This is a genomic window from Paraburkholderia sp. RL17-381-BIF-C (genome assembly GCF_046026435.1).
Taxonomy (GTDB): Bacteria; Pseudomonadota; Gammaproteobacteria; order Burkholderiales; family Burkholderiaceae; genus Paraburkholderia.
In genome coordinates, this window is the sequence record NZ_JARESX010000024.1 from 1 (window position 1) to 57671 (window position 57671).

At 63.7% G+C, this 57671-nt stretch carries 47 protein-coding genes and 1 other RNA gene (1 of these 48 running past the window's edge); 22 read left to right on the forward strand and 26 right to left on the reverse strand.

What is annotated here, in order from left to right:
- Positions 1-55: 55 nt before the first annotated feature.
- The 16 genes from P0D70_RS16610 to gyrA all read right to left on the reverse strand — a co-directional run bounded on the left by P0D70_RS16610 (position 56) and on the right by gyrA (position 18501).
- Complete coding sequence (locus P0D70_RS16610) at positions 56-421, reverse strand: ComEA family DNA-binding protein (RefSeq protein WP_408185315.1); 366 nt, start codon at positions 419-421, stop codon at positions 56-58.
- 77 nt (positions 422-498) lie between these two features.
- Entirely contained in the window at positions 499-1491 is a 993-nt protein-coding gene (gene rfaD / locus P0D70_RS16615; protein WP_408185316.1) for an ADP-glyceromanno-heptose 6-epimerase, read from the reverse strand.
- Positions 1492-1636: 145 nt separating this feature from the next.
- Complete coding sequence (rfaE1, locus tag P0D70_RS16620) at positions 1637-2644, reverse strand: D-glycero-beta-D-manno-heptose-7-phosphate kinase (RefSeq protein ID WP_408185317.1); 1008 nt, start codon at positions 2642-2644, stop codon at positions 1637-1639.
- The gene (locus P0D70_RS16625; protein ID WP_408185318.1) at positions 2610-4013 is read right to left on the reverse strand and encodes a UDP-glucose dehydrogenase family protein; all 1404 of its coding nucleotides are present in this window, start codon (positions 4011-4013) and stop codon (positions 2610-2612) included. The genes rfaE1 and P0D70_RS16625 overlap by 35 nt, the downstream gene beginning before the upstream one ends.
- Positions 4014-4160: 147 nt before the next feature.
- Positions 4161-5336, reverse strand: coding sequence for a lipopolysaccharide assembly protein LapB (gene lapB / locus P0D70_RS16630; protein WP_091800097.1), 1176 nt, complete (start codon positions 5334-5336; stop codon positions 4161-4163).
- A 67-nt stretch (positions 5337-5403) separates the two neighbouring features.
- Positions 5404-5697, reverse strand: coding sequence for a LapA family protein (locus P0D70_RS16635; protein WP_091800094.1), 294 nt, complete (start codon positions 5695-5697; stop codon positions 5404-5406).
- A 398-nt stretch (positions 5698-6095) separates the two neighbouring features.
- Positions 6096-6419, reverse strand: coding sequence for an integration host factor subunit beta (locus tag P0D70_RS16640; protein WP_007180889.1), 324 nt, complete (start codon positions 6417-6419; stop codon positions 6096-6098).
- Positions 6420-6440: 21 nt separating this feature from the next.
- Entirely contained in the window at positions 6441-8174 is a 1734-nt protein-coding gene (gene rpsA / locus P0D70_RS16645; protein WP_091800091.1) for a 30S ribosomal protein S1, read from the reverse strand.
- 162 nt (positions 8175-8336) lie between these two features.
- Positions 8337-9023, reverse strand: a complete 687-nt coding sequence (cmk, locus tag P0D70_RS16650; RefSeq protein WP_408185319.1) for a (d)CMP kinase — start codon at positions 9021-9023, stop codon at positions 8337-8339.
- A 35-nt stretch (positions 9024-9058) separates the two neighbouring features.
- Positions 9059-10363: a 3-phosphoshikimate 1-carboxyvinyltransferase gene (gene aroA, locus P0D70_RS16655; RefSeq protein WP_408185320.1), complete on the reverse strand. Its 1305-nt coding sequence runs from the start codon at positions 10361-10363 to the stop codon at positions 9059-9061.
- Between the two features lie 19 nt (positions 10364-10382).
- On the reverse strand, positions 10383-11324 hold the full coding sequence (locus P0D70_RS16660) for a prephenate dehydrogenase (protein ID WP_408185321.1): 942 nt from the start codon (positions 11322-11324) through the stop codon (positions 10383-10385).
- Positions 11325-11376: 52 nt separating this feature from the next.
- Entirely contained in the window at positions 11377-12489 is a 1113-nt protein-coding gene (hisC, locus tag P0D70_RS16665) for a histidinol-phosphate transaminase (protein WP_408185322.1), read from the reverse strand.
- A 78-nt stretch (positions 12490-12567) separates the two neighbouring features.
- Complete coding sequence (gene pheA / locus P0D70_RS16670; RefSeq protein WP_408185323.1) at positions 12568-13650, reverse strand: prephenate dehydratase; 1083 nt, start codon at positions 13648-13650, stop codon at positions 12568-12570.
- A 70-nt stretch (positions 13651-13720) separates the two neighbouring features.
- Positions 13721-14803, reverse strand: a complete 1083-nt coding sequence (serC, locus tag P0D70_RS16675; protein ID WP_408185324.1) for a 3-phosphoserine/phosphohydroxythreonine transaminase — start codon at positions 14801-14803, stop codon at positions 13721-13723.
- 323 nt (positions 14804-15126) lie between these two features.
- Positions 15127-15729: a DUF2059 domain-containing protein gene (locus P0D70_RS16680; RefSeq protein ID WP_007180881.1), complete on the reverse strand. Its 603-nt coding sequence runs from the start codon at positions 15727-15729 to the stop codon at positions 15127-15129.
- 123 nt (positions 15730-15852) lie between these two features.
- A complete protein-coding gene (gene gyrA, locus P0D70_RS16685) occupies positions 15853-18501 on the reverse strand; it encodes a DNA gyrase subunit A (RefSeq protein ID WP_408185325.1) in 2649 nt (882 codons plus the stop codon).
- A 486-nt stretch (positions 18502-18987) separates the two neighbouring features.
- Here gyrA and ompA point away from each other — a divergent pair, with 486 nt between their 5' ends.
- From ompA to P0D70_RS16710, 5 genes are all read left to right on the forward strand, one after another.
- Complete coding sequence (gene ompA, locus P0D70_RS16690; protein WP_028200089.1) at positions 18988-19635, forward strand: outer membrane protein OmpA; 648 nt, start codon at positions 18988-18990, stop codon at positions 19633-19635.
- 194 nt (positions 19636-19829) lie between these two features.
- Complete coding sequence (gene ubiG, locus P0D70_RS16695) at positions 19830-20528, forward strand: bifunctional 2-polyprenyl-6-hydroxyphenol methylase/3-demethylubiquinol 3-O-methyltransferase UbiG (RefSeq protein ID WP_408185326.1); 699 nt, start codon at positions 19830-19832, stop codon at positions 20526-20528.
- Positions 20529-20558: 30 nt separating this feature from the next.
- On the forward strand, positions 20559-21272 hold the full coding sequence (gene gph / locus P0D70_RS16700) for a phosphoglycolate phosphatase (RefSeq protein ID WP_091800066.1): 714 nt from the start codon (positions 20559-20561) through the stop codon (positions 21270-21272).
- 124 nt (positions 21273-21396) lie between these two features.
- Positions 21397-21766: a transfer-messenger RNA gene (gene ssrA / locus P0D70_RS16705) on the forward strand.
- A 238-nt stretch (positions 21767-22004) separates the two neighbouring features.
- Positions 22005-22364, forward strand: coding sequence for a COG4315 family predicted lipoprotein (locus P0D70_RS16710; RefSeq protein ID WP_408185327.1), 360 nt, complete (start codon positions 22005-22007; stop codon positions 22362-22364).
- 128 nt (positions 22365-22492) lie between these two features.
- Here P0D70_RS16710 and P0D70_RS16715 read toward each other — a convergent pair whose 3' ends face one another.
- Both P0D70_RS16715 and P0D70_RS16720 read right to left on the reverse strand, forming a co-directional pair.
- The gene (locus P0D70_RS16715) at positions 22493-22759 is read right to left on the reverse strand and encodes a hypothetical protein (RefSeq protein WP_091800024.1); all 267 of its coding nucleotides are present in this window, start codon (positions 22757-22759) and stop codon (positions 22493-22495) included.
- Between the two features lie 108 nt (positions 22760-22867).
- Positions 22868-23947 (reverse strand): substrate-binding domain-containing protein, encoded by a 1080-nt coding sequence (locus P0D70_RS16720; RefSeq protein ID WP_408185328.1) that lies wholly within the window; start codon positions 23945-23947, stop codon positions 22868-22870.
- A gap of 134 nt (positions 23948-24081) precedes the next feature.
- Here P0D70_RS16720 and P0D70_RS16725 point away from each other — a divergent pair, with 134 nt between their 5' ends.
- From P0D70_RS16725 to P0D70_RS16740, 4 genes are read left to right on the forward strand one after another with little or no spacing between them, the layout of a single operon-like run.
- Complete coding sequence (locus P0D70_RS16725) at positions 24082-24567, forward strand: NAD(P)H-dependent oxidoreductase subunit E (protein ID WP_408185329.1); 486 nt, start codon at positions 24082-24084, stop codon at positions 24565-24567.
- Positions 24564-26129, forward strand: a complete 1566-nt coding sequence (locus P0D70_RS16730) for a formate dehydrogenase beta subunit (RefSeq protein WP_408185330.1) — start codon at positions 24564-24566, stop codon at positions 26127-26129. Before P0D70_RS16725 ends, P0D70_RS16730 begins: the two co-directional genes overlap by 4 nt.
- A gap of 15 nt (positions 26130-26144) precedes the next feature.
- Positions 26145-29093 (forward strand): formate dehydrogenase subunit alpha, encoded by a 2949-nt coding sequence (fdhF, locus tag P0D70_RS16735; protein WP_408185331.1) that lies wholly within the window; start codon positions 26145-26147, stop codon positions 29091-29093.
- 8 nt (positions 29094-29101) lie between these two features.
- A complete protein-coding gene (locus P0D70_RS16740; protein ID WP_091800010.1) occupies positions 29102-29353 on the forward strand; it encodes a formate dehydrogenase subunit delta in 252 nt (83 codons plus the stop codon).
- A 60-nt stretch (positions 29354-29413) separates the two neighbouring features.
- Here P0D70_RS16740 and P0D70_RS16745 read toward each other — a convergent pair whose 3' ends face one another.
- From P0D70_RS16745 to P0D70_RS16755, 3 genes are all read right to left on the reverse strand, one after another.
- Entirely contained in the window at positions 29414-31138 is a 1725-nt protein-coding gene (locus P0D70_RS16745) for an FAD-dependent monooxygenase (RefSeq protein ID WP_408185332.1), read from the reverse strand.
- A 187-nt stretch (positions 31139-31325) separates the two neighbouring features.
- On the reverse strand, positions 31326-32567 hold the full coding sequence (locus tag P0D70_RS16750; RefSeq protein WP_408185333.1) for a cation diffusion facilitator family transporter: 1242 nt from the start codon (positions 32565-32567) through the stop codon (positions 31326-31328).
- Positions 32564-32923, reverse strand: coding sequence for an ArsR/SmtB family transcription factor (locus tag P0D70_RS16755; protein WP_408185334.1), 360 nt, complete (start codon positions 32921-32923; stop codon positions 32564-32566). Before P0D70_RS16755 ends, P0D70_RS16750 begins: the two co-directional genes overlap by 4 nt.
- Positions 32924-33060: 137 nt before the next feature.
- On the opposite strand from P0D70_RS16755, the gene P0D70_RS16760 reads away from it, so the two are divergent.
- On the forward strand, positions 33061-34908 hold the full coding sequence (locus tag P0D70_RS16760) for a tetratricopeptide repeat protein (protein ID WP_408185335.1): 1848 nt from the start codon (positions 33061-33063) through the stop codon (positions 34906-34908).
- Positions 34909-35016: 108 nt separating this feature from the next.
- On the opposite strand, the gene P0D70_RS16765 is transcribed toward P0D70_RS16760, so the two are convergent.
- On the reverse strand, positions 35017-36318 hold the full coding sequence (locus P0D70_RS16765; protein ID WP_091799995.1) for an MFS transporter: 1302 nt from the start codon (positions 36316-36318) through the stop codon (positions 35017-35019).
- A 304-nt stretch (positions 36319-36622) separates the two neighbouring features.
- Between P0D70_RS16765 and P0D70_RS16770 the strand changes: the two genes are divergently transcribed.
- Entirely contained in the window at positions 36623-37159 is a 537-nt protein-coding gene (locus P0D70_RS16770) for a GNAT family N-acetyltransferase (RefSeq protein ID WP_408185336.1), read from the forward strand.
- A gap of 201 nt (positions 37160-37360) precedes the next feature.
- Positions 37361-38608 (forward strand): hypothetical protein, encoded by a 1248-nt coding sequence (locus P0D70_RS16775; RefSeq protein ID WP_408185337.1) that lies wholly within the window; start codon positions 37361-37363, stop codon positions 38606-38608.
- A gap of 80 nt (positions 38609-38688) precedes the next feature.
- Here the strand turns inward: P0D70_RS16775 and P0D70_RS16780 are convergent, their stop codons facing one another.
- From P0D70_RS16780 to P0D70_RS16790, 3 genes are all read right to left on the reverse strand, one after another.
- Positions 38689-39405, reverse strand: coding sequence for a DUF2968 domain-containing protein (locus P0D70_RS16780; RefSeq protein ID WP_408185338.1), 717 nt, complete (start codon positions 39403-39405; stop codon positions 38689-38691).
- A gap of 547 nt (positions 39406-39952) precedes the next feature.
- The gene (locus P0D70_RS16785; protein ID WP_408185339.1) at positions 39953-41443 is read right to left on the reverse strand and encodes a gamma-glutamyl-gamma-aminobutyrate hydrolase family protein; all 1491 of its coding nucleotides are present in this window, start codon (positions 41441-41443) and stop codon (positions 39953-39955) included.
- Positions 41444-41599: 156 nt separating this feature from the next.
- The gene (locus tag P0D70_RS16790; protein WP_091799978.1) at positions 41600-43357 is read right to left on the reverse strand and encodes a cation:proton antiporter; all 1758 of its coding nucleotides are present in this window, start codon (positions 43355-43357) and stop codon (positions 41600-41602) included.
- 229 nt (positions 43358-43586) lie between these two features.
- Between P0D70_RS16790 and P0D70_RS16795 the strand changes: the two genes are divergently transcribed.
- From P0D70_RS16795 to guaD, 10 genes are all read left to right on the forward strand, one after another.
- Positions 43587-44273, forward strand: coding sequence for a DUF2848 domain-containing protein (locus P0D70_RS16795; protein ID WP_408185340.1), 687 nt, complete (start codon positions 43587-43589; stop codon positions 44271-44273).
- Positions 44274-44280: 7 nt separating this feature from the next.
- Positions 44281-45630: an MFS transporter gene (locus P0D70_RS16800; RefSeq protein ID WP_091799971.1), complete on the forward strand. Its 1350-nt coding sequence runs from the start codon at positions 44281-44283 to the stop codon at positions 45628-45630.
- 242 nt (positions 45631-45872) lie between these two features.
- A complete protein-coding gene (locus tag P0D70_RS16805; protein WP_091799965.1) occupies positions 45873-46553 on the forward strand; it encodes a GntR family transcriptional regulator in 681 nt (226 codons plus the stop codon).
- Between the two features lie 61 nt (positions 46554-46614).
- Positions 46615-47994 (forward strand): amidase, encoded by a 1380-nt coding sequence (locus P0D70_RS16810; RefSeq protein WP_408185374.1) that lies wholly within the window; start codon positions 46615-46617, stop codon positions 47992-47994.
- A 102-nt stretch (positions 47995-48096) separates the two neighbouring features.
- Entirely contained in the window at positions 48097-48606 is a 510-nt protein-coding gene (locus P0D70_RS16815) for a disulfide bond formation protein B (protein WP_091799961.1), read from the forward strand.
- 400 nt (positions 48607-49006) lie between these two features.
- Entirely contained in the window at positions 49007-50554 is a 1548-nt protein-coding gene (gene xdhA, locus P0D70_RS16820; protein WP_408185341.1) for a xanthine dehydrogenase small subunit, read from the forward strand.
- Positions 50554-52965, forward strand: coding sequence for a xanthine dehydrogenase molybdopterin binding subunit (gene xdhB / locus P0D70_RS16825; protein WP_408185342.1), 2412 nt, complete (start codon positions 50554-50556; stop codon positions 52963-52965). Before xdhA ends, xdhB begins: the two co-directional genes overlap by 1 nt.
- 96 nt (positions 52966-53061) lie before the next feature.
- Positions 53062-54078: a xanthine dehydrogenase accessory protein XdhC gene (gene xdhC / locus P0D70_RS16830; RefSeq protein WP_091799954.1), complete on the forward strand. Its 1017-nt coding sequence runs from the start codon at positions 53062-53064 to the stop codon at positions 54076-54078.
- Between the two features lie 84 nt (positions 54079-54162).
- Positions 54163-55215, forward strand: a complete 1053-nt coding sequence (locus P0D70_RS16835) for an adenosine deaminase (protein ID WP_408185343.1) — start codon at positions 54163-54165, stop codon at positions 55213-55215.
- 105 nt (positions 55216-55320) lie between these two features.
- Complete coding sequence (gene guaD / locus P0D70_RS16840; RefSeq protein WP_408185345.1) at positions 55321-56676, forward strand: guanine deaminase; 1356 nt, start codon at positions 55321-55323, stop codon at positions 56674-56676.
- Between the two features lie 103 nt (positions 56677-56779).
- Here guaD and P0D70_RS16845 read toward each other — a convergent pair whose 3' ends face one another.
- Positions 56780-57671: the 3' portion of an NAD(P)/FAD-dependent oxidoreductase gene (locus P0D70_RS16845; RefSeq protein ID WP_408185346.1), read on the reverse strand. 353 nt of this gene lie beyond the right edge of the window; 892 of the gene's 1245 nt are visible here — the last part of the coding sequence; its start codon lies off the right edge, out of view; its stop codon occupies positions 56780-56782.

Here is a 57671-nt window from a genome sequence, read left to right on the forward strand (position 1 = left end):
CCCCCCCCCCGCCCCCGCCCGCCCCCCCCCCCCCGCGCGCCAGCTGCGCGTGAGGCTATTTCTTCACCGCCACCGTGGCGTTGTTCTTCGGCGTGTTGGCCGCAGCGGCCGCGCCTTTGGTCTGTGCAGACGCCGCAGCCTGCGGGTTAGCAGCCGCGCCAGCCGGACAGATAGCGAGACCCTCCGCCTGCAGGCGCTCGACGGTATGCCCGCCCATGCCTTTGACGCGCTTGCCGAGATCGGCCGGGTCCTTGAACGGACCATGCGCTGCACGCTCGTCGAGAATGGCTTTCGCTTTGGCAGGACCGATGCCCTTGATGCCGCGCAGCGCATCCTCATTAGCCGTGTTGACGTCGACCGCCGCATAAGCGTGGCCAAAAGCGGCGAGCATGGCCGCGGTAACCAGAATTTTTCGAAACATATGGAATCTCCCTCGTACAACCGGTTGGCGACCATCACCAACCGGGAGATTCCAGTTTAAAGAGGGATCCGAATTATTTACACCTGGCCGAACAGCCAACGTACATAACGGTCGACACCTTCCTGCACGCTCAGGAACGGCGCGTCGTAGCCGGCCGCGCGCAGCTTCGACTGGTCCGCTTGCGTGAAGCACTGGTACTTGCCGCGCAAGGCGTCGGGGAACGGAATGTATTCGATCAGCCCGCGCTGCACCTGATCCGCGAGCGACAGCGCTGGTTCGTTGTTGAGCGAGCGCAGCGTGTTGACCACCGTGCTGGCAATGTCGTTGAACGGTTGCGCACGGCCGCTGCCGAGGTTGAAGATGCCCGACTTGTCCGGATTGTCGAAGAAGAACAGGTTGACCTTCACCACGTCTTCAACCGAAACGAAGTCGCGCGTCTGTTCGCCCGCGGCATAGCCGTTGTATTCGCCGAACAGCTTGACCTTGCCCTCGGCGCGGAACTGGTTGAAGTTGTGGAACGCCACCGACGCCATGCGCGCCTTATGCGTTTCGCGCGGCCCGTAGACGTTGAAATAACGGAAGCCGGCAATCTGGCTCCTCGCGGTGGGCAGCACGCGGCGGATCACCTGATCGAACAGGAACTTCGAGTAGCCGTACACGTTCAGCGGCTGCTCGACTTCGCGCTCTTCGACGAACCGGCTCGAGCCGCCATACGTTGCCGCCGACGACGCATACAGGAACTGGATGTTCTGCGCGAGGCAGACGTCCAGCACTTCGCGGCTGTAGCGGAAGTTGTTGTCCATCATGTAGCGGCCGTCGGTTTCCATCGTGTCCGAACAGGCGCCTTCGTGGAAAATCGCGCGCACCTTGCCGAAGTCGCCACGCTTGAAGCGTTCGACGAACTCGGTCTTGTCGAGGTAGTCGTCGATCTCGCAGTCGACGAGGTTCTTGAATTTGTCCGCGCGCGTCAGATTGTCGACCGCGATGATGCGTTGTTCACCGCGCTCGTTGAGCGCCTTCACGAGATTGCTGCCGATAAAACCGGCCGCGCCGGTGACGATGAGGGTCATGATTGATGATCCTGCGATAGTGAGCTTGGCATGGGATCGGAGTCAGCGCCTGGCGCTCGCTCCGATCGACAGGTTCAGTCGACGCCGCGCGGGTCCCCGTTACACGCTGTTCACAGAAGCACGGCGAGGGATCCGGCGGGCCGCATCAATGAAAAAGTTCGTCGTAGTCGACGGTGGCGGTGCCGAGTTTGCCGACCACGATGCCGGCCGCGCGATTCGCGAGCCCGACCGCCTCGACCAGCGTGAGGCCCGCGCCGAGCATCGCGGCAAGCGTGGCGATCACGGTGTCGCCCGCGCCCGAGACATCATACACTTCGCGTGCGACCGCCGATGCGTGCAGGACGCCGTCGTCCGAGAAGAGCGTCATGCCCTCTTCCGAGCGCGTCAGCAGCAACGCCTTGAACTGAAGATCGGTGCGCAGTTTCGTCACGCGCGCGAGCAGATCCTCTTCAGATTTCCACTGCCCAACCACCTCGCGCAACTCGGCGCGGTTCGGCGTGATCAGCGTCGCGCCGCGATAGCGTTCCCAGTCGTCGCCCTTCGGATCGACCAGCACCGGCTTGCCGGCCGCATGCGCCTTCGCGATCATCTGCGTGACGTGGGTCAGGCCGCCCTTCGCGTAGTCGGACATCAGGATCACGTCGTGCGACGGCAGCAGTTCGTCGAATCGTGCGAGACCGGCGAGCAGCACTTCGTGCGCCGGCGAGTTTTCGAAGTCGACGCGCAGCAGCTGTTGCTGGCGCGACAGCACACGCAGCTTGATCGTGGTGAGAAGCGCCGGGTCACGCTCGAGATAGGGCTTCACGCCGCTTTCGTTCAGCAACTGCACGATGCGCTCGCCAGGTTCGTCATGGCCGACCACGCATAGCAAGCCTGCTTGCGCGCCGAGCGCGACCGCGTTGCGCGCGACGTTCGCCGCGCCGCCCAAGCGGTCTTCCTGACGCTGCACGTGCACGACCGGCACCGGCGCTTCCGGCGAAATGCGGTTCACGTCGCCGAACCAGTAGCGATCGAGCATGACGTCGCCCACCACCAGCACGCGCGCCGCTGCGAGCTGTTCGCGCGGCACGACGGTGAGCTGCGGCGCGGGGGTGGACGGGATGGCGCCGGGCACGGTCTCAGGCATCGGCCGGAAGTTCAGAGGGTTGGGCATAAGGGCGTCCAATCGAGTGATAGTCGATGCCGAGTTCGGTCATCGCGTCCGGTTCATACAGGTTGCGTCCGTCGAAAATCAGCGGCGACTTCAGCACCGATTTCAGATGCACGAAATCCGGGCTCTTGAATTCTTTCCATTCGGTCACGATCACGAGCGCGTCGGCGTCCGTCAACGTTTCGTCCTGCGTGCCCGCGAAGGTGAGACGCGCGAACTGGTCCGGCACGTCATGCAGATCCATGGCGAACACGCGGCGCGCTTCGGTCACCGCAACCGGATCGTACGCGCGCACGTGGGCGCCGCGCGCGAGCAGTTCCGCGATCAGGCGACGGCTCGGCGCCTCGCGCATGTCGTCGGTATTAGGCTTGAACGCGAGCCCCCACACGGCGAACGTACGGCCGCTCAGATCGTCGCCGAGCTTGCCCGTGATCTTGTGCACCAGCACGTCTTTCTGTTTGTCGTTCACTTCCTCGACCGCTTCGAGGATGCGCAAATTGTGGCCACTCTCGCTAGCCGTGCGGATCAGCGCCTGGACGTCCTTCGGGAAACACGAGCCGCCGTAGCCGCAACCGGCATACAGGAAGTGATAGCCGATGCGCGGATCGGAGCCGATGCCGCGGCGCACCGCCTCGATATCCGCGCCGACGCGGTCCGCCAGATTCGACATCTCGTTCATGAACGAGATGCGCGTGGCGAGCATCGCATTGGCGGCGTATTTGGTGAATTCGGCCGAGCGCACGTCCATGTAGAGCGTGCGTTCGTGATTGCGGTTGAACGGCGCGTACAGACGCTTCATCAGTTCGCGCGCGCGCAGGCCGGCTTCGTCTTCATCCAGGCCGATCACGATGCGGTCGGGGCGCATGAAGTCGTCGACCGCCGCGCCTTCCTTCAGGAATTCGGGATTGGACACCACCGAGAAGCGATGTTGCGCGCTGCCCGCGAGTCCGCGTTTGGCCAGTTCTTCTTCGACCACCGCGCGTACACGCTGCGCGGTGCCGACCGGTACCGTCGATTTGTCGACGATCACCTTGAAGCCGTTCATCGTGCGGCCGATGTTGCGGGCCGCTTCGAGCACGTATTGCAGATCGGCCGAACCGTCTTCGTCCGGGGGCGTGCCGACGGCGATGAACTGCACGTCGCCGTGCGCGACGCTGGCTTCGACATCCGTGGAAAACGTGATGCGGCGCGCCGCGCGCGTGCGGGCGATCATCTCCTGCAAGCCGGGCTCGTGAATCGGCACGCCGCCGTTGTTGAGGATTTCGATCTTGCGCGGATCGACGTCCAGACAGAAAACGTCGTGGCCGATCTCGGCGAGGCACGCGCCGGTGACGAGACCCACATAGCCCGTGCCGATAATGGTGATTTTCATACGCTTTCCGGTAGAAGGTTCCGGTGATGATTCCCGACGATAAAGCCGGTCATGAACAGGTTGCGAGATCCGCCCGCGCGGGGATGCTTGCCACGCGCGGATTCGCGGCGCGAGCGCGTGGCTGGACCCGGCGTGACCACCCGCGTGTTAGTTCGACGCGGTGATCGGCTCGACCCGGCGCGGCGCATAGGTTTCCCAACCGCTGCAACCCGGGCACTGCCAGTAAAAAAGCCGCGCCCTGAAACCGCAATTCTGGCACGTATACCGTGGCAGATTTTTGGTGCGCTGGCGAATCAGCGTGCGCATCAGTTCGAGTTCGCTGCGGCGCGGCTCTTCCGCGACGGCTTCCTGTGCCTCGAGCAGCCGCGTCATGCCCGCCAGATTTGGCGACTTCTGCATTTGTGAGCGCGCCAGCGCATGCGCGGCCTCGGGTCCGCGCAGCGATGCGACGTGCTGGTAAGCCACGTCGAGCAGATCGTTGGTCGGATAGCGGTCCACCCACGTGGTGAGCAGATCGGCGCCATCTTGCGGACGGCCGAGCGCCTCGTAAGCCTTCATCAGCTTTTCCGCGACCAGCGGCAGATAAGCCGGATTCTGCTCCTCCACCCGCCGCCATTGGGCGATCGCCGCTTCCGGCGCACCGCCCGCCGCGTCGACGTCGCCGAACAGGATCGTGGCGCGCACATTGGTCGGGTTCGCCTTCAATGCGAAACCGAGCTGACGGCGGGCCTCGTCGGGCTTCTTCTGTTGCAGCGCTTCCTGCGCGAGTTCGCAGTGGAACTGCGCGATTTCCTTGTCGAGCGACTCCGCACCCATCGTTTCCAGATGACGGGCCGTGTCGATCGACTTGACCCAGTCCTTCTCGATTTCGTAGATGGTGAGAAGCGCGCGCTGCGCGCCGAGCGCATAGTCGCCGGTTTCGAGCGAGCGGAAGGTTTCTTCGGCGCGATCGAGCAAGCCCGCTTTCAGGAAATCCTGCCCCAACTCATAGAGCGCATGATCGCGCTCGCTGACCGGCAGGTCGGCACGGCTCAACAGATTCTGATGCACGCGAATCGCGCGATCCGTTTCACCGCGGCGACGGAACAGGTTGCCCAGCGCGAAGTGCAGTTCGACCGTTTCCGGATCGAGCTTGACCACTTCGATGAACGCGTCGATCGCCTGGTCCGGCTGCTCGTTGAGCAGGAAATTCAGGCCGCGAAAATACGAGCGCGGCAGGTTGGCGCTTTCAGACAGCAGCGTCTTGAGGTCGTAGCGCGCAGCCATCCAGCCAAACGCGAAAGCGACGGGTATGACAAGCAGCCACCAGAAGTCTAGATCCATGCGATAAATGCAAATGTGCGGGAAAGCGAAGACGGAAAGCCGCGCTCATGCGCGCGGCGAAGGGAATTCAGATCAGCGGCGGCATGGGCGGCTGTTCGACCACGACCGGGGTTTCGCGCGCCACGCGCAACTCGCGTTTGAGCCGGCCGTTTTCCATGCGCAAGCGCACCATGGCCGGCATCGACGACACCAGCCCAGCCAGCAGCCCTACCACGAAGAACGCGAGGCCGATCAGGATCAACGGCGCCGACCATGCGTAGCCGGCGAGGAAATTCAGCGTAGCAGGTTGTGTGTTGGAGAGCGCCAGCACCAGCAGCAGCACGAACACCAGCACACGGATCAGCCAGACGATAAATTTCATGTATAGGTCTCTTGACGGCAGTTGCGGGGTGACGCCGGCTTGATGACGCGTCGCGCCACGGTGTTGCCCGCGCCGAAGTGACCCGTATTGTAATTGAAGCCCTCGCGGCTGGGCAGGAACTGGCGGATTACGGGCTTACGGGGCTTTATCGTGCTACATCTTGCCGCAAACGGCTACGCGCGCTGGAGAGTCGGAGATTGGGTGATTGGGTAGTCACGCGGTTAGACGGCTCGGCGGGAGGCGCTACCAGCCAATCGCACGTCGATCCAAGTGAATCCGCACGTGCAAAACGTACAGACAAAAAAAAAGCACCCGAAGGCGCTTTTTCTGGTCTTTTGCCGACTGGCTTTGGCCGCTGACGCTACCCATGCCACGCTGCAAATAACACAGCGAAGCATTTACAGGTCGTCATCCGGCTCTTCGGCCTTCAGCGGCTCGCCCGCGCGACGATCTACCCGCTCGCGCAATTCCTTGCCCGGCTTGAAGTGCGGTACGTACTTCTCAGGTACCAACACCTTCTCGCCCGACTTCGGATTACGCCCGACGCGGGAGGGACGGCGGTTAAGGCCGAAGCTGCCGAAGCCACGAATTTCGATGCGATGACCGTTGGCAAGCGCCTCCGACATCGCATCAAGCATCGTCTTCACCGCGAAATCCGCATCTTTAAGAACAAGTTGCGGAAATCGCGTAGCCAGCTGGGCGACCAATTCCGATTTGGTCATACTGCAGCAGACCTCTCAGGCTTACTGGTTCTGGCCGTCGAGCTTGGCCTTCAGCAGCGCGCCGAGGTTCGTCGTGCCGGTAGCAGCCGAGCTCGAGTCCGACGAAGCCAGGCCGCGGATCGCTTCCTGTTGCTCAGCCGAATCCTTGGCCTTGATCGACAGGTTGATGCCACGCGACTTGCGATCGATGTTGATGATCATCGCGTTGACCTTGTCGCCGTCCTTCAGCACGTTGCGAGCATCTTCCACGCGATCTTGTGCGATTTCCGAAGCGCGCAGGTAGCCTTCGACTTCAGCCGACAGCTGAACCACGGCACCCTTCGCGTCCACCGACTTGACCACGCCGTCGACGATCGAACCCTTGTCGTTCATGGCAACGAAGTTGCTGAACGGGTCGCCTTCGAGCTGCTTGATGCCCAGCGAAATGCGTTCCTTCTCGACGTCGATGCCGAGAACGATCGCTTCCACTTCGTCGCCCTTCTTGTACTTGCGAACTGCTTCTTCGCCCGTTTCCGACCACGACAGGTCCGACAGGTGAACCAGACCGTCGATGCCGCCCGGCAGACCGATGAAGACGCCGAAGTCGGTGATCGACTTGATCGCGCCTTGCAGCTTGTCGCCCTTCTTGAAGTTGCGGCTGAAGTCGTCCCACGGGTTCGGCTTGCATTGCTTCATGCCGAGGCTGATACGGCGGCGGTCTTCGTCGATTTCGAGAACCATGACTTCGACTTCGTCGCCCAGTTGCACAACCTTCGACGGTGCAACGTTCTTGTTCGTCCAGTCCATTTCCGACACGTGAACCAGGCCTTCGATGCCCGATTCGACTTCGACGAATGCGCCGTAGTCGGTGATATTGGTGACCTTACCGAACAGGCGCGTGCCCGACGGGTAACGGCGCGAAATGCCTTCCCACGGATCGTCGCCCAGTTGCTTGATGCCCAGCGAAACTCGGTTCTTCTCTTGGTCGAACTTGAGGATCTTCGCGGTGACTTCCTGGCCAACCGACAGCACTTCGCTCGGGTGACGCACGCGACGCCATGCGATGTCGGTGATGTGCAGCAGGCCGTCGATACCGCCGAGGTCCACGAACGCGCCGTAATCGGTGATGTTCTTCACCACGCCTTCCACGATCGCGCCTTCCTTCAGCGTTTCGAGCAGCTTTGCGCGCTCTTCGCCTTGGGTCGCTTCGATCACAGCGCGGCGCGAGAGCACGACGTTGTTACGCTTGCGGTCGAGCTTGATGACGCGGAATTCCAGCGTCTTGCCTTCGTACGGGGTCGTGTCCTTGACCGGACGAGTATCAACCAGCGAACCCGGCAGGAACGCGCGGATGCCGTTGACCATGACGGTCATGCCGCCCTTGACCTTGCCCGTGATCGTGCCGGTCACGAGTTCGTTGTTGTCGAGAGCCTTTTCCAGCGACAGCCACGAAGCCAGGCGCTTCGCCTTGTCGCGCGACAGGATCGTGTCGCCATAGCCGTTTTCCAGCGCGTCGATCGCGACGGAAACGAAGTCGCCCGCCTGCACTTCTACCTCGCCCGCGTCGTTCAGGAACTCTTCGAGCGGGATGTAGGCTTCGGACTTGAGACCAGCGTTGACGACCACGAAGTTGTGGTCAACACGCACGACTTCGGCGGAGATCACTTCGCCGGCGCGCATGTCTTGCTTGGTCAGCGACTCTTCGAACAGAGCCGCAAAAGATTCGGTATTCGGGGTAGAGGTTTGCAGGTCGGACATAAAAATCAAAATTTGCATGGTTCTCGCGGTGCCCGGCTGGCCGGATGGTCAGCAATAACGGCTAGTGTGCGAATGCCACGCGGGGTTAAAGGGTTAATACAAGCTTCGCGACGATCGCGAAACACCTACTGACAACGGACTTCTACTGCGCCCACACCCGAAGCACAACTCGTACTTTCATCAAGCATGCGGGACTAAAGCTTCATACCATTGCACCACCTGCTCGACCGCCTGGTCGACCGACAATGCGGAGGTATCAAGCAGCTTTGCATCCGCTGCAGGCTTGAGTGGCGCGGCTACGCGCTGACTGTCACGCTCGTCGCGCTCACGCAAATCCCGGAGCAAGTCATCTATATTAGCAGAAAATCCTTTTTGGATCAATTGCTTATGCCGGCGCGCCGCGCGGGCCTCCACGCTGGCGGTCATGAACACCTTCAGCACGGCGTCCTGGAAGATCACGGTGCCCATGTCGCGGCCGTCGGCAACCAGCCCCGGTTCCTTACGAAAAGCCCGCTGGCGCGCCACCAGCGCGGTACGCACCGGCGCGTGCACAGCGATCGCGGAGGCGCGGCTGCCGACTTCCTCGGCGCGAATCTCTGCCGATACATCGACACCGTCGAGCTGCGCCAGCCCTTCGCGAAAAGTGATATGCAGATCGTCAATCAGCTTCGTCAGCGCATCGGCATCGTGCGCCGCAATGTTGTAGCGCAGGCTGGCGAGCGCGGCGAGACGGTACAGCGCGCCGCTGTCCAGCAAGTGGAAGCCGAGGCTCGCGGCAACCAGCGCGGCCACGGTGCCTTTGCCGGAGGCACTCGGGCCGTCGATCGTAATGACGGGCGTCTGGTGAAAGGGACGGGTCGGTTTCATCGAAAAAGTCGCACGTCGGTCGATTCGGGGTCGAATCAGGGTTGAGCAAGCGCAATAAAGCGCTCGAAATAATCGGGAAAGGTCTTGCCGACGCACTTCGGGTCGTTGATCCGCACCGGCACGCCACCGAGACTCACCAGCGAAAAGCACATGGCCATGCGGTGGTCATCGTAGGTATCGATGGCGGCGTTCGGAGTCAGCTTTTCAGGCGGTTCGATGACGATGAAGTCCTCGCCTTCCTGCACCTTGGCGCCGACCTTGCGCAGTTCTGTCGCCATCGCGGCGAGCCGGTCGGTTTCCTTCACGCGCCAGCTGGCGATATTGCGCAGCGTGGTTGCGCCGTCGGCGAACAGGGCCGCGACGGCGATCGTCATGGCAGCGTCGGGAATCAGATTGCAGTCCATGTCGATCGGCTCGAGCTTGCCGTTGTCGTGACCGACGCCGCGCACTTCGATCCAGTCGTCGCCCATCTGCAGGTTCGCGCCCATCTTGATCAGCGCATCGGCAAAGCCGACGTCGCCCTGAATGCTCGCGCGGCCAACGCCCTCCACTCTCAACGGCCCGCCGCCGAGGGCGCCGGCCGCGAGAAAGTACGAAGCGGACGACGCATCGCCCTCCACCATGATCGTGCCCGGCGACTGATACCGCTGCCCCGCCGGCACGATGAACTGATGCCAGCCGTTGCGCTCGACCTTGATGCCGAAGCGCTCCATCAGCTTGATGGTGATCTCGATGTACGGCTTCGAGATCAGTTCGCCGTCCACCTGCACGGTGCTCACGCCGCTTTCGGTGCGCAGCAGCGGCAGCGTCATGAGAAGCGACGTCAGGAACTGGCTCGACACGTCGCCACGCACGGTGATCGGCGCGTCGGCGTTGATCTGCCCGGGGCGAATCCGCAGCGGCGGATAGCCTTCGTTCTCTTCGTAATCGATCTTCGCGCCGAGCTGGCGCAGGCCGTCGACCAGATCGCCGATCGGCCGTTCGTGCATGCGCGGCACGCCGTGAATTCGATAGTCGCCACCATTGACCGCCAGCGCCGCCGTCAGCGGACGCACTGCCGTGCCGGCGTTGCCGAGAAACAGGTCGGCCGTGCGCGCCGTGAATGCGCCGCGCGTGCCCGCCACGACGCAGGTGTCGCCGTCGCGCTTCAGACGCACGCCGAGTTTTTCGAGCGCGTCGAGCATCACGCGGGTGTCGTCGGAGTCGAGCAGGTTCGTGATCGTCGTTTCGCCTTCGGCGAGCGCCGCGAGCAGCAGCACCCGGTTCGAGATGCTCTTCGAACCTGGCAGACGAATCGTGCCGGACGCGCGGGAGAACGGTCCGAGATCGAGGAATTCCATGATTGAGTCCAGTTTCCGGTTATTTCGACGCGTCGCTATTGGCGACGCCGGCAGCGCGCTGTTCCTGCCATTCGGTACGCGCCACGCGCGAGCGCGCGAACACGGTTTCGAGGGCGGCGCCGTCAGCGGCTTCGATCGCCGCGCGCAGGCGCGCGAGCACGGCCGTATAGGCGTCGAGTTCGTCGAGCAGCGCAACGCGATTGGCCACGCACACGTCGCGCCACATTTCCGGGCTCGACGCGGCAATCCGCGTGAAGTCGCGGAAACCGCCCGCCGCGAACGAGAATTTCAGCGCGGCATCGGGCGAATTGAGAATCTGCTCGACCAGCGCGAACGAGAGCACGTGCGGCAAATGGCTGACCGACGCGAACACGCGGTCGTGCTGCTCAGGTGTCATATTGCGCACCAGCGCGCCGGTGGCCCGCCACATGGCCGCGACGCGCTCCACGTCTGCCGACGCGTTCTCAGGCAGCGGGCACAACACGACATTGCGGCCCACATACAAGTCAGGCAATGCGGCATCCACGCCGCTTGCCTCGCGGCCGGCAATCGGATGCCCCGGCACGAACTGGCCGATACGCGCGCCGAGCGCCGCACGGGCAGCAGCGACCACGTCCGACTTGGTGCTGCCGGCGTCGGTGATGATCGTGGCATCATCGAGAAATGGGGCGATGCGCTCGAGAAGCGGCTGCGTTTGCGCGACCGGCGCGGCCAGCAGCACGAAGTCGGCGCCGCGGAGGGCGTCACGCAGCGAGGCGTCGTCGTTTAAGGCCGCCGAGCCGTCGATCACGCCCAGTTCCAGCGCACGCTCGGTCGACGCAGACGAACGTCCGACACCAATCACCTTGCGCGCACCCTCGGTCTCGTCCCGCTCGCGCAACGCGCGCGCAAGCGATCCGCCGATCAGGCCGACACCGAAAATTACCAGCTTGTTAAAAGAAAACGCGGCCACGTCGGTCACAAATTGAGCGCGCCTGTCGTGCCGACGAGGCGCGCGGGTCAAGGGTTACCGCTTACGCGGTAGCGAGCGTTTTTTCGAGCGCCGCGATGAATGCTTCGTTCTCTTCCGGCAGGCCGATCGTGATGCGCAGCCATTGCGGCAAACCGTAGTTGCCGACCGGACGCACGATCACACCCTGCTTCAGCAACGCCAGGTTGACGCGATTGCCGGCTGCGTCGTCGTTGCCGACACGCACCAGCACGAAGTTGCCATCCGACGGCACATATTCCAGACCGAGCTTGTCGAACGCTTCGATCAGACGGCGATAGCCTTGCGCGTTCAACGCGGCGCTCTTTTCCAGAAACGCCTTGTCATTCAGTGCAGCGATCGCCGCGGCTTGCGCCAGCGTGTTCACATTGAACGGCTGACGCAGACGATTCAGCAGGTCGGTCAACTCGGGCTGTGCGATCGCGAAACCCACGCGCAAGCCCGCCAGGCCGAACGCCTTCGAAAACGTGCGCGACACCAGCAGATTCGGATAGCGGCGCACCCACGCGATCGAGTCGTAGCGCTTCTCTTCCGGCAGATACTCCGTGTACGCCTCGTCGAGCACTACGACCACGTTGCGCGGCACCTTGTCGAGAAACGCCTCGAGCTTCGCGCCTTCGATGAACGTGCCGGTCGGGTTGTTCGGGTTGGCGACGAAGATCAGGCGCGTGTCGTCGGTGATCGCGGCGAGCATCGCGTCGAGATCGTGACCGTATTTGACGGCCGGCACGACGATCGCACGAGCACCCAAGCCTTGCGTCGCCAACGCGTAAACCGCGAACGAGTACTGTGCATAGACGATCGACTGGCCCTTTTCCACAAAGGCATGCGCCGCAATTTCGAGGATGTCGTTACTGCCGTTGCCAAGCGTGATCCAGTCCGCCGGCACGCCATAGCGCTCGCTCAGCGCAGTTTTCAGCTCGAACGCATTGGCATCCGGGTAGCGGCCCAGTTCGCTGGCGGCCTGCGCCATGGCACGCTGCGCCGACTCCGGCATGCCGAGCGGATTCTCGTTCGACGCGAGTTTCACGATGGTCGCTTCGTCCAGACCGAACTCGCGGGCCACTTCCGAAATCGGTTTGCCTGCGATGTAAGGCGCAATAGCGCGAACGTAGGAAGGACCGAAAGACGCTGTCATGAGACTCTCCGAACGACTATGAGTAATTGAATGTGCGGCTGGCGCGCCCGGATGCTGCGGACCGCCGCTTGAGTAGCTTCAGTGGGCGCGCGGATACGAGCCCAGAATTTTCAGGAATGCAGCCTTCTCGCCGAGTTCGGCGAGCGCGGCGGCAACCGCCGGATCGTCGCGATGACCTTCGACGTCGATATAGAAGTAGTACTCCCACGTGCCGACGCGCGCCGGTCGCGATTCGAAGCGCGTCATCGATACGCTGTGACGCGCCAGCGGCTCCAGCAGCTTGAACACGGCGCCGGGCTCGTTCTGCACGGAAACGATCAGCGAAGTCTGGTCGTGTCCGCTCGGGCCGGCGGGCTGCTTGCCGATCATCACGAAGCGCGTGCGGTTGTGCGGATCGTCCTGGATCAGCGCATACGCTACCTGCAGGCCGTAGTGAGTCGCAGCGCGATCGCCGGCGATCGCCGCCACCGTCGGATCTTCAGCGGCCATGCGCGCCGCTTCCGCGTTGCTCGACACCGCCTGGCGCTCCAGATGCGGCGCGTTGGTCGACAGCCAGCGCTGGCATTGGGCGAGCGCCTGCGCGTGCGCGCACACACGCGTCACGCCGGTGAGGTCGCCGTTTAGCGTCAACAAATTATGATGAATCGGCAAAGCCAGTTCGCCGCCGATCGTGAGTTGCGTTTGCAGCAGCAGATCGAGCGTGCGTGACACCGCGCCTTCGGTCGAATTCTCGACCGGCACGACGCCGAATTCCGCGGCGCCCGCTTCGACCGAGCGAAACACTTCATCGATCGACGGACATGGCAAGCCTTCGATCGACTGACCGAAGTACTCGTGCATGGCCTGTTCGCTGTAGGTGCCGACCGGGCCGAGGTAAGCGGCCTTGATGGTCTTCTCGAGCGCGCGGCTCGCGGCCATGATCTCGCGCCAGATCGCACTGATATGCTCGCTCGCGAGCGGCCCTTCGCTCATGTCCTGCAGACGCGCGATCACCTGCTGTTCGCGCTCCGGCCTGAACACCGGCGCGTTGAAATGCTTCTTGACTTCGCCCACCTCGAGCGCCACCGCGGCGCGTTGATTGAGGAGCGCGATCAACTGCGCGTCGAGCGCGTCGATGCGTTCGCGAAGAGGCTTGAGTCGGGTATTAAGTTCGTCGTCCATGCGTGAAAAAGGCCCTGCCGGTAGCTGCTGCACAAATGCGTGCTGGAAAGGATGCGCGCGCCCTGATGACTCAGGCGCTGCGCTGTTCGAATTCCTTCATGTATTCGACAAGCGCTTTGACGCCCTCGAGCGGGACGGCGTTATAAATCGACGCCCGCATGCCGCCGACGGACTTGTGGCCCTTTAGCTGCACCATTCCCCGCGCTTTCGCGCCGGCCAGGAAATCTTCGTTGCGGGACTCGTCGGCGAGGAAGAACGGGACGTTCATCCGCGAGCGCGAGCCACGTTCGACCTTGTTCAGATAGAAGCTGCTCGAGTCGATCGCGTCGTACAGCAACTTCGACTTTTCGAGATTACGTGCTTCCATCGCGGCAAGGCCGCCCTGCTTCTTCAACCACTTGAACACCAGCCCGGCGATGTAGATCGCATACGTGGGCGGTGTGTTGTACATCGAATTGTTCTCGGCGACGGTCTTCCATTCGAACGTCGACGGGCAGATCGGCAGCGCACGATCCAGCATGTCTTCGCGCACGACCACCACCGTCACGCCGGCCATGCCGATGTTCTTCTGCGCGCCGCCGAACAGCACGCCGTATTTGGCGATGTCCATGGGACGCGACAGGATATGCGACGACGCGTCCGCCACCAGCGGAATATCGCCGAGATCGGGAATCTCGAACGTCTCGACGCCGTGGATCGTCTCGTTCGTGCATAGATGCACGTAAGCCGGGTCGTCCGACAGTTGCCATTCGGAGCGCGCGGGCGCGCGGGTGAAACCCTCGGCCGTCTGGCCGCTCGCCGCCAGATGCACGGTGCCGTACTTCTGCGCTTCCTTGAACGACTTCTGCGACCAGGAACCCGTCACGACGAAATCCGCGCGCGGCTTCGCGCCCATCAGATTCATCGGCACGATTGCGTTCTCGCCGAGACCGCCGCCTTGCAGGAACAGAATGCGATGGCTGGCCGGCACCTCGAGCAGGTCGCGCAGATCGACGAGCGCTTCCTCGTGGATCGACATGAACTCTTTCCCGCGATGGCTCATTTCCATCACGCTCATGCCGCTGCCTTGCCAATCGAGCATTTCGTCGGCGGCTTGACGCAGCACTTCTTCGGGCATGGCCGCAGGGCCGGCGGAGAAATTAAAGACGCGCATCGTGAGATCCTGGAAGCAGGCGCGAAAAACGAAGATCGCGCAAAAATCGGCGACGTTGGCAGCCGGGCCGGCAATGACCGTCAACTGACAACGTGATTTTGCCGGCGCAATTTTCTGACGCGGGTTTCAGGCCGCGGGTTGCAGGCCGCGGGCTTCAGACCATTTCGCGCCAAAAAAGAAAATGGCCGTCTGCGCGTGTGCGCAAACGGCCATTATCGCATTGTCACAGCCAAGCCGCCAAACCCCGTGCGCCATCCAGTCTATGAGGCGGCCCCACCGGGAGGCGGCTGGCGCGATATCAGCGCAGCCTTTCGACCTTGAGCTTACTTGGCCGGCTTGACCGACGCGACTTCCTTGTCGGCCTGGTCACGCGTTGCCTTGATCGATTGCGGCATGTACTTTTGCATCAAGCCGTTCACGACGTCGCGGCCAACCTGGTCTTGCACCTGGATGAACTTGCGGCCGGTCGGGCTCTTGTAGAACGTCGTCAGATCCTTGATTTCCGACGTGCTGTAGTACTTCGCGTACGCGTCGTACTGAGCTTGCATGGCGTCCTGACGGAACGAGTCCGTGGCGAACACCTGGCCTGCGCCGTCAACCAGCTTCGGCACTGCGTTCTTTTGCAGCGTCGGGACGGAAGCCTGCTTCTGCTTGTCCGTCATCGTCTTGTTTTCGCTCAGTGCGTCCGACAGGATTGCCGGAACCAGCTGCTTGGCTTGCATCTGGGCGCTGTTGCCGATCGCGCCGACGAGCTTTTGCGCGTCGATGGCGTCCAACAGGTCCTTGATTGCAGCCTGCTTGGCCGGATCAACCGGTGCCGCGGCAGCAGCCGGAGCCGCCGGAGCCGGGCTCTGAAGCGCTTGAGCCATAGCGAAGGTCGGCACGAGGGCAGCCAGCAACATCAGTTGTTTGAATCGTTTTTGCATCATTACTCCCTAATAGAAATGAACTTGAACAGCAAGCTGCGCAGGACACGTATCAGCCCGACACGCCATTATTCCCGGCGCAGCTTTCAACCAATCACTGAGACTGTAAGACGCAGACACGAATCAGGCAGCACCGCCCGGTTCGCCGCCGTTGTCACCCGCGCTGTCACCTTCGGCGGGACCTTCGACGTCGCCTTCCGCATCACCCTCTGCTTCCGCCTCAGCAACCTGTTGCAGACCTGAAAGCTTGGTCCCTTCGTCAAGGCTGATGAGTGTAACACCTTGGGTTGCACGTCCCATTTCCCGAATTTCCGACACTCGCGTACGGATTAGCACCCCGGTATTGGTGATCAGCATGATCTGCGCTTCCTGATCCACCAGCGTGGCGGCGACGACCTTGCCGTTGCGCTCCGAGGTCTGGATCGCGATCATGCCCTTCGTACCGCGGCCATGACGGGTGTATTCGATGATCGGCGTACGCTTGCCGAAACCGTTTTCCGTAGCGGTAAGCACCGACTGCTGCTCGTCGCCCGCCACCAGCAACGCGATCACGCTCTGACCGTCTTCGAGCTGCATGCCGCGCACGCCGCGCGCTTCGCGGCCCATCGGACGCACGTCGTTCTCGTCGAAGCGAACCGCCTTGCCTGAATCCGAGAACAGCATGACATCGTGCTGACCGTCCGTAATGGCGGCGCCGATCAGGTAATCGCCGTCATCCAGACCGACCGCAATAATACCTTTGCGCAACACACGCCCAAAGGCTTCCAGCGGCGTCTTTTTTACCGTTCCTAACGCGGTGCCCATGAAGACGAATTTGTCAGCCGAGAATTCCTTGACCGGCAAGACAACCGTAATCTTTTCGCCTTCCTGAAGCGGGAAGATATTGATAATCGGACGGCCGCGCGAGTTCCGCGAACCTTGCGGCACTTCGTAGACCTTCACGCTGTAGACGCGACCGCGATTCGAGAAGCACAGAATATGATCGTGCGTGTTCGCGATGAACAGCGTGTCGATCCAGTCGTCTTCTTTCATCGCCGTGGCCTGTTTGCCACGACCACCGCGTTTCTGCGCGCTGTATTCGGACAACGGCTGCGATTTCACGTAGCCGGCGTGCGACATGGTCACGACCATTTCTTGCGGCGTGATCAGATCTTCCGTATTCAGTTCGGTTGCGTTCAGCTCGATCTTCGAGCGGCGCGCGTCGCCGAATTCGGCTTTGATCGACGTGAGTTCGTCGACGATGATGGCCGTAATGCGTTCCGGACGAGCCAGAATGTCCAGCAGGTCGGCGATTTGCGCCATGACTTCGCGGTACTCGCCGATGATCTTGTCCTGCTCCAGGCCGGTCAGGCGCTGCAGACGCATCTGCAGAATTTCCTGAGCCTGAGTGTCGGACAGACGGTAGAGGCCGTCGGATTGCATGCCGAACGACGGATTCAAACCGTCAGGACGGTAGGCTTCGCGACCACCCGCCGTCGCATTTTCCGTCTCGGCGCGGGACAACATTTCGCGCACCAGCGAGGAATCCCACGGACGCGCCATCAATTCCTGCTTGGCGATCGGCGGAGTCGGCGCGGCTTTGATGATCGCGATGAACTCGTCGATGTTGGCGAGTGCAACCGCCAGACCTTCGAGCACGTGGCCGCGTTCACGCGCCTTGCGCAGTTCGTATACAGTGCGCCGCGTCAGCACTTCCCGGCGATGCGACAGGAAGCACGACAGCATTTCCTTCAGGTTCAGCAGCTTCGGCTGGCCGTCGACCAGCGCGACCATGTTCATGCCGAAGGTGTCCTGAAGCTGGGTCGCCTTGTACAGATTGTTCAGAACGACTTCCGGCACTTCGCCGCGCTTGAGTTCGATCACGACGCGCATGCCGCTCTTGTCGGACTCGTCGCGAATGTCGGAAATGCCCTCGAGCTTTTTCTCGTTCACCAGTTCGGCGATGCGCTCCAGAAGTGAGCGCTTGTTCACCTGATACGGCAATTCGTCGACGATGATCGACATGCGCTGACCGCGGTCGATTTCCTCGAAGTGCGTGAGCGCGCGCATCACCACGCGGCCGCGGCCGGTGCGATAGCCGTCGCGCACGCCGGCCACGCCGTAGATGATGCCGGCGGTCGGGAAGTCGGGCGCCGGAATGATCTCGATCAGCTCGTCGATCGTGGATTCCGGGTTCTTGAGCAGATGCTGGCACGCGTCGACAACCTCATTGAGGTTGTGCGGCGGGATGTTGGTCGCCATGCCGACCGCGATGCCGGACGAACCATTGATCAGCAGATTGGGAATGCGCGCCGGCAGGATGGCCGGTTCGTTTTCGCTGCCGTCGTAGTTCGGCGTGAAGTCGACCGTTTCCTTGTCGATGTCGGCCAGCAGTTCGTGGCCGATCTTCGCCATGCGGATTTCGGTGTACCGCATGGCCGCGGCATTGTCGCCGTCGACCGAACCGAAGTTGCCCTGGCCGTCGACCAGCATGTAGCGCAGGGAGAAGTCCTGAGCCATCCGGACGATGGTGTCGTATACAGCCGTGTCGCCGTGCGGGTGATATTTACCGATAACGTCGCCGACGATACGCGCGGACTTCTTGTAAGCCCGGTTCCAGTCGTTGTTCAGTTCGTGCATCGCGTACAGCACGCGCCGGTGCACCGGCTTCAGGCCATCGCGAACATCGGGAAGCGCACGCCCTACGATCACGCTCATCGCGTAATCGAGATACGAACGGCGCATTTCCTCCTCTAGGGAGATTGGCAGAGTCTCTTTGGCGAATTGATCCATTATCCGTATCTTTTACGTGCCAAGACGACGGCTTAACTGCAATTCGCCGCGTCTTCGCGTAAGCATTGCAGACGCAACGCATCACGCGATTCTAACATGCCGCGAATCCGCTCCCGACGAAGGTACGTATACCTATTAGGCAGTGAATGCGAAGCCCACCTCGACGCTCCATTTTTGAGAGAGAGCAGGCTCGATTCGTGCGTGGGGCAATTCGCCGCTGAGCCATGACTGGCGGCCCCTCCGGGCGATTACTTCTGTTGCGCATGCACCACAATTGGAGGGTGATTTGATGGGGGGCAGATTTTTTTATCGTTGGAAGGGAACGATATGGCAAAATGCCAACGCACAAAGAGTTAGACACTGCTCGAAGTCTACACAGCACGTTTTTTGTTCTACACCGATGTTATACTTCGAGCAATGTATGACTTGTCTTCGTCAACAGGCTCGCAGTAAACCTGCGGTAATCTCAATTTCGAGAGGAGAAATATGAATAAACTTTCAAAGCTCGCGTTCATTGCAGCTACCGCAGTTATGGCTGCATCCGCCATGGCGCAATCGGTGCCGGCGTCGCGACAAGCCACGAACGACAACTGGGTGAATGGTACCGGCGAATACGTGTGGATGAACGGCACGAACGAGCTTTGCTGGCGCGATGCATTCTGGACGCCGGCAACGGCCAACGCAAAGTGCGATGGCGCCCTGGTTGCCCAGGCTCCGACCCCGCCGGCTCCGGTCGCACCTGCACCGGCTATCACGAGCCAAAAGATTACGTATCAAGCTGACGCTCTGTTCGACTTCGACAAGGCAATCCTGAAGCCGGCCGGCAAGGAAAAGCTGGACGATCTGGCATCGAAGATCGGCGCGCTGAACCTGGAAGTCGTCGTCGCAACGGGTTACACGGACCGCATCGGTTCGGACAAGTACAACGACCGTCTGTCGCTGCGCCGCGCTCAAGCTGTGAAGGCATACCTGGTCAGCAAGGGCATCGAATCCAACCGTATCTATACGGAAGGCAAGGGCAAGCGCAACCCGGTCACGACCGGTTGCAACCAGAAGAACCACAAGCAACTCATCGCCTGCCTCGCACCGGATCGTCGCGTGGAAGTCGAAGTTGTCGGTACTTCGAAGCAATAAGCTGCGCGTTACCGCAGTATCAAAGCCCCGCTTCGGCGGGGCTTTTTTTATGTCCGGCCGCCTGCTCGCCTCCGTCTGCGCGCACCCGGCCGAACCTCGACGGGGCGGCATTTTGCCGCCTCGTCCCTCGACCTATATACTCCGGGTTTATCCTCGAGCGCCCGCTCACCGCTTTCTTCGAGGCAGCTTCCGCCATGACCAACGCCGATCCCCACGAACTGCAGAAATTTAGCGACCTTGCACATCGTTGGTGGGACCCGAATGCCGAATTCAAGCCACTGCACGAGCTCAATCCGATTCGCCTGAGCTGGATCGACGCGCACGCGCACCTTGCAGGCAAGACCGTGCTCGATATCGGCTGTGGCGGCGGCATTTTGTCCGAGTCGATGGCCGGTCTGGGCGCGCACGTCAAGGGGATCGACCTGTCGGCCCAGGCGTTGGGCGTGGCCGATCTTCACAGCCTTGAAAGCGGTGTAACCGTCGATTACGAAGAAATCGCCGCTGAGGCGCTCGCCGCCCGCGAACCGGGCAAGTACGACGTCGTAACCTGCATGGAAATGCTGGAGCACGTGCCTCAGCCCGCCGCCATCGTCGAAGCGTGCAAGACGCTGGTGAAACCGGGCGGCTGGGTGTTCTTTTCCACGCTGAACCGCAACGTGAAGTCATACCTGTTCGCCGTGATCGGCGCCGAGTACATCGCGCGCATGCTGCCCAAGGGCACGCACGACTACGCGCGCTTCATTCGCCCGTCGGAGTTGGCGAGCTTCGTGCGCGCTGCCAACCTGCGCACGGCGGATATCAAAGGCATCGTCTATAACCCGCTCAGCAAGCATTTCACGCTGTCCGCCGACACGAGTGTGAACTACATGCTCGCCTGCCGGCGCGACGTCTGATCCGCCCCGACCTGCCGGACTTACGAATCAATGAGCGATCCCACACCCCTGCCCCAACGCGAAGACAACGAAGACGCACTCGGTCTTTGCATGGCTGTGCTGTTCGACCTCGACGGCACGCTAGCCGACACGGCGCCCGACCTCGCGGCCGCCGTCAACAAGATGCGCCACGATCGCGGGCTCGAGATGGTACCGCTCGAAGATCTGCGCCCACTGGCGTCTGCGGGCGCGCGCGGGCTGATCGGTGGGGCGTTCGGGATCGGCCCCGAACATCACGAGTTCGCGTCGCTGCGCGAGGAATTCCTCGCCAACTACGAAGCGGACCTGTGTATCGAGACCACGCTGTTTCCGGGCATTCCGGAAATTCTCGACGAACTCGACGCCCGTGGCGTGCTCTGGGGCATCGTCACCAACAAGGTTGCGAGGCTCACCGAACCGCTGATCGCGCAACTGGGACTGGAAGAGCGCGCCGGCTGCATCGTCAGCGGCGACACGACTCCCCACTCGAAACCGCACCCGGCGCCTTTGCTGCACGCCGCACGGGAACTGGACGTGGTGCCGGAACGCGTCGTCTACGTTGGCGACGATCTGCGCGACGTGCAGGCGGGTTTCGCCGCCGGCATGAGGACCATCGCGGCAGCGTACGGCTACTGCGGCAACGATATTCCGCCGACACAATGGCACGCGCAGCACGTTGTCCAATCGCCGGCTGAATTGCAGAGACTATTGCGCGACCTCGGCTGAAGCATGGCCGCCCGGCCCGGCCAAGCCCGGGCGCCATTGCGCGGGCCGCGTCAATGAGTCAGGACGTGGCCGTCAATCTATTGTAAAATCTACGCTGGCTCATCTATTTTGAGCAACGAACCGCGGGGGCGACCTGGTTTCGACAGGGGTTGCGAAGCGGCTAGGGCATGTCGAGGACCCGTCACCTCGTTAATCAATGGGAAAAACGTAACTGCAAACGACGATACGTTCGCACTGGCAGCCTAAGGGCCGCCGTCCTCTGCCTAGTTTACTGACGGGCTAGAGTCGCAAGACCGGTAGCAATACCGACAGAGGTCATATACGTCAGTTAAGCCTTGGTGGTGTCACGACATCCGGGTCGAAAATCTAGTGAATCGCCGTAGTGCAGCGTGTTCGTCCGCGTCGCTACGGTTAAATCAAATGACAGAACTAAACATGTAGAACTGGTCGTAGAGTGCTTCTGGACGCGGGTTCGATTCCCGCCGCCTCCACCAGAACACGTTTTAGGCAGTACATTCAAGTCTCACCGAAAACCCGTAAGCGGCCTGCTGCTTGCGGGTTTTTTGTTGCCCGCCGCGTCCATCCTGCTCGACTGGTTCGCCACCCCTTGCCGCTCCCGCTCCCCATGCGAAGAAACGCTTGGAATAAACGCATCCGCTCGATCGTTTATTCCTCACGCGCGCGCACGCCGCGTTTCGCGCGAAACCAACACCAAGATCAGGAGCCGACATCATGCGCAAAACCCTTTTCTGCCTCGCCCTCCTCGCACTGCAACAAAGCGCGTTCGCCGAAGCGCCAAAAGTCGTCGACGGGCGTTTCGTCACGGCGGACGGCATGACGCTCTACACCTTCGACAAAGACACCACGCCCGGCGTGAGCACCTGCACTGGTGGCTGCCTGAACAATTGGCCGGCAGCCACGGCCAGCGCGTCGGACAAACCGTCCGGCGAGTGGACGCTAATTGCCGCCGCCGACGGCAAACACCAATGGGCGTACAAAGGGCACCCGCTCTATCGCTTCGCGGCGGACAAGCAGGCGGGAGATATGAAGGGAGACGGCTTCAAGGACATGTGGCACACGGCCAAACCCTGAGCGTCCGCCACAGGGTGAATGCAAAGGCAACGGCAACCGCAACGCCGGGCTAAACCTGAACCTGGAGACCCAGCGAAAGACGCCGGCAGAACGCCGGCGTTGCACAACCAACGGACTCGCGTATCCGCTTATTCGTCTTTAGGACACTGCAGATTGCAGCCATTCGGATCACCCATATCGCCGCGCTTGCGCATCGCCGATTTTTTACTGCTCTGATATTTGTCCGAGGGCGCCGACGCGGCAAACGGCATTTGCGGATGCTCGGCAAGACGAAACTGGTCTTGCAGGATACCGCCTGGAACACCCGGCGAATTCTGCGCAACAGCAACCGAAGCGGTGGCGAGCAGCACACCAGCCGTTGCCACGGCAGCACATGCGTGAAAAATAACGTTCATAGAGATCGGCGCGACATAACGCGCGGTTAAGGCGGAAGCGGAAGCTTAAAGAGTATCCCAAACGGACGCCATACGCAGCGCCGAACACAGCCTGATGTTTACGGCGGCTTACGCCACGGCTTCGCCGAGACCCTCTTCCAGTTCCACCACCCTGCCGCAGTCCTGCGGGTCATAGCCTTCGAGCTGATCGACGCTATGACGAAACGCGCTGCCGCGCAGCAGACCGATCACGGTCGCAAGCGGCGCACGCTCGAGGCGCGCGCGGTCGCAGGCAAAGTAATAGTCTTCGTCGACGACCGGGATGAAGTCGAGGCCGAAGTGATGCGCTGCGGGCTCCACGCCAAAGCCCACATCCGCCATGCCGCTCGCAACGAACGCCGCAATCGCCGAATGCGTGAGTTCCGCCGACGCATAACCATTCACCCGATCCGGATCCACCCCGACGTTGCGTAGTGCGAGATCCAGCAGCATGCGCGTGCCGGAGCCGGGCTGCCGGTTGACGAAGCGAATGTCGTCGCGCGCCAGATCGCCCAGGCCCGTGATTGCGCGCGGATTGCCCTTGCTCAGAAAGAGCCCCTGTTTGCGTCGCGTGAGATGCACGAGCACGTGACGCTGCGGATCGAGCCAGCGCCGGTACGCATCGGCACATGCCGCGCGAAACTCACCGCGCGGCACATGAAAGCCAGCCAGATCGCATTCGCCGCGCGCAAGCGCGCTCACCGCATCCGCGCTGTCGCGATACTTGATGTCGACCGGAAGATCGTTCGCGACCAGCGCCGTGACGAGTGCGGCCACGGCATAACCATGCGACGCGAAGATGCGCACGTCGTCGGCGGGCGGGGCGAGCCAGCGGTTCAGATCGCTCGCCACTTCGCTCGCGAGCGCCTGCATGTTGCCATCGAGCCTTTCGCCGCACAGACGCTGCGCACGCAATACGGCTTGCCCGAGTTCGGATAGCACCGAGCCGCGGCCGCGCTCCTTGGCGATCAGCGGACCGCCCAAACGCTCCTCGATGCTGCGCAGCAAACCCCACGCATGACGGTAGGACAAACCCTTAAGCGTCGCCGCCTGCGCGATGCTGCCGGACTCATCCACCAGCGCGAGCAACGGCACGACGTCCGACAGGCTTGCCTCGCGGCCATCCGGGCCCTTCACCACCAACTGCGCCTGGCACTCGATTCTGATCATATATGTTCAACTCTTTCCTATTGCGCCAGCCGAATCAGCCGCCTATTGTTCGGCTATCCCATATCGAATATACGAAGCATAAGTGCACGCATTATGAATGACAAGTGCATATATGCCTTTGGAGGAGCCACCACTTGGACGATTCCATCGCCATCGCACCGGATCAGCTCGTGCTGCGTCACGCGCAGCCGGGCAGATCGCTGCTAGCCGTCTTGCACGCGATTCAGGACGAACTCGGTTATGTGCCGCCCGCGGCGGTCGCGCCGCTCGCGCTCGCCATGAACCTGTCGCGCGCGGAAGTGCACGGCGTCATCACCTACTACCACCACTTCCGTACGCAGCCGGCCGCACAGGTCACGGTGCAACTGTGCCGCGCGGAAGCCTGCCGCAGCATGGGAACCGAAGCGCTGGCCCAGCATATCGAATCGCACACCGGCTGCCGCTTCGACGCCGAACATGAGCACGGCGCGACGGTGGAGCTGGAATCGGTGTATTGCCTCGGGCAATGCGCACTGTCGCCGGCACTCATGCTCAACGGCACCTTGCACGCCAAGGTCACGCCGCAAAAGTTCGACGCGATATTCGCGGCCGCCAACAAGTGCGTGGAGGTGACGGCATGACGCGCATCTACGTTCCCCGTGATTCGTCGGCACTGGCGCTCGGCGCCGACGCGCTCGCTCAGGCGATCGAAGCCGAAGCCGCGCGCCGCGGCGTCGAAGTCGAACTGGTTCGCAACGGTTCGCGCGGCCTGCTGTGGCTCGAACCGCTCGTCGAAGTTCAGACGCCGGAAGGCCGCATCGGCTACGCGAACGTCGAAGCAGGCGACGTCGCCGCGCTGTTCGATGCAGGCTTACTCGAAGGCGGGGCGCACGCAAAGCAAGTCGGCGTGGTCGACGAGATTCCGTATCTGAAGAAGCAGCAGCGCCTGACGTTCGCGCGTATCGGCATCACCGACCCGCTTTCCATCGACGACTACGTCGCCCACGGCGGCCTCGAAGGCTTGCGCCAGGCGCTGCAGACCGACGGCGACGCCGCCTGCGAAGCATTGATCGAATCCGGCCTGCGCGGCCGCGGCGGTGCAGCCTTCCCGGCCGGCATCAAATGGCGCACGGTGCGCGGCGCGAAAGCGGCGCAGAAGTACATCGTCTGCAATGCGGACGAAGGCGATTCCGGCACCTTCTCCGATCGCCTCGTGATGGAAAGCGATCCGTACGTGCTGATCGAAGGGATGATCATCGCCGGTGTCGTGACGGGCGCGACGGTGGGCCATATTTACGTGCGCAGCGAGTATCCGCATTCGATCGCGACGCTCGAAGCCGCTATCGCCAAAGCACGCGCCGCTGGCTGGCTCGGCGATAGCGTGCTCGGCTCGACGGCGCATCGCTTCGAGCTGTTCGTCGCGAAAGGCGCCGGCGCATACGTGTGCGGCGAGGAAACGGCGCTGCTCGAATCGCTCGAAGGCAAGCGCGGCATCGTGCGCGCCAAGCCGCCAGTGCCGGCGCTCGTCGGCCTTTTCGGCCAGCCGACCGTGATCAACAACGTGATCACGCTCGCCACGGTGCCGATCATCTTCGCGCGCGGCGCGGCGTTCTACAAAGACTTCGGCATGGGCCGTTCGCGCGGCACGCTGCCGTTCCAGCTCGCGGGCAACGTCAAGCAAGGCGGCCTCGTCGAACTGGCGTTCGGTGTGACGCTGCGCGAATTGCTCTATGACTTCGGCGGCGGCACGGCGAGCGGCCGGCCCGCTCGCGCGGTGCAGGTGGGCGGCCCGCTCGGCACGTATCTGCCGGAAAGCCAGTGGGACATTCCCATGGACTACGAAGCGTATGCGGCAGTCGGCGCGGTCGTGGGCCACGGCGGCCTCGTCGTGCATGACGACACGTCGAATCTGGCCGAACTCGCGCAGTACGCCATGCACTTCTGCGCCCTCGAATCATGCGGCAAATGCACACCGTGCCGGATCGGCTCGACGCGCGGCGTCGAAGTCATAGGCCGGATTCGCAACGGCGATACCTCCACACGACAAGTGCAATTGCTGCGCGACCTGTGCGACACGATGGTGTCCGGTTCGCTCTGCGCGATGGGCGGCATGACGCCGTTCCCGGTGCTGTCCGCGCTCGATCATTTCCCCGAAGACTTCGGTCTCGCCAACGTGTCTGAACACGCGCCGAAAGCGGCCTGACCCAGGAGCCAAACCATGTCCGACGTGCTCAACTCTCCCACTGGCGGCTGCGGCTCAGGCAACTGCGCGTGTAAATCGCAAGCCCTGCAGCAGCGTGCGCCCCGTTCGTTCTTCGACGACACCGATTTCGGCACGCCCGAGCGGCACGCCGACATCGACGTCACGCTGGAAATCGACGGCCAGTCCGTCACCGTTCCCGCCGGCACCTCTGTGATGCGCGCCGCCGTCGAAGCGGGCGTCAACGTGCCGAAACTCTGCGCGACCGATTCGCTGGAGCCGTTCGGCTCGTGCCGTTTGTGTCTCGTGGAAATCGAAGGCAAGCGCGGTTATCCCGCTTCATGCACGACGCCGGTCGAAGCCGGCATGAAGGTCCGCACGCAAACCGATCGTTTGCAGTCGCTGCGCCGCAACGTGATGGAGTTGTACATCTCCGATCACCCGCTCGACTGCCTCACCTGCCCCGCCAACGGCGACTGCGAACTGCAGGACATGGCGGGCGTCACGGGCCTGCGCGAAGTGCGCTACGGCTTCGACGGCGCGAATCACCTGAAGGACAAGAAAGACGAGTCGAACCCCTACTTCACCTATGACCCGTCGAAATGCATCGTCTGTAATCGCTGCGTGCGCGCGTGCGAAGAAACGCAAGGCACGTTCGCGCTGACCATCGCCGGACGCGGTTTCGAGTCGCGCGTGGCCGCCAGCGAAGACGTGCCGTTCATGGAATCGGAATGCGTGTCGTGCGGCGCGTGCGTGGCCGCGTGCCCGACCGCGACCTTGCAGGAAAAGACCGTGATCATGCTGGGCCAGGCCGAACACTCGGTCGTCACCACGTGCGCGTATTGCGGCGTCGGCTGCTCGTTCAAGGCCGAGATGAAGGGCAACCAGGTCGTGAGGATGGTGCCGCACAAGAACGGCCAGGCCAACGAAGGCCACGCTTGCGTGAAGGGCCGTTTCGCGTGGGGCTACGCTACACACAAGGACCGCATCACCAAGCCGATGATCCGCGCGAAGATCACCGATCCGTGGCGCGAAGTGAGTTGGGAAGAAGCGCTCACGTATGCGGCGTCGGAATTCCGCCGCATTCAGGCCAAGCACGGCCGCGATTCGATCGGCGGCATTACGTCGTCGCGTTGCACGAACGAAGAAACGTATCTGGTGCAAAAGCTCGTGCGCGCCGCGTTCGGCAACAACAACGTCGACACCTGCGCGCGGGTGTGCCATTCGCCGACTGGCTACGGGCTGAAAGCCACGCTCGGTGAATCGGCGGGCACGCAGACTTTTGCCTCCGTCGATAAAGCCGACGTGATCATGGTGATCGGCGCGAATCCGACCGACGGCCATCCGGTGTTCGGCTCGCGTCTGAAGCGCCGTGTGCGCGAAGGCGCGAAGCTGATCGTGGTGGACCCGCGGCGCATCGATATCGTCGACACGGCGCACGTGAAGGCGTCGCATCATCTGCAATTGCGGCCCGGCACCAACGTGGCCATCGTGAATGCGCTGGCGCATGTGATCGTCACCGAAGGCCTGCTCAACGATGCATTCGTCGCCGAGCGTTGCGAGACGCGCGCGTTCGAGCAATGGCGCGATTTCGTCGCGTTGCCGGAAAACGCGCCGGAAGCGACCGAAGCGGTGACCGGCGTTCCGGCCCAATCCGTGCGCGAAGCCGCCCGCATCTATGCGACCGGCGGCAACGCCGCGATTTACTACGGCCTGGGTGTCACCGAACACGCGCAAGGCTCGACGATGGTGATGGGCATCGCCAACCTCGCCATGGCAACGGGCAACATCGGCCGCGAAGGTGTGGGCGTGAATCCGCTGCGCGGCCAGAACAACGTGCAGGGTTCCTGCGACATGGGCTCGTTCCCGCACGAACTGCCGGGCTATCGCCATATCAGCGACACGGTCACGCGCACGCTGTTCGAAGAGGCCTGGAACGTCACGCTGCAACCGGAACCCGGCCTGCGCATTCCGAACATGTTCGACGCTGCCGTGCACGGCAGCTTCAAGGGTCTGTATTGCCAGGGTGAAGACATCGTGCAGTCGGACCCGAATACGCATCACGTATCCGCAGCGCTGACGGCGATGGAATGCATCGTCGTGCAGGACATCTTCCTGAACGAGACCGCCAAGTATGCGCACGTGCTGCTGCCCGGTTCGTCGTTCCTCGAAAAGGACGGCACGTTCACCAACGCGGAGCGGCGCATCTCGCGCGTGCGCAAGGTCATGCCGCCGGTGCCGGGTTACGCCGACTGGGAAGTCACGGTCATGCTCGCGCGCGCGCTCGGCTATGAAATGGACTACGCGCATCCGTCGCAGATCATGGACGAGATCGCGCGTCTCACGCCGACCTTCCACGGCGTGTCGTACAAAAAGCTCGACGAACTCGGCAGCATTCAGTGGCCGTGCAACGAGAATGCGCCGGACGGTACGCCGACCATGCACATCGACACCTTCGTGCGCGGCAAGGGCAAGTTCGTGATTACGAAGTTCATCGCGACGCCCGAGAAAGTCACGCGCAAATTCCCGCTGCTGCTCACTACGGGCCGCATCCTGTCGCAGTACAACGTTGGCGCGCAAACGCGCCGCACCGAGAACTCGCGCTGGCACGACGAGGACCGACTGGAACTGCATCCGCACGACGCGGAAGAGCGCGGCATCAAAACCGGCGACTGGGTGGGCATCGAATCGCGCGCGGGGCAAACCGTGCTGCGCGCGAAGATAACCGAGCGCATGCAGCCGGGCGTCGTGTATACGACGTTCCACTTCCCCGAATCGGGCGCGAACGTGATCACCACCGATAGCTCGGACTGGGCGACCAACTGTCCGGAATACAAGGTGACCGCGGTGCAGGTGATGCCGGTCGAACAGCCGTCGCAATGGCAGAAAGACTACTCGCGCTTCAACACCGAACAGCTCGATCTGCTGAAGCAGCGTGAGCTGGCCAACGCGACATCGGGCAAGTGAGGACGGCCATGGACAATCAGAACCTGATCGACATGGCCAACCGGATCGGCGACTTCTTCGATTCGATGCCAGACCGCGAGGAAGCGCTCGCCGGCATCGCCGACCATATTCGCCGTTTCTGGGAGCCGCGCATGCGCCGCGCGCTACTCGCAGAGCTCGATGAACCGGATGCGAGCGGTATCCCGATGTCGGGCATCGTCAGGGAAGCGCTCGTCAAACATCGCGCGCAACTGACGCCCGCCGCGCCCGCGACGGTGTAAGCCGCGCCGCGCTCGCGGCGCTCAATGTCCGTGCGACTCGCACGACTCAGGCGGCCCGGCTCACAGGGCCGCCTGCTCCGGTATTTCCCCGCTCACCGCGAACCAGGCTTCGCAATGCCGCAGCAAACCGTGCAGATCGGAACCGGTGCGCCCGCGCGCGCTGATGTAGCCGTCCGGCCGCACCAGATAGAACGACGGCCGCGTTCGGCCATACGATTCGGACAGCGACGGGCCGCCGTCGCCAGTGGTATCCGTGATGCGCCAGATGCGCACTCCGCCCGGCAGCAATCTCTCGACTTCCGCCGCCACGCGCTCCAGTTCCGGGTCGGGCGGCGGCGCATGCTTCGCCGCGGGATCGAGCGGTTTTTCGTCGACGGGCAGCGGCGGCACCAGCAGGAACAGCGAGAAGAACGCCGGATCGTGCAGATCGAAAATGCAGCCCACGCCGGGCGCACGCCCCAGTGGTCCATCCACCACATGCACCAGCGCGTCCGGTGCGCGCTCGCCGGCACGTGGTCCGCCGTCGAGCACACGTTCGAGCGTCAGCGGACTGCGCCGGTACTGGATCGACAACTCGCTGATGGTGAGGCGCGCGGCGTCGCGCAGCGGACCTAGCGCGGCAAGGACCGGCATCACCCGTTCGCGCAGGAGCTTCAATGGTCCGTGATCGGCCTCCGCCATCTGCGTGATGAAACCGGTTTGCCGCAGCACGTCACGTTCGATCGGGTGGCGTTCGAGGTGATAGGTATCGAGCAGGCGGTCCGGCGCCGCGCCTTTCAATACGCGCGCGAGTTTCCAGCCGAGGTTGAACGCTTCCTGAATGCCTGTGTTCATGCCCTGTGCGCCGGCCGGGCTATGCACGTGCGCGGCGTCGCCCGCGAGGAAGATGCGGCCGACGCGCAGCCGGTCCACCATGCGGCTATTCACATGGAAATACGAAGACCACGCCAGATCCGACACGTCGACCCGCTCGCGCACGCGCCGGGCGATCAACGCCTTGCATGCTGCGAGCGACGGCGACGGCACGCTGTTCAGCGGCGGCTCGCCCAACACCGCGGGCGTCTCGGTCGGGGCGACGGCGGCAGGCTCGATCGCATGATCGGCGATCAGACGATGCCGGCCGTGGCCCATCGGAAACAGCGCGACCAGGCCTTCGCCTGACGCGAAGATATGAAACTCGTCTTCGGGCCAATCGGTTTCGGCGTGCAGGTCGGCGAGCAGGAAAGTCTGCTCCAGGGTCTTGCCCTCGAAACTCAAACCCAGCCGGTGACGGATCGCGCTATGTGCGCCGTCGGCGGCGATCATGTACGACGGGCGCATCGTCTCCGTGTGACCGTCCGCGCGGCGCAATGTCGCCTGAAGGCTGGCGGCGCCCTGCGCGAACATCGTCAGTTCGACGCCGCGCTCGACCGTCACGCCGAATGTGGCGAGATGCTCAGTCAGCAGACGCTCGGTCACGGACTGATCGAGAAACAGCAGATACGGATAACGTGTGTGCAGCGGATCGAAATCGAGCTGCGCGAGACGCATGCCGTTCGAAAACAGATTGGCGATGCGCGCGCGATGGCCGAGCTCGAGAAACGGCTCGACCAGCCGATGCTGCTCGAGCAATTCGAGCGTGCGCGCCTGAATGCCGATGGCCCGCGAATACGGGTTCGGTTGCATGGCCTTGTCGATCACACGCACGGGGATGTGGGCACGCGCCAGACTCATCGCTGCGGCGAGTCCAGTCGGACCCGCCCCGACGATCAGCACCGGCGACGCATCGTTTGCGGCAGCGTCCATGCGGAACTCCGGAGACAACAATGCGTTCTAGTGTACGCCGCCAGGAAGTCCGCTAGTGGCGCGACGATCGCCTGCTCGACGACGGTTGCAGTGCATCAAGCGCGCAGCGAGCATGGGCTCGGCGTGGCTGCTTCTTGCTTTCAGCGCTCTGCCCGTGCCGTGACCTCGCAACGCGTTCCTGTCCGCCTCAATGCGCGTGCGGCGCATGATCCATCGCGCAGCGATGCTGCGTCGTACCAAGATCCACTTGCAGCGTCGCATGGTGCATCGAAAAACGTTCGCGCAGCGTGAGAACGATGCCGTCGAGCGATTCGTCGCCCGGATGGCCCGCCGGCATCACCAGATGCGCGCTGAGCGCGTTGCCGGTCGTGGACAGCGCCCACACGTGCAGATCGTGCACGTCGACGACGCCCGGCTGCCCCGCCAGATAGTCGCGGATGCCTTGCAGATCGACGCCGGGCGGCACGGCGTCGAGCGCGAGGCGCACCGAATCGCGCAGCAGGCTCCAGGTGCCGGCCACCACGACCGCCACCACGAGCAGGCTCATCACCGGGTCGAGCCACGTCCAGTTGGTATAGAGAATCACGAGGCCGCTCACGGCGACCGCCGCCGAGATACCGGCATCCGCCGCCATGTGCAGGAACGCGCCGCGGATGTTCAGGTCATCCTGCTGCCCGCGCATGAAAAGCCACGCGGATATTCCGTTGATGACCACGCCGCCCATCGCCACGACGAACACGGCGAGCCCCGCCACCGGCGCCGGATTGATCAGACGCCCGATGGCTTCCGCGACGATCACGCCGCACGCGAACAGCAGCAGCCCGGCGTTGACGAGCGAGGCCAGGATCGACGAGCTGCCATAACCGAACGTGTAGCGCGCCGACGGCCTGCGCGTGGCGAGCCAGGCGGCGCCCCACGCGAGCAGCAGACCGAGGACATCGGAGAGGTTGTGGCCGGCGTCGGCGAGCAGCGCGGTGGAATGGGCGAGCACGCCATAGACCGTCTGGGCCACCACGATCGCGATGTTGAGCACGACCGCCAGGGCGAACGCGCGGCCGTGACCGGCAACCGGAGCGTGAGCGTGGTGGTGGCCGGCGTGGCCGTGACTGTGGGAATGGCTGGCGGGACCGTGGTTGCCGTGGTTGCCGTGGTTGCCGTGGTTGCCGTGGTTGCCGTGGTTGCCGTGGCTATCGTGGCTATCGTGGCTATCGTGGCTATCGTGGCTACCGTGGCTACCGTGCTCGCCACGCTCATGCGCTTCGCTCCCTTGCCCGCTTCCCGCCCAGTCAAGTTCTGACCTGGTGTGCGCGGCGCGCGGCGCTCCGCCATCAGACTGAACGCCCTTGCTGTCGCTCACATCGAGCGGCGTAGACGCGTGCGCGTCCTCTTGATCCGCCGCAGTTCCGTTCAGGGTTTCGGGTTTCTTCATGACTGATCCAGAGAATCATTGCCGGCCGGTTCGGCCACGTGTTCGAGCATCCCGGCCAGCATCGCGCTGATATGGCGATCGGCGGCGAGGTAGAAGACCTGCTTACCCTGCCGCTGCGCACGCACGATTCGCGCCGCACGCAGCAACCGCAAATGATGGCTCACCAGCGAAGACGACAAACCCAGCGCCTCGGCGATCGCCCCGACGGCGCGCCGCTCGTCGAGACACGCCAGCACGATGCGCAACCGCGTGGGGTCGCCGAGCAGGCGAAACAGGTCGGCCAGCGGCACGATGGTATCGGCCGGGCGATCGTCGATGGCGGTAAGCGAAGTGGATGCAGCGAGGGAAGAAGCCATGATGGACGGCGGCTCGGCAGCACATATGAACACGTGTTCACACATTATAGATACCGGGACAACCGGTCAAATCGGAGCGCGCTCCGGCGAGTGTGGGAAAATGCGGCCTCTGCCTCACCCGAATGCCATCCCCCGTCATGCAACCTGTATTTGACCGCGCTTTCGCGGCGCATCGTGACGGCCGCCTCGAAGACGCCGAACGCGGCTACCGCGCGACGCTCGACGGCAACCCCGCGCACGTCGATGCGTTGCACCTGCTGGGCGTTCTGCGCCACCAGCAGGGTCAGCACGCCGAAGCCGCCGAACTCGTCCGGCGCGCCGTGAACCTGCGCCCGGAAGACGCCGCGCTGCAGTTGAACCTCGGCAACGCGCTAAAGGCGCTCGGCCAGATCGACGACGCGATCGAACAGTTCCGCAACGCGCTGACGCTCGCGCCGTCGTTCCCCATGGCGCACTACAACCTGGGCAACGCCTACGCCGCGGCGGGCCGTCACGAAGACGCCGCCGACGCGTTCGAAAAATCGTTGCGCCTGCAACCGAACGACGCCTCGTCGCACAACAACCTCGGCAACGCGCTGCACGCGCTCGGGCGTCACACGGAAGCCATCGCCGCGTTCAGGCGCACGCTGGAGCTGCGTCCTGGCCACGCCGGCGCGCTCAACAACATGGGCATGTCGCTGAACGCGCTCGGACGCGCGGCAGAGGCGATCCCGTGTTTCCAGACGGCGCTGACGGCCGAGCCGCGCTTCGTCGCCGCGCACTTCAACCTCGCCAATACGTTCGACGCCACCGGCCGCCATGCGGAAGCGGTCGCATCGTTCCGTGCGGCGCTGACCTTGCAGCCGAACCTGCCGCCGGCCATTTTCGGCATGGGTAATGCGCTCGCGGCATTGGGACGCCATGCGCAGGCGCTGCCCTATCTCGAGCGCGCGGTCGGTCTCGATCCGCAATTCGCGCTAGCGTGGCTGAGTCTCGGCACCGCGCACCAGGCGCTGGGCGCGCATGGTCCCGCCGTGCGCGCTTTCGATCAGGCGCTGCGCCTGCGCCCCGACCTCGCCTCCGCGCACATGAACCGCGCGCTCGCATGGCTCGCGATGCGCGATTTCGCGCGCGGACTGCCGGAATACGAGTGGCGTCTGCAAACCATGGCGCAGCCGGAGATCCAGACGCTGCCGCGCTGGCACGGCGAGCCGATCGCGCAGCATACGTTGCTGGTCCATGCCGAGCAGGGGTTCGGCGACACGCTGCAATTCGTGCGCTTCGTCCCGCTCGCCACGCAGCGCGCGGCGCGCGTCGTACTAGAAGTACAACCGCAACTGCTGCCGTTGCTGGCGCCTGCCGCGCAAGCCTGGCGCGTGACGCTGATCGCTCAAGGCACGCAACGACCCGCCGCCGATCTGCAATGTCCGCTGCTGAGCCTGCCGCTCGCACTCGGCACCACCTACGACACTATTCCCGCCCGCACGCCTTACCTCAGCGTGCCGCCCGCCTACAGCCGCAAATGGCGCGGCTCGCTCGGCGGTCAGGCAAAACGCAAGATCGGCATCGTGTGGTCGGGCCGCATCCAGCAGAATGAAACACGTTCGATGCCGCTCGCCGCGCTCGATCCGCTGTTCGCGCTCGAAGGCATCGACTGGATCGTGCTGCAACCGGAGTTGAGCGCCGACGAGCGCGTGGCGCTCGACGCGCATCCGCGCGCGGCGTCGATTCATCGCTTCGACAAGCGCATCGGCGACTTCGCGGATACCGCTGCGATCATCGAACGGCTCGACGCGGTGGTCTCGATCGATACCTCTATCGCGCATCTGGCCGGTGCGCTGCGCAAGCCGCTCTGGTTGATGCTGCCGTTCGCGGCAGACTGGCGCTGGTTCGCCGGCGAGGCGCGCAGCCCCTGGTATCCCGGCGCGACACTGGTGCGTCAGCCGCAACCCGGTGCGTGGAGCGAAGTTGTCGAAGCCGTGGCGAACGAATTGCGCAAACCGTAACGGGACGCCGCGCGGTGAACACGGCGTAGCCGCTGTGCCAAAAACAAAAACCCCGCGTTCTCACGAACGCGGGGTTTTTTTTGCCCCATGAACGGTGACCGCCGAAGCTCAGGCCGTCCGATACTGATCGCGCGATTCCGGCGTGCGGTACAGCACCAGCGTCGCAATCAAGCCGCAAATCGCCGCCAGACCCAGGAACAGTCCCGGCGCGGCCTTGTTGCCGGTGGTGTGAATCAGCAACGTCGAGATAGCCGGCGTGAAGCCGCCGATCGTCGTGGCGAGGCTGTAGGCGAGCGAGAAGCCGGCCGTCCGCACTTCGACCGGCATCACTTCGGTCAGCGCCACGACCATCGCGCCGTTATAGCTGCCGTACAGGAACGACAGCCACAGTTCGACGGCCAGCAAACGCGCGAACGAAGGATCCGCCACCAGCCATTGCAGCGCCGGATACGCGGTAATGATGGTCAGAATCGTGAAGGCCAGCAGCACCGGACGGCGGCCGATACGGTCCGACAGCGCACCCGCGAGCGGCAGCCAGATCAGATTCGACAGACCGATACAGACCGTGACGATCAGCGTGTCGATCGAGGACAGTTTCAGCACTTCCTTGCCGAAAGTCGGCGTGTACGCCGTGATCATGTAGAACGACACGGTGGTCATGATCACCATGCCCATGCCGCCCAGCACGATGCCCCAGTTCGCGGCCATCGTCTTCATGATCTCGCCCATCTTCGGGTGATGCTTGCGCGCCTTGAATTCCTCGGTTTCCTGCAGCGAACGGCGGATCAGGAACAGGAACGGCACGATCAGGCAGCCGATCAGAAACGGCACGCGCCATCCCCAGGCGCTCATCTGGTCGGCCGGCAGCATCTTGTTCAGGAACACGCCAATCAGCGCGGCGAACACCACGGCAACCTGCTGGCTGCCCGACTGCCACGCGCAATAGAAGCCCTTGTTGCCCTTGGTGGCGATCTCCGACAGATACACGGACACGCCGCCGAGTTCGACCCCGGCGGAAAAGCCTTGCAACAGTCGGCCTAACAGAACGAGCACCGGCGCCAGCACGCCGATCGTCGCGTAACCTGGAATCGACGCCACCGTGAGCGTGCCGAGCGCCATCAGGCCGAGCGTGAGGATCAGGCCTTTGCGCCGACCGTGATGGTCGATGTAGGCGCCGAGGACGATCGCACCGAGCGGCCGCATCAGGAAGCCCGCGCCGAACACCGACAGCGACAGCATCAGCGAGGCGAATTCGTTGCCGCTCGGGAAATAGGTCTTGGCGATCGCCGAAGCGTAATAGCCATAGACCATGAAATCGTACATCTCAAGAAAGTTGCCGCTGACCACGCGGAATACTGTCTTGACCTTGGATTCTTCCGATGAGGAAGTAGCGTGTGACGCAGTAGACATGACATTCTCTGATGAGCCTGCTGCCACGAAAGAGACAGTGGCGGCCAGGCAGTTGAAACGATCCACTGCGCTCGGCAAGCGGATGCCGCGCACGGATAGAAAGAACGCGCCGGGGGCGCTGCATTTTCATGCGGAACGGATTCCCATGGTACCCGGGTAAACGTTGTGAATCATGCAGCGCTCGCTCCACGTAATGTTACCGTTGATAAAGCTGTCGCGTAATGCATACAGTTTCATTACACATGGTGTCACCTGTGGTCGCGGTAACATTTTTGCAGTCAGGCATTTCCGTTGAGCACTACCGATGCGAACCACCCCCGCTCTTTCACTGCGCCCCGCGACGCTCGCGGATGCCGCGCTCATTGCTTCGATCCACAGCAGCAGTTGGCAGGCCACTTATCGCGGCCTGCTGCCCGAAGCCTTTCTCGACGGCCAAGTCACGCAGGAGCGCGCCGCGTACTGGGAGGCTCGTCTCAGCGCGCCCGGCGGCGAACGGCGCATCGTGCTGATCGCCGAACTCGCGGGCGAGGCGGCCGGGTTTGTGTGCGTTGAACGTCAACCGGAGTCCAGTTGGGGCGTGCTGCTCGATAACCTGCACGCGCGGCCGGCCTACCAGGGTATCGGAGTCGGCAAGCTGCTGATGCGAGCCGCCGAAGACTGGGCTCGCGCGCAAGGCGAGGCGCAACTCTATCTGTACGTGCTCCAGGGAAATACGCCGGCGATCGGTTTCTACGAGCGGCAAGGCTGGCAATTTGCCGGCGCCGAACCGGATCATATGGGCGGCGTGGACATTACCGCGTTGCGCTACGTATACAGACTCGACCGCAGACTCGACCGGTAGAGGCGCTGCGGCGCACTTGTTCGTTATCCCAGGTTTTCCCGATCACGGACGTACCGGCACCTCATTTCGGAACCGTCCGATCGCCAGGTCGGCTGCTTCCTGGCATCATCCTCCGCACTCCGATGGCTTCATAGCGACACGTCCCTGTGCCCCGTTTGCTCGTCGCGAGCACGGCGCCGGCGCCTCGCGTCGACGCACGCCGTGCCGTGTAGGGATGGCGTTCACGCGCATCGCACCGAGGCCCGAGTCCCCGCAGACCACGGGATCGCCGATCGGCGCTCCCCTTACGAGGCGCTGGAAAGACCGATGTCCACCATTCCTTTCACCCCGATCGAAGGCTATCTGGCGCTGCCGCGCGTTCGCCCGCTGGTTCATGTGCCAGCGCCGTTCGGCCGGGACTGGGCGCTGCTTCCGCCGGGCTACAGTCTGCGGGCTGAACTCAAGGCGCTCTACGCCGCCATGCTGCGCACGTTCTGCCTGAGCGATCAGGCCATTCGTTCGCTTTGCCGATGGTCGCCGCTGGGTGAACAACGCGTGATCGCACCTGCGCATGAGCCTCGGTCTGCCGCGATAGCGGCACAGGCACCGAGCTTTGACGCATCGCCCGAGACAGCCATGCACGCGGCCGATGCAACGCCCGTCATTGAGTCCATTGTCCGGCCCGCGTATGGAACGAGGGCGCGTGGGTATAGCAACCATTGGGGCGCTTTAGCGGGCGGCGCCTGCGTGATCGGCGGCGCTGCGGTGCTGGCGTGGGTCGGGTTCGATCATCTCGCGCATCGTCAAATGGCCCCTCCTGTCGCCGACAGGGCATCGGGTCATCGGGACTCGCAGTCAGCAGACCTTCAGACGCCCGCCACGGTTACTGGTCGCGCGGTCGATACCGGTGCGTTGCGCGCACCTGCCGCACTTGCGGCGTCTGCGCCAGAGCGCTCACGCGTACAGCCAACATTCGCGCCTGCGTCCAGCCTTTCGGCGGCAACGGTGTCTACAACGGCTTCGGCCCAGATTCAGACTCGGGCACTGCCTTCCGCTCAGACGCGTATCTCCGCGGATAAAACAGGATCACCTCGTCACAACCGCCTTCGCGAAAAGGTCGTCACGCTGCAGAAACAAAACCGCCAGGCCAGCGCACGGTTTGTCGCCGCCAACCCATCGCGACATGCGGCAGCACTTGCCGCTAACCTGCCGCACATCGCAGTGCCAAGGCTTGCGGCAAGCTTGCCGCCAAGTTCATCCGCTGCGGGGGCTTATTCGCCTCCAGCACCGACTCGACTCGGCGTCGACGAATACGCGGGCGTGATCATGTCCGCAGCGACGCATCCCCGCAAGATGGCGCCGCCGCACGCCGGCTCAGCGACCAATGCATCCGGCACCAGTGGAACGGAGTGGATGACCCGCCTGTCGCAGCGGCGTGTTACCGAGGTTCCCGACCAATTCGCGAAATAGGCATGACACCAATCGCAGTAGCTTGAAACAAAAAAGCCCGGTCATTTCGTGAATGGCCGGGCTTAGTTACGTTCATGCGTCTACTTCTGAATCGGCAATCCCATCTCGGTTTGCCGCTGCAGTTGCATCACTTCGCCTTGCACCTGGCGCAACTGCGCCTGCGCCCTTTCCTTCTCCGCGTGCAGCGCGGCCGCTTCGCCTTGCGTCTGACGCTGATAGTCGTTGACCTTGGCCTGCTGTGTGCGAGCCACGTCGAGATCGGCTTGCAGACGCTTGGCGCGATCTTCCGATAACGCAATGATGTCTTCGATATACGCCTTCTGCGCCTGCAACTGCGTGCGACGAATCTCGACATCGGCGAGTTGCGCGGTCTGCTGGGCAAAGCCCGCATAGACCGCTTCCGCGCGCGCGGCGTCTTCGGACTTGAGCACGCGCCAGAAATGTTTGTCCTGGAACAACGCGACGTAGTACGTCATTTCCTGCGGATAGAAAAACAGACTGGCGCCGTAACTGCCGTTATACGTGGTGCGCAGTTCGCTTAGCTTTGCGTCGTGAATCATCTGCATGAGCTCGGCGACATTGCCTTGCGCATCGCTAGCCGAAGCCGGTGAGGCTGACGCCGTGTTGCGCAGCGCGTCAGCCGCGGGCTGCGGCGTCAGGGTGTTGATAGCGGGCCTCGTGCCGGCCATCGGCACGGCCTCGCCGCCTTGCGCTGCCAGTACGAGACCGCCCTGCTGCAACAGCGCACACGAAGTCGCGAGCAGCATGGCGCGCCGTACAATTAAGGGGTACTTCATACGTGCATGCTCCATGCGAATCCAAATCAGCCGCAGATTATCGCGCGGATTGGCCCGTAAACGAAGCATTCAAATGTCGCGCGGACCGACTTTAAATCGAGATAAATGGCTGCCGAAGAATTTAGCCAAATCGCTTCAGCAATCTCGAAACAAACAAATTCGGATAAGCCGAAAAAGGAAGGTTCAGCCTCGCCTGGACAAGCCTGAACTTATGCCTGGTTGGTGCAAATCCAGCAGCGAACGGACTCGAAACAGGAGGATAGAGTGCCGGCCATGAGAAACACGCACTCCTGATTATCTGTCTCGACAACGAGACACCCGCAATTCAAAACATGCCGTTGATCTCGACGGACCACGCGACGCTCAACGCTCAACGCGAGGCGACACGCCAGTCGTCGATCAATAACGCACCATGAGAACGGCACCACGAAATTCGCAAGGCGCACCATCGCAAAAAAACGGTGGTGCGCCTCGAACGAATCAGCCTCTGCAACTTAACCTTTGAACCGCGCGCCCAAGGCGCGGACTCGATATGGAGCGAGCCGCCTTAAAAACGCGTTTCGCGCGCCACTCGCAGGAAGGTATCGAGCAACGGCGTGCAGTCGAGCAACTCCGCGCCGCCCGCACGATGAAACTCCGGATGCCATTGCACGCCCATCACGAACGGCGCACGCCGGTAGCGCACGGCCTCGATGATGCCGTCCGACGCCGACACGGCTTCGATATTGAGATCGCGGCCGAGTGTCTTCACCGCCTGATGGTGAATCGAGTTGACGATCGCATCGCGTTGGCCAGGAAACATATTCGCGAGCGTCGAGCCGTCGGGGAAGTGAATTCCGTGCCGATGCTGATCGTAGTCCTCGTTGACGTGGGCGCCGGCGGTCGGCACATCGGTGGCGATGTCCTGATACAAGGTGCCGCCAAACGCCACGTTGATCAGTTGACAGCCCCGGCACACGCCGAGCACCGGCTTGCCCGACTCGATGAACTCGTGCAGCAGTTCGAGTTCGTACATGTCGCGCACGCGGTCGCCAGGCCACTCGTGGCTGATTGCCTGTTCCGCGTAAGACTGCGGCGAGACGTCGGCGCCGCCTTGCAACAGCAGGCCGTCGAGATGCTTCGCGTAATCACGCAAACGGATATTGCTCGGATGCAGCATGCCTTGATGACCGACCGTCGGAATCATGAACACCAGCACGTCGCGCGACATGACCCAATGCGCAATCGATTCCTCGAGATACTGCAAGGTCTTGCCGCGCAATCCCTTCGCACCCGGCTCCGGATGGAAGATGCGCGCCGACACGCCGATGCGCAGCGTGCGCTGCGTGATGCGTTGGCCCGCGCGATCGAACAATTGGCGCGCGCGCGCCGCGACGATGCGGCCGAACACGGTCCACGCCGAATCGTTGTGCTTCAGATAGCGCGGCGGCGACGGCGGCAATGCATTGGGCGGCGGTGGATTGGACGCGCTGAAGTCAGGCGCCGCGCCGAAACCGGGCGGCGGCGAGCCGGCCTTCTGCTCGGCGGGGCGCGGGACCTCTTCGATAACGGTGGCGTCTTCCACCGAGGTAATCAGCTCGCCGTCGACAGCTTCGCTGCTCGCGAAGGTCGGCGCGGGTTTCGGAGCGGGTTTCGTGGCGAACGTTCCGGCGCGCCGGGCTTCCTTTTCATGAACCTCGGCTTCCTGCTGCGCGGTGGATGCGGCGGCCGAACTGCGTGCTTCGGCTGCGTCGCGTTGCCGCGCCGCGTGCGGATCAGTTGGCGTGACGGCCGACGCGCTGTCGGGATCGTCGGTCGACGATCGCACGGCTGCCTGCTCCGCCGCCGTCGTGGTCGCAGACCCGGTGCCGGCATGGGTCGGCGACGTCACTGCGTCCTTGATCGGAGACTGGATGGCATCTTCGTGCGAGAGAGGCAGCGAGGCCGCCGGTTCTTCCGGCGTCAAGCCAGTTGTCGGCGTGCCGGACGGCGCTGGCGACGCCGAAGGCCGCGTCAGATCGCCGGGCTCGCCGGCGTTTTCAGGTTTGTTTTCGCTCATGACAGTCAGACAGGCGCCTTCCACGCGAACGAATGAATATGCCCTGATTATCCGCTAGCGAAGCAAGCCCCGCAAACCCGCACACAATTGCTCACATTGTTGCGACGCGCCGCAACGATTCCCGTTAAAGGGCCGCGGCGAAAGTCTGTCTGACTTTTAAGGATCCGGCTGTTCGTTGAAAGTCTCGCGCAAGGCGATTTGCATCGCCGCGTGGATCTTCACGCACCAGCGCCACAGCAGCGCGAGCAGCAACGCGGCGCAGATGAGCACCGCGGCAAGCAGGCCTGTCGGCGGCAAAATGCCGCCTGAAAGCGCCGCGACCAGCAGAAACACGCCGACCATCGAGACCACCGGCACCAGATCGGAGATCGCGTAACGGATCGCGCTCGTGAAGCGCCCCGCTGTAGCCGGTTGCACGCTGACCTCGGCGAGCAGCAAGGCCAGCGACTTGGTCTTGCGATACACGGCGACCAGGAACGGCATCGACACGACCAGTGCGGCGCTCCATAGCACGACGCGCTGCATCGGTTCGGAACTGAGCCAGTGCGCGAGCAGCGAACTGGTATAAGGCGCGCTATACGACACGCCCAGAAAAATCGCGGCGACGAGCGCCAGATTGACGGCGATCTGCAGAATGATCCGCCGCGTCATGCTGAACAGCGTCGGCTCGCCGCTCGTCGTGCTCAGGCTGCCGAGCCATTGCCCGTACATGCCGAACACGTTCGCGAGCGTGCGCGGCATGGCGTGACCGAGGCGTTGGGTCAGCGGGTCGGCCGCGCGAATCAGGTATGGCGTGAACAGCGTGGTCAACGCCGACACCGCCACCGCGATCGGATACAGAAACGCGCTCGTCACCTTCAGCGTCAAGCCGAGCGACGCGATGATGAACGAGAATTCGCCGATCTGCGAGACAGTCATGCCGACGCGCATCGCCGTGCGGCCGTCCTTGCCGGCGAGAAAGGTGCCGAGCCCGCACGACACGATCTTGCCGACGATCACCGCCAGCGTGATCACCGCGATCGGCCAGGCGTAGTCGACCAGCACGGCCGGGTTCAGCATCAAACCGATCGTCACGAAGAAGATCGCGGAAAAGGCGTCGCGCAGCGGCGCGATCAGATGCTCGATCCGATGCAGATGGCGCGATTCGGCCATGATCGCGCCGATCAGGAACGCGCCGAGCGCGATGCTGTAGTCGAGCTTCACGACCAGCAGACAGAAGCCGAAGCAGAAGCCCAGCACGGAGACGAGCAGCATCTCGTCGCTCTTCGCGCGCGCCACATAGTTCAGGGCGCGCGGCACCACCAGAATGCCGACCACCAGCGACACGGTCATGAACAGCAGCAGCTTGCCGAGCGTGACCACGGCGACGCCCGCGCTCAACTGCCCGGTCTGCGCAATGCCCGACAGCAGGACCAGCATCGCAATGGCGAGAATGTCTTCGACGATCAGAATGCCGAACACCAGTTGCGCGAAGCTCTCGCGCTTCAGGCCCAGTTCGGAGAGCGCCTTGACGATGATCGTGGTCGACGAGATGGCGAGGATCGCGCCGAGGAACAGCGAATCCATCGAACTCCAGCCGAACGCGCTGCCGATTTCGTAACCGAGCCACAACATCAGCACGATCTCGGAGAGCGCCGCGACGATTGCCGTGGCGCCGACCTTGAAAAGCTTGCGCAGACTGAATTCGAGGCCGAGCGAAAACATCAGGAACACCACGCCGAGTTCGCCGAGCGTCTGGATGGTCTGCTCGTCGTGGATTAGCTGGAACGGCGGCGTGTACGGCCCGATGATCACGCCGGCGGCGATGTAGCCCAGCACCACCGGCTGTTTCAGACGATGGAACAGCACGGTGACGACGCCGGCGAGCGCCATCACGACCGCCAGGTCCTGAATGAAGCCGATGCCATGATGCATGAGCGCTTTCCTTACAAAAAGTAAAGTTGCAAAGGCGCAGTGTAACAAAGGAACGCGAGGCGCCGAATCGCCCGAACGGCCAAACGGCGCTGGATTGCCGACGGGACGCCCGCCGCAGCGGCATCGTGCCGGCACCTCGCCGACGCGCGCTGCGGAATGTTTTTGACACGCTGGACTCCTGTGAAATATCACAATAATATTTGACGCATATTTTCAGTGGAGTCGAGTCATGCAGCAGATGTCTTTCAACGTGGCAGAACGTGCCGGCGACAGCCGCGCGGAGTCCGCCGAGGTCAATCGTCTAACCATCGCCGGCTGGGCCGGGCGCGATCAGGCCGCGATCGAGCATCACATTGCCGAACTGGCCGAACTCGGCGTGAAGCGGCCCTCCACCACACCGTGCTTCTATCGCCTCGGCGCCGAACTGCTGACGCAGGCCGAGCAGATCGACGTGGTCGGCATGAAGTCCAGCGGCGAAGCCGAATGCGTGCTGGTGCATGCGAAGACGGGCGTGCTCGTCACCGTCGGTTCGGACCACACCGACCGCGAAGTCGAGGCCTATGGCGTCACCGTCTCCAAACAGGTTTGTCCGAAACCGGTCGCGCGCGACGCCTGGCGTTTCGACGATGTATCCGCCCACTGGGATCAACTGGAATTGCGTGCTTATGCCGTGACCAACGGCGAGCGGCGCGTCTATCAGCAAGGCAGCGTGTCATCGCTGCTGCCGGCCGCCGATCTGCTCACGCGCGCGCCACTCACGCCCGGCGCGGCGATGTTCTGCGGCACGCTGGCGGTACAGGGCGGCATCGTCGGCATGGCCGACGGCGACGCGCTCGAACTCGAATTGCACGATCCCGTTCTGAACCGCACGCTGCGCCACGCCTATCGCGTGCGCGCGCTCCCTATCGTCGAATGAGGCACCCATGAGCTCCCCTTCGCTATCCGCCGCCGACGCGTCTTCCGACGCGTGGCTCGAAGCCGCCGCCCTGCGCAAGATCACGTGGCGCATCATGCCGTTCCTGTTTCTCGTCTACGTGCTGTCGTATCTGGACCGCGTCAACATCGGTTACGCGAAGCTGCAGTTCACCGGCGACCTCGGCCTGTCGAACGCGGCGTACGGACTCGGCGCGGGGATCTTTTTCTTCGGCTACTTCGTGTTCGAGGTGCCGAGCAATCTGCTGCTGAAGAAGTTCGGCGCGCGCGCCACGATCGCCCGCATCACGATGCTGTGGGGTCTGCTGTCGTGTCTGATGATGTTCGTGCACTCGGAAACGATGTTCTACGTGCTGCGCTTTTTCCTCGGCGTCGCCGAAGCCGGTCTGGTGCCGGGCGTGGTGCTCTATCTGACTTTCTGGTTTCCGTCCGACCGGCGCGCCCGCATGGTCGCCGTGTTCATGGCGGCGATTCCGGTGGCAGGCATTATCGGCGCGCCGTTGTCGGGTTTTCTGATGTCGGCGCTGCATGAAGCGCACGGTTTGCGCGGATGGCAGTGGATGTTCCTGATCGAAGGCATTCCGTCGATTCTCGCCGGCTTCTGGGCGCTCGCCGTGCTGCGCAACACGCCCGCCGAAGCAGCGTGGCTCAGCGACGACGAAAAGCGCGTGATTCTCGGCCGTCTGGCGCGGGAAAACAGCGCGGCCGCGGCGGCCGGCGCGCAACACAGCCTGGCGGTCGCGTTGCGCTCGGGCCGTTTCTGGCTGCTCACGCTGATCTATTTCTGCCTCGTCACCGGCAATGCGGGTTTCTCGTTCTGGCTGCCGCAGATCGTCAAGGATCTTGGCGTGACGAACCTCGTCACCAACGGTTTTGTGACCGCGATTCCGTATCTGGCGGCGGGCATCGGCATGATCCTGATCGGGCGCTCCTCGGACATCACGGGCGAGCGGCGCTGGCACTACGCGGTGTGCTGCTTCATCGGCGCGGCGGGGCTGCTCGGCAGCGCCTCGGTGACCAACTCGATTCCGCTTGCGGTGACGGGTTTGTCGATCGCGTATATCGGCATCCTCGCGGGCTTCGGCATTTTCTGGTCGATGTCGACGACGTTCCTGCAAGGCACGGCCGCCGTCGCCGGCATTGCCGTGATCAACTCGATCGCGAACCTCGCCGGATACGTAAGCCCATATGTGCTCGGCATCGTCAAGGACGCGACGCACAGCGTGACGTTCGGGCTCGTGCTGATCGCCGGGGCGCTGATCGTCGGCGGGCTGGTCACGTTGATGATGCCGCGCGTCAAGGTGCAGCATGCGGCGGCGGTTTCGCCGAGCCGCGCCTGACAGGCGGTGATGAACGCGATCTGGCGCGGCGCCCGCAGAGAATACGGGGGTCGCGCGAAACAGCACGGGCGGCGTGCAAAACGCACGCAAGCGCAGAACGCAAGCGCGGGACTGCGATTCATGTGCGCCGCGTCTGGAAAGCGCAGGCCGATCGCCCACCAGCCGCGGTGCGCGCCCGGCGCGCGTCGCGCGCGCAAAACCTTGCTCTACAATGCGGACGACATCGCCCGCTTCCTCTTCACATGACGCTTTTGCAGACCGCCCGCCCTTCCAGACCCACCCGAGCGACCGCCGCCGCGAGTCTCGCCGAGCAGGCCTATGCGTTCGTCAAGCGCGAGATCATCACCATGCGCCTGCGGCCGAGCGAGGTGCTCAACGAAGCGGAGCTGATGGCGCTGACCGGCATCGGCAGGACACCGGTTCATCAGGCGCTGCACCGGCTGGTGCACGAAGGCATGCTGACCATCATGCCGCGCAAGGGCATCATGGTCCGCCCGGTTTCGCTCGACGACGTGCTGGCGATCATCGACGTGCGCCTCGTCAACGAAAGCTACTGCGTCGAGCTGGCCGCGCGCCACGCGCAACAGCACGATTACGACACGATGCAGGCGCTGCTGGACCGCTCGGCCGTGTGCGTGGCCGCGCACGATATCGAAGGCATGATGGATATCGACCGCGAGTTTCATCTGGCGATCTCGGCCGCCTCGCGCAATCCCGTGCTGGCCGACATCCTGCGCGGGCTGCACGAGCGCTCGCTGCGCTTCTGGTTCATTTCGCTGTCCGAGCCGCATCATCTGGAAGACGTGCACGAGGAACATCTCGAACTGTTTCGCCTGCTGCGCGAACGTGATGCCGAAGGCGCGCGCCAATCGGTGCAAAAACATATCGAAGCGTTCCGCGCGACCCTCTTCAATCGCATTTAAGCCACCGCGTGTGAGCCCACCCACCGGCTTCGCGCGCTTCAACCGGATTACTACCGACATCATGGCCACTGAATTCACGCCCTTTCCGCCGCTTGCCCAGCTTGCCGCCGACCTCGCCGCCGGACGCACCACCAGTCGCGCGCTCGTCGAGACGGCGCTCGAGCGGATCGCCGATCCGGCCGGCCAGGGCGCAGCCGTCTTCATGCATGTCGACGCGGACAGCGCCCGCGCCGCCGCCGACGCGCACGACCGGCTGCGCGCCGCCGGCACGGTGCTGTCGCCGCTCGCCGGGATTCCGGTGTCGGTCAAGGACCTGTTCGATATCGAAGGCCAGCCGACTCGCGCCGGTTCCGTGGTGCTCGCCGACGCGCCCGCCGCCAAAGCGGACGCCGTCGCGGTCGCGCGCCTGAAGCGGGCCGGCGCCGTGCTCGTTGGCCGCACCAACATGAGCGAGTTCGCGTTTTCCGGACTGGGCCTGAACCCGCACTACGGCAATCCGCTGTCGCCGTACCAGCGCGGCGTGAAGGGCGATGAGCGGATTTCGGGCGGTTCGTCGTCGGGCGCGGCGGCTTCCGTCGCGGACGGCATGGCGGCGATCGCGCTCGGCACCGATACCGGCGGCTCGATCCGCATTCCGGCGGCGCTGTGCGGCCTGACCGGCTTCAAACCGACCGCCGACCGCATCCCCAAACAAGGCGGCGTGCCGCTTTCATCGACGCTCGATTCGTTCGGGCCGATCGGCGTGTCGGTGGCGTGCTGCGCGCTGGTGGACCGCATGCTGGCCGGGCTCGAGCCGCGCATTCCGGCCGCCCGCCCGCTCGAAGGCGTGCGCCTCGGCGTACTGACGAATTTCGTGACCGACGGCGTCGAGCCGGCGGTCGCCGCGGCGGTCGACACGGCGCTCAAGCATCTGGAAGCGGCCGGCGCGATTGTCAGCGAGGTGCGTTTCGCACCGCTCGACCGTTTGCCCGAGATCAACCGCTTCGGGTTCTCGCCGATCGAGGCGTATGCGTGGCATCGTCCGCTGCTGGAAAAGCATCGTGACCAATACGACCCGCGCGTGCTGGTGCGCATTCTGAAAGGTCAGCCGGCCAGCGCCGCCGACTATCTGGATCTGCTCGCCGAACGCGAGGCGATGCTCGCCGAAGCCGCGCGCACGTTGTGGCAGCGTTTCGATGCGGTGGTGGCGCCGACGGTGCCGGTGGTGCCGCCGCGCGTCGCCGATCTGGTCGACGACGATGACGCGTTTGGCCGCACCAACGCGCTGATTCTGCGCAACCCGAGCGTGTTCAATTTCCTCGACACCTGCGCGCTGTCGCTGCCGTGCCACCTGCGCGGCGACGCACCCGTGGGCCTGATGCTGGCCGGCGCGCCGCACGCCGACGACGCGCTGCTGGCGATCGGCCGCGGCGCCGAAGCGGTGCTGAACGCGATTCGCTGATTGGGAAATACGTCGTAAAAGCAGGATAAGCGGCAGGGCGGGGGTTCGCGCTAGAATCGCGGGCACCCGCCCTTTCTGTTTCCAGAGACAGCCACACGATCCATGAATAACGACACTGCGATGCTGCGCCGCGAGCGCTCCCTGCTGGTTCTGCTTGCCCTGATCTGCGTCGCCCTGGTGGGCGGCGCGCTGTATCTGCAGTACTTCCTGCACGAAGACCCGTGCCCGTTGTGCATCATCCAGCGGTATTTCTTCCTGCTGATCGCGATCTTTGCGTTCCTCGGCGCGCGCTTCAATAGCTGGCGCGGCGTGCGTCTGCTGGAGGTGCTGGCGGCCTTGTCGGCGCTCGGCGGCATCGTGACGGCCGCGCGCCATGTGTATGTCCAGGCCAATCCCGGCTTTAGCTGCGGCTTCGACGCGCTGCAGCCGCTGGTCGACAGCCTGCCGCCCGCGCATTGGCTACCGGGCGTGTTCAAGGTCGCCGGCCTGTGCGAAACGGCTTATCCGCCGATTCTGGGCCTGACGCTGCCGCAATGGTCACTGGTCGCCTTTGTGATCGCGTTCATTCCGTTGGCGCTGACTTTGGTCCGCAACCGCCGCCGGATCGCCTGATCGGGCTGGTGCCATCGCGGCCTTTGCCGCCTTTGCCGCCTTTGCCGCACTGCACTGATTAGCGCCGGATTTCGTGCCGCCACCCACGGCAGCGCGAAATCCGGCGTTTTTTCATCCACGATTCCCGCATCCGGCGGCTGGGCGGCGTCCGTTTTACCTCGCCGTCCCCCGCCCCGCGTGACTTTCCGCCCGCGCCCCACCCTACGCAACTTCCGGCCTTAACGCGAATCGTACTTATCTCATGACCGCTTCCGAATAAGCTTCATGCGACATCGGAAATATTTTTGGGACAAGGTAATGCTATCGTCGAACCTGGATGGCGATCTACGTGCGCGAGGCCGGCTTCGGCGCGACCCCATGCGTAACGCGCGCCCGGTCCGCACTGTCTTTCGGATTCGCCATGACAACGCAAACCATCCGCTTTTATCACCAGGGGTCCGTCCGTGAGGTTGCGGGCGTCCCTGCGTCGCGCACCGTGCTTCAGCATCTGCGCGAGGATCTGCATTGCACCGGCACCAAGGAAGGCTGTGCGGAAGGCGACTGCGGCGCCTGCACGGTCGTCGTCGGCGAACTGGACGCGCACGGCGGCCTCGCGCTGAAAGCGGTCAACGCCTGCATCCAGTTCCTGCCCACGCTCGACGGCCGCGCGCTCTTCACGGTCGAAGACCTGCGCGCCGCCGACGGCGCGCTGCATCCCGTGCAGCAAGCCATGGTCGACTGCCACGGTTCGCAATGCGGCTTCTGCACGCCCGGCTTCGTCATGTCGATGTGGGCGCTGTACGAAAACCAGCCGGCCGCCGCCGGCCTGCCCACCCGCGATGAAATCAACGCCGCGCTTTCCGGCAATCTATGCCGCTGCACCGGCTACCGGCCGATTGTCGACGCCTCGCAGAAGATGTTCGACTACCCGCAATATCCGCGCGTGACGCTCGACCGCCAGGCCGTCGCGGACAAGCTGCGCGCACTGCAACGGCGCGACACCTTCGAATACCATGCACCCGACACGCGCGGCGTCGAGTTCGGCTCACCCGCCTTTTATGCGCCGGTCTCGCTCGATGCCTTCGCCAAACTGCGCGCCGACCATCCGCATGCACGACTGCTTGCCGGCAGCACGGACGTCGGCCTGTGGGTCACCAAGCAATTCCGCGATCTAGGCGACATTCTGTACATCGGCAACGTCGCCGAATTGAAGACGATCGAGCGCGACGCGCAGACGCTGACCATCGGCGCCGCCGTCACGCTCGAAGACGCGTACGCGGCACTCGCCGTCGACTACCCCGAACTCGCCGAACTGTGGACGCGCTTCGCGTCGCTGCCGATCCGCAATGCCGGCACGCTCGGCGGCAACGTCGCGAACGGCTCGCCGATCGGCGATTCGATGCCGGCGCTGCTCGCGCTCGGCGCGGAAGTCGTGCTGCGCCACGGTCCGCAATCCCGCACGCTCCCGCTCGATGCGTTCTACCTCGGCTATCAGAAAACCGCGCTCGCCGCCGGCGAGTTCGTCGCGGCGCTGCGCGTGCCTCGGCCGGTGGGCAATCTGCGCTTTCGCACCTATAAGGTGTCGAAGCGCTACGATCAGGACATCTCGGCCGTGTGCGCGGCGTTCGCGCTGCACGTCGGCGCAAACGGGAGCATTGAGGAAGCTCGCATCGCGTTCGGCGGCATGGCCGCCACGCCGCAGCGGGCCGCGCAAACCGAAGCGGCCTTGAATGGCGCAACATGGGACGAAAGCACCGCGCGGCAAGCCATGAATGCGCTCGTCGCCGATTACCGGCCGCTCACCGACATGCGCGCTTCGAGCGCCTACCGGCTGAAAGTGGCGCGCAATCTGTTGTGGCGCTTCCACCTCGAAACGCGCGATGACGCGCCGCTCGCCCTCTTCGACGTGAATGCGTTCGCGTTCGAAGCCGGCGCGCCGGACGCCGCCGTTGCGAAGGAGCCGTCGTGATGAACCGGACCGATGCTTTCGTCGACCCCGCCGCAGGGCACGCTGCCGCCGCTCATGAAAGCGACGCGTCGATCGGCGTGTCGCTGCCGCATGAATCGGCTGCGCTGCATGTGAGCGGCGAAGCCACCTACACGGACGACGTGCCCGAGCTGCAAGGCACGCTGCACGCGGCGCTTGGCCTGTCGCGACACGCGCACGCGCGAATCGTGTCGATGGATCTGGACGCCGTCAGACAAGCGCCGGGCGTGATTGCCGTGCTGACCGCCGAAGACATTCCCGGTGAGAACAATTGCGGCCCGGTGCTGCACGACGACCCGATTCTCGCGGTCGATGAAGTGCTGTATCTCGGCCAGCCGGTCTTCGCCGTGATCGCCGAAAGTCACGAACTCGCACGCCGCGCCGCCGCACTCGCGAAGAGCGACGACGTGATCCGCTACGAGCCGCTCGAAGCCATCCTCACGCCCGCCGAGGCAAAGGCCGCCAAGCAGTTCGTGCTGCCGCCCCTGCATCTGACGCGCGGCGAACCGGATGCAAAGATCGCCGCCGCGCCGAACCGGATCAGCGGCACGTTCGAAGTCGGTGGCCAGGAACAGTTTTATCTGGAAGGTCAGATCGCGTACGCGGTGCCGAAGGAAATGGACGGCATGCTCGTCTACAGTTCGACCCAGCATCCGAGCGAAATGCAGCAGGTGGTCGCGCATATGCTCGACTGGCCGGCGCATAACGTGGTGTGCGAATGCCGGCGCATGGGCGGCGGCTTCGGCGGCAAGGAATCGCAATCGGCGCTGTTCGCCTGCGTCGCCTCGCTGGCGGCGAAACGGCTGCGCCGTCCGGTCAAACTGCGTGCCGACCGCGACGACGATTTCATGATCACCGGCAAGCGCCACGACGCGGTCTATACCTACGAAGCGGGCTTCGACGAGAGCGGCCGCATTCTCGGCGTGCGCGTGGAAATCGCGTTGCGCGCGGGCTATTCCGCCGACCTGTCGGGTGCGGTCGCCACGCGCGCAGTGTGCCACTTCGACAACGCGTACTACCTGTCCGATGTCGACATCGTCGCGCTGTGCTGCAAGACCAACACGCAATCGAACACCGCGTTCCGCGGCTTCGGCGGCCCGCAAGGCGCGCTCGTGATGGAAGTGATGCTCGACAGCATCGCGCGCCATTTGAATTGCGATCCGCTCGACGTGCGCCTCGCCAACTACTACGGCATCGGCGAGCGCGATACGACGCCGTATGGGCAGCGCGTCGAAGACAACATCATCGCGCCGCTGACCGACGAACTCCTCGGCACCAGCGACTATCGCGCGCGCCGCAAAGCGATCGCGTCGTTCAACGCAGGCAGTCCGGTGCTCAAGCGCGGCCTCGCGTTTTCGCCGGTGAAGTTCGGCATTTCGTTCAACGTGCCGTTTCTGAATCAGGCCGGCGCGCTGGTGCATGTGTACAAAGACGGCTCGGTACTCGTCAATCACGGCGGCACGGAGATGGGCCAAGGGCTTAACACCAAAGTCGCGCAAGTGGTGGCCAATGAGCTCGGCTTGCCGCTCTCCCGCGTGCGGGTCACCGCAACCGATACCTCCAAGATCGCGAACACCTCAGCGACCGCGGCCTCGACCGGCAGCGACCTGAACGGCAAAGCCGCCGAAGCCGCGGCGAAAACGATTCGCGCAAGACTCGCCGAACTCGCGGCCAAACAGCTCGGCGGTAACGCCGGCGACGTGCAATTCGCCAATGGCCAGGTGTCGGTGAACGGCGGCGCGATGCCGTTCGAACAACTGGTCGGCGCGGCGTACCTCGCACGCGTGCAGTTGTGGTCGGACGGTTTCTACACCACGCCGAAAGTGCATTGGGATGCAAAAACGCTGACCGGTCACCCGTTCTATTACTTCGCCTACGGCGCGGCGGTGTCGGAAGTCGTGATCGACACGTTGACTGGCGAATGGAAACTGGTGCGCGCGGACGTGCTGCACGACGCGGGCCAGTCGATTAACCCGGCGATCGATATCGGCCAGGTGGAAGGCGGCTTCATTCAAGGCATGGGCTGGCTCACCACCGAAGAACTCTGGTGGAACCGCGACGGCCGCCTGATGACGCACGCGCCGTCCACATACAAGATTCCCGCGGTCAGCGACACGCCCGCTGCATTCCACGTTCAGCTCTATCAGAACCGCAACGCCGAGCCGACCGTGTTCCGTTCGAAGGCGGTTGGCGAGCCGCCGTTGCTATTGCCGTTCTCCGTGTTCCTCGCGATTCGCGACGCGATCGCGGCCGCGGTGCCGGACGCGCGCGACGCGCCGCCGTTGCGCGCGCCGGCCACGCCCGAAGCGATTCTCGACGCACTGGATGCATTGCAGCCGCCGCTCGCGCCTCAATCGGCAACGGAACCCGCGACGACCGACACGACCGCGTGAAACGATAACCCCAAGGTCTGACGCGACACGAACGCGTCGGCCCACAGTCAACCGGCCGCACGGACACCCCGCGCGGCCCTGTATGGAGAACGCCGGATGCAAGCCTGGCTACCTGACCTGCAACAACTGCTCGCGCACGGCGACGCCGCCGTGCTGGTGACGGTCGCGCGCGTCGAAGGTTCGGCGCCCCGCGAAGCCGGCACCAAGATGATCGTCACGCGCGATTCGGCGAAACACACGATCGGCGGCGGGCATCTCGAATGGAAAGCCATCGAGACCGCGCGCCAGGTGCTGCGCGACGGCATGCGCTCGCCGCACATGCGCCGGCTGGAACGCTTCGCGCTCGGCCCAAGCCTCGGCCAATGCTGCGGGGGCGCGGTGATCGTCGCTTTCGAGCGGCTCGATGTCGGCGACCTCGGCTGGATCACGTCGCTCGCGAAACGTGTGGCCGCGGGCCTTTCGACGGTGCGTAGCGTATCATTCGGCCCCGCACCGGATGCGGTGATGCTGTCAGACCCCGAGCCGGGCGTCGACGCCGCCGACTGCCTGCTGTGGGACGGCGCCGGTTTCGACGACAGCGGCGCGCTGCTCACCGAAACCATCGCGCCAGGCGACTTCGCAGTCGTGCTGTTCGGCGCCGGGCATGTGGGCGCCGCGCTGGTCCGCGTGCTGGCCACGCTGCCTTGCGCGGTCCGCTGGGTGGACGAGCGCGACGCGCAATTTCCGCCCGCTGAATCGCTGCACGCGCCGAACGTGAAGATCGACCCGAACGACGCACCCGACGAAGCGATCGACCAGGCCGCGCCGAACACGTACTTCATCGTGATGACGCACAACCATGCGCTCGATCTCGAGTTGGCCGAACGCATTCTGCGGCGTGGCGACTTCGCGTTCTTCGGCATGATCGGCTCGCACAGCAAGCGCAAGCAGTTCGAACACCGGCTGGCCGCGCGCGGTCTCGATCCGTCGCTGATCGCGCGGATGAAGTGCCCGCTCGGCGTGGACGGCATCGTCGACAAGTCGCCGGAGATCATCGCGATCTCGGCGGCGGCGCAGGTGTTGCAAGCCGTCGAGGCGAACGCGGGCACGCATCACGCCGCGCAGACGGTGTGATGCGCGGCGGCGCGAAACACGGCCGAATCGCCATCGAGCTAGTGCATCCGGCGCGAAACCATTCCAACGAACTCCTGACCGACCATGACTACAACGACCGTTACTTCCATGCCGCTGGCCGAGAAAACCGCGCTGGCACCGAAGGCCGAGCTGCATATCCACATTGAAGGCTCGCTCGAACCCGAACTGATTTTCGCGCTCGCCGAGCGCAACGGCGTGAAGCTCGCCTACGACTCGATCGACGCCCTGCGCGCCGCGTATGCGTTCACCGATCTGCAATCGTTCCTCGACATCTACTATGCGGGTGCGAGCGTGCTGCTGCACGAGCAGGACTTCTACGACATGACGACGGCGTACGTCGAACGCTGTCTCGCGGATAACGTGATTCACAGCGAAATCTTTTTCGATCCGCAGACGCACACCGAGCGCGGCGTGCCGATCGCAACCGTCGTGGCCGGTATCGAACGCGCGCTCGCCGATGCGGAAAAGCGCGGCATGACGAGCAAACTGATTCTGTGTTTCCTGCGCCATCTGTCCGAGGAAGACGCGCTCGCCACTTTCGAAGAAGCGCGGCCTTTGTTCGAACAGTACAAGCATCGTCTGATCGGCGTGGGTCTCGATTCGTCGGAACGCGGCCATCCGCCTTCGAAGTTCGAACGCGTGTTCGCCAAGGCGCGCGCGCTCGGCCTGAAACTCGTCGCGCATGCCGGCGAAGAAGGCCCGCCTTCGTATATCTACGAAGCGCTCGATCTGCTGAAAGTGGACCGCGTCGATCACGGCGTGCGCAGCATCGAGGATCCGGCGCTCGTCGCGCGCCTGGCCGATTCACGCGTCGCGTTGACCGTGTGTCCGCTGTCGAACCTGAAGCTCTGCGTGTTCGACGACCTGACCAGGCACACGCTGAAGGATCTGCTCGATCGCGGCGTGGCCGTGACGGTGAATTCCGACGATCCCGCTTACTTCGGCGGCTACGTGAACGCCAACTATCTCGCCACCATCGACGCGTTGAAGCTCAACGATGCCGAGGTCTACACGATCATCCGCAACAGCTTCGAAGCGTCGTTCGTCACGCCCGAGCAACGCAGCGAACTGATCGCGAAGCTCGACGCGCACTGGCACCCAAGCGGCCCGCACTGACGGGCCGATGTATCGCAGCCGGCGGCGGCAAGGGTTCGTGTAAGAACTCTCGATCGAACCGTCGTCCGCGCTGTTCAGCTTTTCACATTCGGAGACGGTTTTTCCATGACTCAATCGGCTAAAGCGGGCCAATCGGCATTCCGCGCGCAACTGCTGACCTTCAACGGCGATCCCGCGCAATCGCCCAACGCGGCGGTCTTCAACGAGGACGGCCTGCTGATCGTCGAAGACGGCCATGTCGTCGCGGCGGGCGCCTATGCTGCGCTCGCGCCGCAACTCGCGCCCGGCACCCCGGTCGTGGAGATGCGCGACAAGCTGATCGTGCCGGGCTTTATCGACACGCACATTCACTATCCGCAGACGGACATGATCGCCTCGCCCGCGCCGGGTTTGCTGCCGTGGCTGGAGACGTACACGTTCCCGACCGAGCGCCGCTTTACCGACCCGGCCTATGCGCGCGACACGGCGAGCTTTTTCGTCGAAGAACTGCTGGCGTGCGGCACGACCACCGCGCTCGTGTATTGCACGGTCCATAAGGAATCGGCCGACGCGCTCTTCACCGAGAGCGAAGCACGCAATCTGCGCATGGTGGCGGGCAAGGTGCTGATGGACCGCAACTGCCCCGAGTTCCTGCGCGACACCGCGCAGTCGGGCTACGACGACAGCGCCGAGCTGATCGGCCGCTGGCACAATCGCGGCCGCCAGATGTATGCGCTCACGCCGCGTTTCGCGCCGACCTCGACCGAGGCGCAACTGGAAGCGTGCGGCGTGCTGGCGGGCAAGCATCCAGACATTTTCATTCAGAGCCATGTCGCGGAAAATCACGACGAGGTGAAATGGGTCGCCGATCTGTTCCCGGGCCACCGCAGCTATCTGGACATCTACGATCACTACGGACTGCTGCGCCGCCGTGCTGTGTACGGCCATTGCATCCACCTCGACGAAGAAGACCGCAAGCGGATGGCGCAGACCGGCACGGTCGCCTCGCACTGCCCGACTTCAAATCTGTTCCTCGGCAGCGGCCTGTTCGACTTCGACAAGGCCGATAAAGCCGGCATGCCGATCGCGCTTGCGACGGACGTCGGCGGCGGCACCTCGTTCTCGATGCTGCAGACCATGAACGAAGCGCACAAGGTCGCGCGTCTGACCGGCCATCATCTGACGGCCACGCGCATGTTCTATCTGGCCACCGCGGGTGCGGCCGAAGCGCTCGACCTGGCGGACAAGGTCGGCACGTTGAAGCCGAAGTCGGAAGCGGACTTCGTCGTGCTCGATCCGCGCGCGACGCCGTTGCTCGCGCGCCGCACCGCGCGCACCGAATCGCTGGAGGAACTGCTGTTCGCGTTCGCGCTGCTCGGCGACGATCGCGCGATCTACGAAACGTATGCGGCCGGCAAGCGCGTGCATCGCCGCGACGATGTTCGGCAGCATGCATCCGGTGCGGCGAAAATCGCGGCTTGAGCTACGTGATTCACGCGGTTGAATAAAGAAACGGCGCTTCGATAACGAAGCGCCGTTTTCATTCATGCCTGCCGTGAAGCCCGCGCCGGATCGCGCAGCCAAATCAACGCTGCATGCACACCTCATGCAGCGCGTTCAGCCGCCGCACCGGATCGGCGACATACGGATTCGATTCGTCCCACGCGTAACCCGCCAGCACCGCGCTGATCATGCGGCGAATCGACGGCGTCTGCTCCGGATAGAAAATGATGTCCTGCAGCGCGCCCGTGTACCAGCGCTCGACGAAAGCGCGGAACGTATCGATGCCCTTGCGCAACGGCCCGTCATAAGCAGCCGACCAGTCGATCTGTTCGCCGTCCAGTTGCCGGTTCAAGGTCTGCACAGCAAGATGCGCCGAGCGCAGCGCGATCGTCACGCCGGACGAAAACACCGGATCGAGAAACTCGCCCGCGTTGCCGAGCAGCGCGTAACCCGGCCCGTGCAGACGCTCCACGTTCGCGGCATAGCCGCCGATGTGACGCACCGGCATCAAAAACGGCGCGTTGCCGATCAGGCGGTTTAGCGTCGGCTCCTGCTGGATCAGTTCGCGCAGCTTCGCGTCGCGTTCAGCATCCGGCACGTCGAGAAAACTCGCCTCGGCGACACAACCTACCGACGAGCGCCCACCCGCCAAGGGAATCATCCAGAACCACACGTCGCGGCGCTCCGGATGCGTCGCCACGCAGATCTTGTTGCGGTCGGTCACGCCGGCCGGAATGCCGTCCTGCACATGAGTGAAAATCGCGGCGCGCGTCGGCATCCGAGTCGGCGCTTCGAGGTTCAGCAAACGCGGCAACACGCGGCCGAAGCCGCTCGCGTCGAACACGAAACGCGCTTCGACCTGATACGCGTGATCCGCTTCATCGACCACATCGACCAACGGCGTGGCGCCGGTGTGAACCGCGCGCACCGTATGCCCAAAGCGCACGTCGGCGCCCTGCTCTGCCGCGCAGCGA

Bases quoted from the DNA above. Each gene is read 5' to 3' on its own strand.
- P0D70_RS16730 (WP_408185330.1), top strand. From the start codon at position 24,564: ATGACGCGCATCTACGTTCCCCGTGATTCGTCGGCACTGGCGCTCGGC.
- lapB (WP_091800097.1), bottom strand. From the start codon at position 5,336: ATGGATCTAGACTTCTGGTGGCTGCTTGTCATACCCGTCGCTTTCGCG.
- guaD (WP_408185345.1), top strand. From the start codon at position 55,321: ATGACTCAATCGGCTAAAGCGGGCCAATCGGCATTCCGCGCGCAACTG.
- P0D70_RS16755 (WP_408185334.1), bottom strand. From the start codon at position 32,923: ATGGCTTCTTCCCTCGCTGCATCCACTTCGCTTACCGCCATCGACGAT.
- xdhC (WP_091799954.1), top strand. From the start codon at position 53,062: ATGCAAGCCTGGCTACCTGACCTGCAACAACTGCTCGCGCACGGCGAC.
- cmk (WP_408185319.1), bottom strand. From the start codon at position 9,023: ATGAAACCGACCCGTCCCTTTCACCAGACGCCCGTCATTACGATCGAC.
- P0D70_RS16750 (WP_408185333.1), bottom strand. From the start codon at position 32,567: ATGAAGAAACCCGAAACCCTGAACGGAACTGCGGCGGATCAAGAGGAC.
- gyrA (WP_408185325.1), bottom strand. From the start codon at position 18,501: ATGGATCAATTCGCCAAAGAGACTCTGCCAATCTCCCTAGAGGAGGAA.
- gph (WP_091800066.1), top strand. From the start codon at position 20,559: ATGAGCGATCCCACACCCCTGCCCCAACGCGAAGACAACGAAGACGCA.
- serC (WP_408185324.1), bottom strand. From the start codon at position 14,803: ATGCGCGTCTTTAATTTCTCCGCCGGCCCTGCGGCCATGCCCGAAGAA.
- rfaE1 (WP_408185317.1), bottom strand. From the start codon at position 2,644: ATGCCCAACCCTCTGAACTTCCGGCCGATGCCTGAGACCGTGCCCGGC.
- P0D70_RS16790 (WP_091799978.1), bottom strand. From the start codon at position 43,357: ATGCATCATGGCATCGGCTTCATTCAGGACCTGGCGGTCGTGATGGCG.
- P0D70_RS16810 (WP_408185374.1), top strand. From the start codon at position 46,615: ATGGCCACTGAATTCACGCCCTTTCCGCCGCTTGCCCAGCTTGCCGCC.
- hisC (WP_408185322.1), bottom strand. From the start codon at position 12,489: ATGACAGCGTCTTTCGGTCCTTCCTACGTTCGCGCTATTGCGCCTTAC.
- P0D70_RS16770 (WP_408185336.1), top strand. From the start codon at position 36,623: ATGCGAACCACCCCCGCTCTTTCACTGCGCCCCGCGACGCTCGCGGAT.
- P0D70_RS16740 (WP_091800010.1), top strand. From the start codon at position 29,102: ATGGACAATCAGAACCTGATCGACATGGCCAACCGGATCGGCGACTTC.
- P0D70_RS16835 (WP_408185343.1), top strand. From the start codon at position 54,163: ATGACTACAACGACCGTTACTTCCATGCCGCTGGCCGAGAAAACCGCG.
- P0D70_RS16760 (WP_408185335.1), top strand. From the start codon at position 33,061: ATGCAACCTGTATTTGACCGCGCTTTCGCGGCGCATCGTGACGGCCGC.
- P0D70_RS16640 (WP_007180889.1), bottom strand. From the start codon at position 6,419: ATGACCAAATCGGAATTGGTCGCCCAGCTGGCTACGCGATTTCCGCAA.
- P0D70_RS16680 (WP_007180881.1), bottom strand. From the start codon at position 15,729: ATGCAAAAACGATTCAAACAACTGATGTTGCTGGCTGCCCTCGTGCCG.
- aroA (WP_408185320.1), bottom strand. From the start codon at position 10,363: ATGGAATTCCTCGATCTCGGACCGTTCTCCCGCGCGTCCGGCACGATT.
- fdhF (WP_408185331.1), top strand. From the start codon at position 26,145: ATGTCCGACGTGCTCAACTCTCCCACTGGCGGCTGCGGCTCAGGCAAC.
- P0D70_RS16710 (WP_408185327.1), top strand. From the start codon at position 22,005: ATGCGCAAAACCCTTTTCTGCCTCGCCCTCCTCGCACTGCAACAAAGC.
- ompA (WP_028200089.1), top strand. From the start codon at position 18,988: ATGAATAAACTTTCAAAGCTCGCGTTCATTGCAGCTACCGCAGTTATG.
- P0D70_RS16765 (WP_091799995.1), bottom strand. From the start codon at position 36,318: ATGTCTACTGCGTCACACGCTACTTCCTCATCGGAAGAATCCAAGGTC.
- rfaD (WP_408185316.1), bottom strand. From the start codon at position 1,491: ATGACCCTCATCGTCACCGGCGCGGCCGGTTTTATCGGCAGCAATCTC.
- xdhA (WP_408185341.1), top strand. From the start codon at position 49,007: ATGACAACGCAAACCATCCGCTTTTATCACCAGGGGTCCGTCCGTGAG.
- pheA (WP_408185323.1), bottom strand. From the start codon at position 13,650: ATGGACGACGAACTTAATACCCGACTCAAGCCTCTTCGCGAACGCATC.
- ubiG (WP_408185326.1), top strand. From the start codon at position 19,830: ATGACCAACGCCGATCCCCACGAACTGCAGAAATTTAGCGACCTTGCA.
- P0D70_RS16805 (WP_091799965.1), top strand. From the start codon at position 45,873: ATGACGCTTTTGCAGACCGCCCGCCCTTCCAGACCCACCCGAGCGACC.
- P0D70_RS16610 (WP_408185315.1), bottom strand. From the start codon at position 421: ATGTTTCGAAAAATTCTGGTTACCGCGGCCATGCTCGCCGCTTTTGGC.
- P0D70_RS16785 (WP_408185339.1), bottom strand. From the start codon at position 41,443: ATGAGCGAAAACAAACCTGAAAACGCCGGCGAGCCCGGCGATCTGACG.
- P0D70_RS16795 (WP_408185340.1), top strand. From the start codon at position 43,587: ATGCAGCAGATGTCTTTCAACGTGGCAGAACGTGCCGGCGACAGCCGC.
- P0D70_RS16625 (WP_408185318.1), bottom strand. From the start codon at position 4,013: ATGAAAATCACCATTATCGGCACGGGCTATGTGGGTCTCGTCACCGGC.
- P0D70_RS16715 (WP_091800024.1), bottom strand. From the start codon at position 22,759: ATGAACGTTATTTTTCACGCATGTGCTGCCGTGGCAACGGCTGGTGTG.
- P0D70_RS16780 (WP_408185338.1), bottom strand. From the start codon at position 39,405: ATGAAGTACCCCTTAATTGTACGGCGCGCCATGCTGCTCGCGACTTCG.
- P0D70_RS16720 (WP_408185328.1), bottom strand. From the start codon at position 23,947: ATGATCAGAATCGAGTGCCAGGCGCAGTTGGTGGTGAAGGGCCCGGAT.
- P0D70_RS16800 (WP_091799971.1), top strand. From the start codon at position 44,281: ATGAGCTCCCCTTCGCTATCCGCCGCCGACGCGTCTTCCGACGCGTGG.
- P0D70_RS16745 (WP_408185332.1), bottom strand. From the start codon at position 31,138: ATGGACGCTGCCGCAAACGATGCGTCGCCGGTGCTGATCGTCGGGGCG.
- P0D70_RS16815 (WP_091799961.1), top strand. From the start codon at position 48,097: ATGAATAACGACACTGCGATGCTGCGCCGCGAGCGCTCCCTGCTGGTT.
- P0D70_RS16635 (WP_091800094.1), bottom strand. From the start codon at position 5,697: ATGAAATTTATCGTCTGGCTGATCCGTGTGCTGGTGTTCGTGCTGCTG.
- rpsA (WP_091800091.1), bottom strand. From the start codon at position 8,174: ATGCAAATTTTGATTTTTATGTCCGACCTGCAAACCTCTACCCCGAAT.
- xdhB (WP_408185342.1), top strand. From the start codon at position 50,554: ATGAACCGGACCGATGCTTTCGTCGACCCCGCCGCAGGGCACGCTGCC.